The following is a 57,038-nucleotide window of genomic DNA, read 5'->3' as shown; positions in this document are numbered from 1 at the left end:
GTTGTAAATCTCGCCGTTGAACACCAGTTCGTAGCGCTCCGGAGCCTCCGGCGGGCCCCACCGCATGGGCTGGTGCGAATGGGCGATGTCGATGAACGACAGCCGGTTGAAGCCGAACACCACGCGGTCGCCGGCCCAGATGCCGCCTGGCTCGTCCGGGCCGCGGTGGCGCATCAGGTGGGTTGCGCGCGACACCGCGCCGGCGACTTCGGCCACATCAGGGCCCGGTGTCGTGCCGGCCGGGGCACAGACGAAGGCCAGCAGTCCACACATCGGGTCCCAGTATGCCGCACCGGTATCGGCCTTTAACCATGTAGGCCTGCGCAGGGCGGGTGCGGACCGGGGGAGTCGGATGAGGCGGTCAACACACTGGGGCGGCCAACCGGCAGGTACATCAAACCTCGGTGATCCGGGTGGTCTACGCTGCGTAGTATTCGACTGCTCCGCCGGGTCAGTCGGCCCGTTCTGTGACTCGAGGAGGCACCAACGTGACACGTCGCGGGCAGGGCGTTGCACATCGCCGTCTGCTTCGACCGCTGACCGCGGTCAGCGTGCTCGGACTGCTGGCGGTGACGCTCAGCGGTTGCAGCGTCGACTGGACCGATGTGGTCGGTTTCGGCTGGCCCAAGGGCATCACGCCGCAGGCCGAGGCGAACTACCAGCTGTGGATCGGCATGGTCATCGCTTCGGTGGTGATCGGTGGGCTGGTCTGGGGAATGATCTTCTGGTCGATGATCTTCCACCGTAAGAAGGCGACCGACACTGAGCTGCCGCGCCAGTTCGGCTACAACATGCCGCTGGAGCTCGGGCTGACCGTCTTGCCGTTCCTGGCCGTCGCGGTGATCTTCTACTTCACCGTCGTGGTCCAGGAGGAGATGCTGCACCACGAGCCCGACCCGGAGGTCGTCGTCGACGTCACCGCCTTCCAGTGGAACTGGAAGTTCGGCTACCAGAAGGTCGACTTCCACGACCATACGCTGAGCTACGACGGGGTGGACCCGGCCCGCAAGGACGCGATGGCCTCCAAGCCCGAGGGCGTCGACGCGCACGGCGAAGAACTGGTCGGCCCGGTGCGCGGCCTCAACACCGAGGACCGCACCTACCTCAACTTCGACAAGATCGAGACGGTGGGCACCACCGGCGAGATCCCGGTGTTGGTGCTGCCCAGCGGTAAGCGCATCGAGTTCGTGCTCAACTCGGCCGACGTCATCCACGCCTTCTGGGTGCCCGAGTTCCTGTTCAAGCGCGACGTCATCGCCTGGCCCGAACGCAACAACCAGGTGAACACCTTCCAGGTCTCCGAGATCACCAAGGAAGGCGCGTTCGTCGGCCACTGCGCCGAGATGTGCGGCACCTACCACGCGATGATGAACTTCGAAGTCCGAGTGGTCTCGCCCAACGACTTCAAGGCCTATCTGGATCAGCGCATCGCCGGAAAGACCAACGCCGAGGCGCTGGAGGCGATCAAGCAGGAACCGCTGGCGACCACCACGTTCCCGTTCGACAGCCGCCGTGGCCTGCTAGCCCCGCAAGCCAGCAACAAGTAGGGACAACCGCATGCGCATCGAATCCAGGCTGTTCGAGTTCGTCGCCACCTTCTTCCTGGTGGTCGGGGTGATCTACGCGGTGCTGACCGGGAAGTTCGCCACCGGCGGCGTGGAATGGGCCGGCACCACCGCGCTGTTCCTGACCGGGATGATGGCCATGATCGTGGCCACCTTCTTCCGGTTCGTGGCACGCCGGCTGGACACTCGTCCCGAGGACTACGAAGCGGCCGAGGTCAGTGACGGCGCCGGCGAGCTGGGCTTTTTCAGCCCGCACAGCTGGTGGCCCATTCTGGTCGCGTTGTCCGGGTCGGTGGCCGCTGTCGGAATCGCCCTGTGGCTCCCGTGGCTGATCGCTGCCGGAGTGGTGTTCGTGTTGTCGAGCGTGGCCGGACTGGTCTTCGAGTACTACATCGGCCCCGAGAAACACTGACCACACCTCCGTCGCCTCCGCCGTGTCGACCCATTTGGGTAGGGTTGCCGATGCACAATGACCAACGGTGGTTGATGTCGACCGCAACCGGTCAGGGCGTGGCGCGGCGGTTTGAACAGGATAGGCGGGAATGAGCGGGCCGAATCCCCCAGAGGCGGGCTCTGGAGACGAGGGCTCCGGCAACGGTCAGCCGGCCTCTGACCTGGCCCCCGAGGCAGGCGGAGAGATCCAGCCGCTTGACGACGTGGCTGCCACTCCTACCGCCGCTGCTCCGGACAACACCGCCTACTCGCAGGCGTATTCGGCTCCCGAATCCGAGCAGTTTCTGAGCGGGCCCTACGTCCCGGTGGATCCGCGGCTCTACGACTACGACAACTACGACGCACCCGACGAACCGGACCTGGACGCCAAGACGCCACGGTGGCCGTGGGTGGTCGGTGTCACCGTGATCATCGCCGCGGTCTCCCTGGTGGTGTCGGTGGCGTTGCTGTTCGCCCGCACCGAGACTCACGATCTGGCTACGCCCGGCACGACGAGCAGCACGGTCTCGGTGCCGCCGGTGCAGGACGAGATCACCCGGACCAGCACCAGCACCACCGCGCCGCCCCCGCCGCCCAGCAGCGAGGAGCCGCCGCCCCCGCCGCCGCCGAGCGAGGAGCCGGCGCCCGAGCCATCGACCACGACGCAGGAGACCACCACGACCACCCCGCCGAAGCCGCTGCAGGTGACCTACTCGGTGACGGGCACCAAGGCGCCGTTCGACCAGATCACGATCACCTACGTGGATGCGTCCGGGCAACGTCGCACGCAGCGCAACGCCTACATCCCGTGGTCGCTGACCCTGACCCCGATATCCCAGTCCGAGATCGGTTCGGTGGAGGCCACCAGCATGCTGCGGCTGAGCAAACTGAACTGCTCGATCACCAGCAGTGACGGTAGGGTGTTGTTCTCCAACAGCAACGACGCACCGGCGACGAGCTGCGGATGACCGGCGGGAACATGGTAGAGCGATTCATTCGACCGGGGCAGTCCCCGGAGGTCACCGATCGTGTCCTGCTGGGCGCGTGCGCCGCGATCTGGCTGACGTGGCTGGGCATGAGCGTGGCGGCCACGGTGGCGCTCGTCGATCTGGGGCGGGGCTTTCACGAGCCGACCAAGAGTTCGCACAGCGGCCTGCTCTACATCGTGATCGGGGTGTCCGCGTTGGTCATCCTCGCGGCCATCCCGGTGCTGCTCCGGGCGCGCCAGCCCAGCCCTCCGCGGCCCCCCGGCTTCCCGTCCCCGGCGCCGGCCAAGCCGCTGCGCCAGAACGCCCCGCTCCCGCAGCGCGGTTTCGACGCTCCGGGCCGGCGGGCGGCCAGCACACGCCCGGTGCTGCCCAACCAGGCTCAGGTGGATCGGGTGCTGCTGCGTGGCATCACGGTGCTGGCCGGCGCGCTGGGCGGCGCCTTGACCCTGGTCGCGTTGGCCACCTACCTGATGGCCGTCGGCAAGGACACCGGCTCGTGGGTCTGCTACGGGCTGGCTGGGGTCGGCACTGCCGCCATGCCGGTTATTCCGTGGCTGTACCTGCGTCGGCTGGGTGAGGTACTGGAGCTTCCGTCTCGCTTCGGCTGAGCCGTCGTCACAGCCCCGTTCTCCGCTACGGCCAGAGCAGCGTCGTTGACCAGCTCGTCCCGTCACGTTCATAACGCAGCCTGCGGTGCCGGCGGGTGGAGTCGGCCTGCCAGAATTCGACCGCGTCGGCCTGTACCGCATACGACACCCATTCGGCGGGCACCAGGGTGGGGGAGCGTTCGAGCTCCAGGTGCGCCTTGGCCAGGGCCTCGCTGATCTCTGCCGGATCGTCGTAGGGCTCGCTCTGCCGGCCGGTGAGCACCATCGCCCGGGCGCCTTCCGAGCGGGCCAGGAAGTCGTCGGCAGTCACCGGTGGCGGGTCGGGGAGGGCAATGCCGTCGACCCTGACCTGACGGCCCAGCGCGGGCCAGTAAAACGTCAGTGAGACAGCCGGATTGCGGGCGAGGTCGGCGCCCTTGCGGCTCGCCGAGCTGACTCCGAAATGCCAACCGGCGGCATCGATGTCTTTGAGGATCAGCACCCGCGCCGACGGCCGCGCACCGCCGGTTCCGGCCGCCGCGCCGACCGTCGACAACGTCATCGCGTGCGGCTCCACGATGCCGCTGTCGACAGCGTGCAACAACCATTGGATGAACAGTGCGACGGGGTCGCCGGGTGCCTGCGCCGGGTCGAACTCTGGAGCCGCACCGACCAAAACGGGCAGCCCGCGCAGGAGATTGCGCAGGCTGCCCGCTTGTCCGGACCCAGTGGGCCTAGTGGTGGCCGTTGGTGTTACCGCCTTGGTGCTCGGCCAGCGCGGTCAGCGCACGCCGCTCGCTGGCATGCGCGGCCTCGTTGAGCGCGGCGTCCTCGTCGACCGGGTCGGCCGTCAGGAAGCTGCCCCGACCCGGGGCACCGCCCGAACCGAGCTTGTTCATCTTCTTGGGCAGCGGCGCACCGGCGTATTCCAGCGGAATGGGGTGGCCGTGGTCGTCGACCGGGCCCAGCGGCTGGTGCAGCTCGATGTAGGCACCGTGCGGCAGCCGCTTGATGATGCCGGTCTCGACGCCGTGCTCGAGCACGTCGCGGTCACTGCGCTGCAAGCCGATGCACCACCGGTAGGTGGCGAAGAAGATCAGCGGTGGCAGCACCACCATCCCGATACGGCCGATCCAGGTCGTCGCATTCAGCGAGATGTGGAACTTCCACGCGATGATGTCGTTCATCGCAGCCAGGGTCAGCACCATGTAGAAGCTGATCGCCATGGCGCCGATCGCGGTGCGGACCGGAGCGTCCCGGGGCCGCTGCAGCAGGTTGTGGTGCGCGTAGTCGCCGGTGAACTTCTTCTCCAGGAACGGGTAGATCATCAGCAGGATGAAGACCCCGCCCATGATCAGCGCGACCCCGACCGGTCCGGGCACGGTGTGGCCCCAGAAGTAGAACTCCCAGGCCGGCCACAGACGGGCCAGGCCCTCGGTCCACATCATGTAGAAGTCCGGCTGGCTACCCGCCGACACCTGAGAAGGCCGGTAGGGGCCCAGGTTCCAGATCGCGTTGATCTGCAGCAGCCCGCCCATCAGGCCGAGGATGCCGGTGATCATCGCGAAGAACGCACCGGACTTGATCGCGAAGACCGGCAGCACTCGCACACCGACAACGTTGGTCTCGGTGCGGCCCGGGCCGGGGAACTGGGTGTGCTTCTGGAACCACACCAGCGCCATGTGCACGCCGATCAGGGCCAGGATGATGCCCGGGATCAGCAGGATGTGCAGGGCGTAGAGCCGGGGGATCAAGATGGTGCCCGGGAAGTCGCCGCCGAACAGCGCCCAGTGCAGCCAGGTGCCGATCACCGGCATGCCCAGCGTGATCGAGGACAGCGCGGCGCGCAGACCGATACCGGACAGCAGGTCGTCGGGCAGCGAGTAACCGAAGTAGCCCTCGAACATGGCCAGGATCAGCAGCAGCGACCCGATCACCCAGTTCGCCTCGCGCGGCCGGCGGAACGCGCCGGTGAAGAAGATGCGCGCCAGGTGCACCATGATCGACGCCGCGAACATCAGCGCGGCCCAGTGGTGGAGTTGACGGACGAACAGGCCGCCGCGGACCTCGAAGGAGATGTCCAGCGCCGACTCGTAGGCCCGCGACATCTGCACGCCGTTGAGCGGCTGGTAGACGCCGTGGTAGATGACCTCGGCCATCGACGGGTCGAAGAACAGCGTCAGGTAGACGCCGGACAGCAGCAAGATGATGAAGCTGTACAACGCGATCTCACCGAGCAGGAACGACCAGTGCGTCGGGAAGACCTTGTTGAACTGGCGGCGCAGCGCGGCGGCCGGGTGGTACCGGGTATCGATGTCGTCTGCTTGGCGGGCGAGCAGGTCGCCGATTGCAGGGCTCATGAGGTGCGCTCCCAGAATGCCGGTCCGACAGGTTCGACGAAGTCGCCATTGGCGACCAGATGCCCATTGGCGTCAATGGTGATCGGCAGCTGTGCCAGCGCGCGAGCCGCCGGGCCGAAGACCGGCTTGGCGAAGTGCAGCGCGTCGAACTGCGACTGGTGGCACGGGCACAGGATCCGATAGGTCTGCTGCTCGAACAGGGAAGACGGACAGCCCAGGTGCGAGCAGATCTTGGTGTAGGCGAAGAAGTCGCCGTAGTTGAAGCTCTCCTGGCCTTGGCGCTTGACCACCTTGGGCATGTCGTCGGGCCGGATGCGGATCAGCATCACCGGGTTACGGACGCCCATCATGATCGCGGTGAGCTTCTCGTTCGATTCCTCGGTGGTGCCGTCGCCGTCGGACTCCCGCCACGGGAACACCGTCTCCATGCCGCCGGCGTCCAGGTCTTCGGGCCGCATCTTGACGAACGGCGAGTTGGTGCTCTGGCCGGTCGCGCGGGCCAGGTAGATGGTCTCGCCGGGGTAGCGCGGGGTCCACCCGGACGTCCACAGTGCGGCCTTCTTGCCTTCGGCGGTGTCGACGACCGGCTTCCAGGGGTTCTTGATCAGGCCGCCGGCACCGGCCACCAGAGTGCCCAGGCCGAACGCGCCGAACCCCACGCCCAGCGACGCACCGAGCAGCTTGCGCCGCCCGATCGTCGAGCCTTCGAACGCGTCGGTCAGCTGGGCCGCCACCGTCTTACGGTCGATCTCGGGGGAGCTGCCGTCGTGACGCTCCTGGATGGTGATCTCTTCGGGGATGAACTTTTTGACGAACAGCACCGCGCCGACCGCGATGCACAGCACCGAGAGACCGAAGGTCAGCCCGTACAGCGGAGTCGCCAGCGAGTAGGCCAGGCCGTTCGGGGACTCCAGCGGTGCGTACTCCCACGGCCAGAACAGGAAGATCAGGAGCAGGGCCAGTCCGAAGCCGCCGCCCGCCAGGAACCAGGCCGCGACCCGGCGCTCGGCGCGCTTCTCGGCCCGAGTGCCCTCGACCGGCCAGCGGGGCTCCTTGAAGACGGTGTCGACACCGTCGATCTGGCCGCCGAGAGCCAGCAGCTCCTCGGTGGTCATCGTCGCCAATGCGGCGTCATCTGGGAGTTCGGTCTTGTCGTTGCTGCTCATGAGCGTGCCCCGATCCACAATGCTGCGGCGATGGCTGCGACCATGCCGACGATCCAAATCACCATGCCCTCGGGAGCCGGGCCGAACCCGCCGAGCCCGTAGCCGCCCGGATCACGTTCCTCGGTAACGGATTTCACGTAGGCGATGATGTCCTTCTTCTCTTCCATGGAGATCTGCCGGTCGGAGAAGCGCGGCATGTTCTGCGGGCCGGACAGCATCGCGGTCAGGATCTGTTGCTCGCTGGCCGGTTCCAGGTCGGGCGCGTACTTACCGGAGGACAGCGCGCCGCCCCGGCCGGTGAAGTTGTGGCAGGACGCGCAGTTGAGCCGGAAGAGGTCGCCACCGCGGCCCAGGTCGTCGCCGCGCAGCGAAGCCTGAGCGATGCTGCCGTCGGCGTTGCGCACCACGGTGGGGCCGCCGCCGTTGGCCTGCACATAGGCGCCCAGGGCGTCGATCTGCTTGTCGTCGAAGATCGGGTAGGTGCGGGGGGCCTGGGCCTCGCCGCGGACCGCGGGCATCCGGCCGCTGGAGACCTGGAAGTAGACGGCGGCTTCGCCGACGCCGATCAGGCTCGGTCCGCGGCCCGGCTCACCCTGCAGGTTGGCGCCGTGGCAGCTCACGCACGAGGTGTCGAAGAGCTGCTTACCGGTCCGCAGCAGGGCCGAGGACGACTCGTCGGCAACCGCGACCTGCGGGGTCGGGGTCAGCAGCGCGGCCATCCCGCCGGCCAGGGCCAGGGCTACCAGCAGCAGCAGTCCACCGGAGACCCGACGGCGCAGGCGCCGCCGGGCGACGGTCTCGTTGTTGCCAGGTCGGGCCCACTTCTTCAGTGTCTTCAACCGGACACTCCTGTTCATCGGGCGGTTGCTCATCGGATGAAGTAGATCGTGGCGAACAGTGCGATCCACACGATGTCGACGAAGTGCCAGTAGTAGGACACGACGATCGAGGCGGTGGCCTGAGCCGGGGTGAACTTGCTCATCGTGGTGCGCAGCATCAGGAAGATGAAGGCGACCAACCCACCGATGACGTGCAGGCCGTGGAACCCGGTGGTCAGGTAGAACACGGTGCCGTAGGCGCTCGACGGGATCGTGGTGCCGTGCGAGATCAGGTGGGAGTACTCGTAGGCCTGACCGCAGACGAAGAACAGTCCCATGAGGAAGGTCAGCAGGTACCACCGGCGCAGCCCGAACACGTCGCCACGCTCGGCGGCGAACACGCCCATCTGGCAGGTGAACGACGACGCGATCAGCACCAGCGTCACCGGCACCGACTGCCACAGATTCAGCTCCGTCGGCGGCGGCGGCCAGGCGCCACCCGACTGCGCGCGTGCCGTGAAGTACATCGCGAACAGACCGGCAAAGAACATCAATTCACTGGACAGCCACACGATGGTGCCGACGCTGACCATGTTGGGCCGGTTCAGCGAATGCACACGAGAAGTAATGGCAGTACCCGAGGACCCCACAGCGCTCGTCACCCCGCAAGTATGACGCTATGTAGTTGTAGATCTCCACCCGGGGCTGGCAATTCGTTTGAACTGGTGTTGTCTGTGCCGTTACGCGCGCGTGAGCGCACTGTTAGCGCTGCGTCGTCAACCTGTTTCGGGCCCTGTTTCCGGTTGGCTTTGGCGTCGCGGAGGCCGCATGCGACGATCGGCGCGTGGTCGAGCCAGGTAGTGCGGTGCAGCCGAAAGCGCAGATAGGGCAGTGGCGGCAGGTGCTGGGCGGCCTGACGTCCGGTAGGGACCTGCCTGCGGGCCAGGCGGCCTGGGCGATGGAGCAGATCATGGCCGGTTCCGCCACGTCCGCCCAGATCGCGGCGTTCGGCGTGGCGATGCAGATGAAGGGCCCGACCGCCGCCGAGGTAGGCGAGCTGGCCGACGTCATGCTGGCCTACGGCCGCAAGGTGCCCACCGACAAGATCGGCACCGACACCGTCGATGTGGTGGGCACCGGTGGAGACGGCGCCAACACGGTGAATCTGTCCACGATGGCGGCGATCGTGGTGGCCGCCGCAGGTGTGCCGGTGGTCAAACACGGCAACCGGTCGGCGGGCTCGCTGTCCGGGGGCGCCGACACCCTGGAGGCGTTGGGGGTGCGCATCGACCTGGGGCCGGACGAGGTGGCGCGCAGTGTCGCCGAGGTCGGCATCGGGTTCTGCTTCGCTCCGCAATTCCAGCCGTCGTATCGCAACGCCTCGGTGGCCCGGCGCGAGATCGGCGTCCCCACGGTGTTCAACCTGCTGGGACCGCTGACCAACCCGGCGCGACCGCGGGCCGGGTTGATCGGGTGCGCGTTCGGGGAGTTGGCCGAGGTGATGGCCGGTGTGTTCGCGGCGCGGCGGTCCAGCGTGCTGGTGGTGCACGGTGATGACGGCCTCGACGAACTGACCACCACCACGACCAGCACCATCTGGCGGGTGCAGGCCGGCACCATCGATCGGCTGACGTTCGACCCGGCCGGTTTCGGATTCGCCCGGGCCGAGGTGGGCGAGCTGCTCGGCGGCGACGCGCAGGCCAATGCCGAGGAGGCCCGTTCGGTGCTCGCCGGAACCAAGGGCGCGGTGCGGGATGCCGTGGTGCTCAACGCCGCCGGGGCGATCGTCGCCCATACCGGGTTATCCAGCAGCGCTGAGTGGTTGCCGGCCTGGAAGGACGGGCTGGCGCGCGCTGCCGAGGCGATCGACAGCGGCGCGGCCGAACAGTTGCTGGCCCGTTGGGTCCGCTTCGGCGCCCAGCTCTGAGGCCGGCCGGGCCGAGCGGGCCAGCGCCGCCCACGACGTCCACGGCCCGGCCGAAGCCAGCGGCGAGGTCCATCCGTCGGCGCCGTCGGCGGGCGCGACCCGCACGATGCGCACCCCGGGCGTTGCCAGCCAACGGGCGATGAGCATGGTCTCCTCGACCAGAGCTCCGGCCAACGGCGCCGGCTCGGGCAGCACCGCCTCGGCCCCCAGGGTGATCGCATCGACGACGGGCATCGGCGGCACCCCGCGCGCGGCGCACCCAGCGGCGGCCAGCCGGCCGTGGCGGATCACCGCCAACTGCCACCCACCGGTGCCATCCGGCGCCGCGGCCACCAGCTCGGGCAGCGCCGCCAGGGCGCGGGCGCGCTGGCTGCGCCACAGGGCATCGATGGCTGCCGCGGTGCGGTCGCGCAGCCGTGCGGCACTTTCGTAGTGTCCGCGATCGGCCAGCGCGTGCACCTGCTGCACCGCGGCGCCCAGGGCGGAGTTGTCGGCACCGTCGAGCAGAGCGGCCGCACGTCCGACCGTTTCGGCGTACTCGTCTGCGGTGGCGTCAGCCGTCGCTGGGCAGGGACCGACTTCGACCGGCGGGCAGGAGTGCCGACCGGCGCGGCTCAATCGCCTTGTGCAGGTTCGGATTCCGGTGAACCGTGCTAGCAGGATGGCGGTTTCGGCGGCGTCGGCCCGCGATCGGAACGGGCCGACGGCCCGGTGGTGGCGGGGGGAGCGCACCACGGTCAGTCGTGGAAAAGCCTCGTCTGTCAGCGTGATCCACCACCACCGCCGGGGGAACTTCGATCGTCGGTTGTAGGGCGGAGCGTGGGCGGCCAGCAGCCGCAGTTCGCGGACTCCGGCCTCCAGCGGATGCGCGCATTCGACGTGGTCGATCCGGGTGGCCAGTGCCACCATCTCGCCGATGCGGGTGCGGCGTTCGGAGCCGTTGAAGTACTGCGCGACCCGGCGGCGCAGGTTGGTGGAGGTGCCGATGTAGAGCACTTCGTCGGACGGTCCGCGAAACAGGTAGACGCCCGGCCGGTGCGGCAGCCCGACGGCCAGGCTGCGCTTGCGGCGCTGGGCCGGTGTGGTGTGCGACAGATAGGCGCGCAGGTCGACGAAAGTGCTGACCTGCTGGTTGCCGAGCCGCTCGATCAGCGCGTGCAGGACGTCGACGGTGGCGCGGGCGTCATCGAGTGCCCGGTGGGTGGGCGTGGTGCTGACCGCGAACAGCCGGGACAACTCGGCAAGCCGGACACTGGGCGCCTCGTCGCGGCTGAGCACCCGGCGCGCCAGCCGCACCGTGCACAGCACCGGCGGCCGCGGCCAGGCCAATTCGCAGCGGCGTGCGGCGGCGGTCAGGAACCCGACGTCGAACCCGGCGTTATGGGCGACCAGCACCGACCCGCGGTCGAATCCGGCGAATTCGAGGAAGGACGGCAGCACGGCGTCGATCGTGGGCGCGTCGTAGACCATGGCGGTGGTGATTCCGGTGAGCCGGACGATCTGCGGCGGAATGCCGCGCTGCGGGTTGATCAGCGTGGCGAACTCGCCCTCCACCACCCCGCCACGCACCTTGACCGCGCCGATCTCGGTGATGGCGTCCGCGTCGTCGTCCCCGCCGGCCGAGGCCCGGCCGCCGGTGGTCTCCAGGTCCACCACCACGAACGTGGTGTCCCGCAGGGTGGCCGGGGCAGCTTCGAGTTCGGCTTCGAAATGGGCGAAGCTCAGCTGCCCGGTGTCAGAGCCGGAGGTCATGGCCGAACCGTAGGCGGGCGCACCGACACCCCCGGTTCAGCAATGCTCGCCGGAGGCGAGGTGAAGGAGCGGCCGCCGCAATGAAGCGAGAGGTTGTCGGTGCCCGGAGTTAGCGTGCCGGCAACTGATCGAGAGGAATCGTCATGGGACAGATCTCGGGACACTCGGATGACCGCGGCGCACGCCGGGTGGATGCGGATCCGATGGTGATCGACTGCGATGACTGCGCGGTGCGCGGACCGGCCTGCCGCGACTGTGTGGTCAGCGTGTTGCTGGGGGTGCCCAACGAGCTACTCGAAGACGAGCGGGCGGCGCTGGATGTGCTTGCCGAGGCCGGGATGGCGCCCCGACTGCGGCTGGTGCCGATCCGCGGTGAGCGCGGGCCGTTGCGCCGCCCGGGAGTGGCCTGACCAGGGACGGACCGCCGGCGAGCCGCCTTACGATTTTCACAATCCCGACTGTTAATGTGGGCAACTCGTGATGGACAACGGCGTTGCCATTCCGTAACCTATTCGAGACCTTACGTTTCGGCGGCGGCGCAACCCCCGTGCCTCCCTGGGCAGTGTTAAGGATGCAATCTTGGAGCTCGAACGTATGCAGTGGCGTCTGCGTGCTTTGAGGCGCCCAGCCCTCGGCGCCGCAGCCGGTTTGCTGGCCGGTATCACGACTCTGAGCAGCGTATTGGTCGGAAACGTCCACGCAGACCCCGCCGACGACGCCCTGGCGAAGCTCAGCGAACTGTCCCGGCAGGCCGAACAGACCACTGAGGCCATGCACACCGCGCAGCTCAATCTCGATGAGAAGCTCGCCGCGCAGCAGGCCGCGGACACCGCGCACGCCGCCGATCAAGCCGCCCTGGACGCGGCCCGGGACCAGCTGTCCACCTACCGAGCGGCCGTCAACCGCTTCGCCGCCACCACCTACATGGGGGGCCGGGTCGGCGGCGCGGACGCCATCCTGACCGCCGAGTCGCCGCAACAATTGATCGACAAGCTCGGCGTGCAGCGGGTGGTGGCCGGCGACCTGTCGGTGCAACTGGACCGTTTCCGTACCGCCAGCGAACAGGCCGATCAGGCCGAGCAGGCGTCCGCCAAGTCGGCTGACGACGCCCGCACGGCAGCCGAGCAGGCCGCCGCGGTGCGCGCCGAGCTGCAGGCCCGCCAAAGCCGTCTGCAACTGCAGATCTCGGTGGTGAAATCGCAGTACTACGCCCTGACGCCGCAGCAGCGCACCGCGATGGCCGCACCCGGCCCGGTGCCCGAAGCCGTACCGGGAGAGCCCGCCCCCGAGGGCGTGCCGCCGGCACCCGGATTCCCGGGATTCCCGATGCCCGGCTCCGATGCGCCGCCTCCGATGGACGGGGCATGGGGCGGGTCCGGTGGCGGAGCCGCCGCGACCGCCGTCCAGGCGGCGTTGACCCAGGTCGGCACGCCCTATGTCTGGGGCGGGGCCGCGCCGGGCGGATTCGACTGCTCCGGGCTGGTGATGTGGGCGTTCCACCAGGCCGGCATCAACTTGCCGCACTCCAGCCAGGCGCAGGCCAACGGCGGGCAGCCGGTGTCGCTGTCAGACCTGCAGCCCGGTGACGTGCTGACCTTCTATTCAGATGCGTCGCACTCGGGTATCTACGTCGGCGACGGCATGATGATCCACTCGTCCACCTTTGGTCAGCCGGTCCGGGTGGTGCCGATGAACTCCTCCGGCCCGATCCACAACGCCCGCCGTTACTGAGCGCCGGGGAATCCGCCGCCTGCTTGCGGCGCTGTTGGCTGTCGAGCTGATCAGCGGTGTTGCGCTGCTGGGCGCAGCTGCTCGCCGGCCGGCAGCTGTGCCGCTGATCGTGGGCGATGACCGCAGCGTCGTGCTGGAGAATCTCGGCGGCCAGCCCGGCGAAGAGCTGCTGTCGCGGGTGGCCGCAAATATCGGGCCCGCCGTCGACGCGGTCGAAGCGTTCTGGGGGACCGATTGGACGCACCGCATTCAGGTCACGGCCACCGGCTCGGATCGGCAGTTCGCCGAGCTTGCCGGTCACGACAGCGCTGATGTTGCGCAGTGGGCCGATGTCGCCGCGGTCGCGGTCGCCGACCGGGTGGACCCGGAGCGTCGGGCAGCAGTTGGTCAACGAATAGTCTTCGCGCCCGGTGCGAATGCGATGAGCACACCGGCGCTGCGAATCGTGTTGACCCACGAGCTTTTTCACTACGCGGCCCGGACCGATACCGCGCTCGATGCGCCGCGCTGGCTCACCGAGGGCGTAGCCGATTTCGTCGCGCGGCCCACCGGGGATCGGGCGATCGGGCCGGCGGGGCCGGTGCTCGCGTTGCCCTCGGATGCCGACCTGGATGCGCCCGGACCGCGTCGGGTGCAGGCCTATGACCGGGCGTGGGAGTTCGCTCGTTTTGTGGCCGACCGCTTCGGGACGGCCAAGCTGCGCGAGCTCTACCTGACCGCCTGCGGTCCCGGGCATGTGCCGCCGGCGGTGGCGGTGCCGCTGGTGCTCGGCGTGGATCTGCCCGAGTTGCTTGCCGGGTGGCAGCGGTGGCGGGGTTGAGCGCCACCCCCGGGCCGCGGGCGGCCCGCATCGTCAGCCCGCTAGCATCCCTGCAGTGAGCCGGGTCCTGCTGGTAACCAACGATTTTCCGCCGCGCCCCGGCGGCATCCAGTGCTACCTGGAAGAGCTGGTGCGCCGCATCGCCGGTGACGCTCGTCACGATGTGACGGTCTACGCGCCCCAGTGGAAGGGCGCGGACACCTTCGACGCGGCCGCCCAGTCCGCCGGGTATCAGGTGGTGCGCCATCCCGGCACGCTGATGTTGCCGGGCCCGGCCGTCGACTCCCGGATGCGCCGGCTCATCGGCGACCTGGGCGCCCAGACCGTCTGGTTCGGTGCGGCCGCCCCGCTGGCGTTGCTGGCGAACCGGGCGCGCGCCGCCGGCGCCACCCGGGTGGTGGCCAGCACACACGGTCACGAGGTCGGCTGGTCGATGCTGCCGGGGGCCCGCTCGGTGCTGCGCCGGATCGGTGAGTCCTGCGACACCGTCACTTTCGTCAGCCACTACACCCGCGGGCGCTTCGCCTCGGCGTTCGGCCCCGACGCCGCGCTGGAGCATCTGCCGCCCGGAGTGGACACCGACCGGTTCCGTCCCGACCCCGCTGCCCGCGCCGAACTACGGGCCCGGCATGGGCTGGGGGAGCGTCCCACCGTGGTCTGCGTATCGCGACTGGTACCCCGCAAGGGCCAGGACATGCTGATCAGGGCCCTGCCGGCGATTCGGCAACGCGTCGACGGCGCGGCGCTGGTGATCGTCGGCGGCGGACCCTACGCCGAGACGCTGCACAAGCTGGCCGGCGAGTGCGGGGTTGCCGATGCGGTGACCTTCACCGGCGGTGTTCCGGCGGCCGAGCTGCCGGCCTACTACTTACTCGGCGACGTGTTCGCGATGCCGTGCCGCACCCGCGGTGCCGGGCTTGACGTGGAGGGTCTGGGCATCGTGTTCCTGGAGGCGTCGGCGGCCGGCGTCCCGGTGGTCGCCGGCAACTCGGGTGGCGCCCCCGAAACCGTCCTGCACAACCGGACCGGTCTGGTGGTCGACGGCCGGGCCGTAGCTCAGATCGGTGATGCCGTCGCCGGATTGCTCGCCGACCCCGACCGGGCCGCTGCGATGGGTGCCGCCGGTCGCGAATGGGTGACGGGGCACTGGCGCTGGGACACCCTGGCCGGGCGGATGGCCGACCTGCTGCAAGCCTGAAGCTGGTTCATGCGGCGGTTCCAGCTTCGGCTCTCCTTCGTCGAGCCTCGCTGAACCGCCGGGTTCATGCGGCGGTCCCAGCTTCGGCTCTCCTTCGTCGAGCCTCGCTGAACCGCCGGTCAGCCCTTGGCGTAGATCGCCTCGATCGCGTCGGCGAACTTCTCCGCGACCACGTTGCGCTTCACCTTCATCGTGGGCGTCAGCTCGCCGGTGGCCTCGGTGAAGTCGACCGGCAGGATCTGGAACTTTCGGATCGACTCGGCGTGCGAGACCGCCAGATTGGCCTGCTTGACGGCCGCGTCCACCTCGGCGATCAGGTCGGGGTCGGTCGTCAAGTCGGCCACCGTGGCGGTGTCGGCCTTGCTGTTGCGCTGCTTCCAGCCCTCGATGGCCTCCGGGTCGATGGTGATCAGCGCGCCGATGAACGGCTTGGCGTCACCGACGACCATCGCCTGGCTGATCAGCGGGTGCGCGCGCAGCTGGTCCTCGAGCACCGCGGGGGCGACGTTCTTGCCGCCGGCGGTGACGATGATCTCCTTCTTACGGCCGGTGATCTTCAGGTAACCGTCGGCGTCGATGTGGGCCAGGTCGCCGGTCCGGAACCAGCCGTCGGTGAACGCATCGGCGGTGGCCTGCTCGTTGCGCCAGTAGCCGTTGAACACCACGCCGCCGCGCACCAGCAACTCGCCGTCTTCGGCGACGCGCATGCTGTTGCCGGGCACCAGCTTTCCGACGGTCCCCACCTTCATGCCACTGACCGGGTTGACGGTGATGGCGGCGGTGGTCTCGGTCAGCCCGTAGCCCTCGTAGATGGACAGGCCGACACCACGGTAGAAGTGGCCCAGCCGTTCGCCCAGCGGCGCACCACCGGAGACCGAGGCGCGGCAGTTGCCGCCCAGCGCCGTACGCAACTTGTGATAGACGAGCTTGTCGAACAGGGCGTGCTTGGCGCGCAGCAACAGGCCCGGCCCGCCGTGATCGATGGCCTCGCTCCAGTCCACCGCGGTCTGGGCCGCGATCTCGAAGATGCGGCCCTTGCCGTCGTTGGCGGCGTTCTGGGCGGCGGTGTTGTACACCTTCTCGAACACCCGCGGTACCGAGACCACCACCGTTGGCTTGAACACCGAGAACATCGGCACCAGGTTCTTGATGTCACTGGTGAACCCGACCGTCACCTTGTTGGCGAAGGCCGCGATGCTCAGTGCGCGGGCCAGGACGTGCGCCAGCGGCAGGAAGACCAGCAGGCGCTGGCCGGGAGCCAGCAGGGTCGGCAGCGCAGCCTGCGTGCCGCGCAGCTCGTGGAGGATGTTGGAGTGGGTGAGCTGGCAGCCCTTGGGCCGCCCGGTGGTGCCCGAGGTGTAGATCAGCGTCGCCGCGTCGGTGGCCCGCAGCGCGTCGATCCGCGCGGTGAGCTGTACCGGGTCTTGGCCGGTGGCGGCCTCGCTGAGCTCGTCGAGGGCCTGGGGGCCCGAGCCGTCGATGGTCAGCACCCGCCGCAGCGCGGGCAGGTCGCCGGCGAGTTCGTTGACGATCTTGGCGTGGGCGTCGGTTTCGGCGAACGCCACCACCGCGCTGGAGTCCTGCATCACCCACCGGACCTGCTCGGCCGACGACGTTTCGTAGATCGGTACGGTCACCGCGCCGATGGACAGGATCGCGTAGTCCAGGATGGCCCACTCGTAGCGTGTCGCCGAGAAGATGACCAGCCGGTCGCCGGCCGCCACGCCCTGGCTGATCAGGCCCAGCGCGGCCGAACGGATCTGCGCGGCGGCGGTGGCACAGGTGACATCCGTCCAGACCCCGTCGACGAGACGCTGGTAGATGACGAAGTCGGGACTGTTGCGCTCGTGCTCGAAGACGACCGCGGCGACGTTGTCGTGCTCCTCGACGGTGAACGGCGCGGGAACACTGAACTCACGCATTGCGATGACCTCTCTTGCCAACCTGGGTGTCGATCCGCTCAGCCTAGTCGCCGCCTGATGATGAGCGTGACGGTGTTCACGTTGCGGTTCACCCACCGGGAGAGATTGAGCCCCGGCAGCGGCCCGCAGCAGTGATAGCGGAGGTTTGTTCAGCAAACGTATTCGATACGCTTGCGGGCCATGAACAGTATCCAGGTTGCCGACGAGACGTTCGTCGCCGCTTCCGGCGAACAGGTCGGCGCGGCAGTCGGCGACCCGTCGAGTTGGCAGCGGTGGTGGCCCGACCTGCAGCTGCAGGTGGTCGAGGATCGCGCCGACAAGGGCATTCGGTGGACGGTGAGCGGGCCGCTGACCGGCACTATGGAGATCTGGCTGGAGCCGATGCTCGACGGCGTACTGCTGCACTACTTCCTGCATGCCGAACCCACCGGTGTGACCGGCCGGCAGCTGGCCCGGCTGAACCTGGCGAAGCTGAACCACCGCCGCCGGGTGGCCGGCAAGCGGATGGCCTTCGAAGTCAAGGACCGCCTTGAGCGTTCCCGGCCGGTGGGGGTCCCTCCGATCGCCGTCAGTTGACCCGGCTTCGCCGGGGCCGGCGAGGTACCGTCTCTGCCGAGGGCCGGCGGCAGGCGCGAGCGAGTTAGGGAAGTAAGTACGTGGCGGATAAGACAGCTCAGACGATCTACATCGCGGCGGATCCGGACACGGTGATGAAGGTGATCGCCGACATCGGCGCTTACCCCGACTGGGTCTCGGAGTACACCGAGGCCGAAGTACTCGAAACCGATGCCGACGGTTACCCGAAGGTGGCGCGGCTGGTGCTCGACGCAGCCGTGATCAAGGACACCATGGTGCTGGACTACGACTGGTCGGCGGACCGTCGATCGGTGCGCTGGTCCTTGGCGTCGAGTTCGCTCCTGAAAGCCCTCAACGGCGAATATCGCCTGACGCCCAAGGGATCCGGAACCGAGGTTCTATACGAGTTGTCGGTGGATCTGATGATTCCGATGATCGGCCTGCTCAAGCGCAAAGCGGAGCGGCGGCTGACCGACACCGCACTGAAGGACCTGAAGAAGCGAGCAGAGGCTGAGTGAGGCCGCCTGAGGCAGGAACGGCCGCGCTCCCGGTGGCTGCGATCAGTCTGTTCGTCGGCAAGGGCGGCGTAGGCAAGTCCACGTGTGCGGCGGCGACCGCTGTCTCGTTGGCATGCGCTGGAGACCGGGTGCTGCTGATCTCCACCGACCAGGCCCATTCGGTCGGGGACGTGCTCGGCCTGCCGGTGCCCCCCAGCGGTGACCGGGACCCCATCCCGGTGGCCGTCGATGACGCCGGAGCCGGCGGTGGGCGCTTGGACGTCCTGGCGCTGGACACGCTGGCTCTGCTTGAGCGGCACTGGGCCGGCGTGGTCGACGTCTTGGCCGCACGGTTCCCGGAGTCGGATCTGGGCAGCGTTGCGCCCGAAGAACTTTCGGCGCTTCCCGGTGTCCAGGAGGTGCTGGGCCTGCACGAGGTCGGCGAACTCGCAGACAGTGGGCAATGGGACCGGGTCGTCGTCGACTGCGCGTCGACCGCCGATGCGATGCGGATGCTGACCCTGCCGGCGACCGTGGCGCTCTACGCCGAGCGGTCCTGGCCGCGGCACCGTCGGCTCAGCGGAACCGAGGACCCCCGGTCGACCGCCCTGGTCGAGCTGATCGAGCGGATCAGCCGCGCCGCCGAGCGGCTTGCCGAGCGGCTGACCGATGAGACGACGGTCGCGGCGCACCTGGTGCTGACCGCCGAGCGCGTGGTGGCCGCCGAAGCCATCCGGACCCTGGGGGCGCTGTCGCTGACGGGTGTTCGGGTCGCAGAGCTGATCGTCAATCAGATTTTGTTGCAGGACGATTCGTACGTCTACACCAACCTGCCGGCCCACCCCGCGTTCGACTGGTACGCCGAGCGGATCGGTGAACAGAGCAGTGTCCTCGAAGAGGTCGACCGCGCCATCGGCGATGTGGCGATGGTGCTGGTCCCGCACCTGGCGGGTGAGCCGATCGGCCCCAAGGCGCTGGGTGATCTGCTCGCGAACAGCCGCCGCCGCGACGGGTCGGCGCCACCGGGTCCGGTGCGGCCGGTGGTCGACCGGGAGTCCGGTTCCGGGCTGGGGGCGGTGTATCGACTGCGGCTAGAGTTACCCCAGGTCGATTCCGGTGCGCTGAGCCTGGGGCGATCCGGAGACGATCTGATCATCGGTGCAGGTGGCACCCGACGTCGGGTTCGGTTGGCGTCGGTGCTGCGGCGGTGCACGGTCGTGGACGCAACGCTGCGTGGCAGCGAACTGACGGTGCGCTTCCGGCCGGATCCGGACGTGTGGCCGGTGACTGGCGATGAGGAGGTGCGACGTTGAACGCTGGCGCGCACCCGGATCTGGGTGAACTCGGGCCCGAGCTGCGCAAGCTCGCCCAGGCGATCCTGGATCGACTCGACCCGGCGGTGCGTGCCGCGGCGCTGCTGGTGGCCGCCGGTGACGGCCCGGGCAAATGCCAACAGGTGTGGTGCCCGGTGTGCGCCCTGGCAGCGCTGGTAACCGGGGAAGAACATCCGCTGCTCACCATCGTCGCCGAGCACAGCGTCGCGCTGTATGAGGTGATCCGCGCGGTGGTGGGGGAGGCCGACCCGACGGGCGGGGCGCCACGCCCGCCCGACCCCGGCCCGCCCGGCGGAGACGGTGGTGGCGGGCAGCCGCCGGCCCGGCCCAGCTATGAACCCATTCCGGTCACCATCGAAACCGAAACCTGAAAGACCGAAAGCTGAGGAATTCCACGGAATTCGCGCTGTGACGAATCACCGTGTGGCCCTAGCCACGCCCGGTCGGTAAAGTTGGCGCGAACACGGCCGCCGAGTCGGGGTAGGAGGGAGGGGCCATGTGGTACTGGTTGGTCAAGTACGTCTTCTTCGGGCCTCTGCTGGCTCTGATCGGGCGGCCGAAAGTCGAGGGCCTGGAGAACATCCCTGACGAGGGTGCGGCCATCCTGGCCAGCAATCACCTGGCCGTCATGGACAGCTTCTATCTGCCACTGGTGGTGCGCCGGCGGATCACCTTCCTGGCCAAGTCGGAATACTTCACCGGCACCGGGATCAAGGGCTGGCTGACTCGCGCGTTCTACACCGCAGTCGGGCAGGTTCCCATCGACCGCAACGACTCTGACGCCGCGCAGGCCGCGCTGACCACCGCCCAGCGGATCCTGGCGCAGGGCAAGCTGCTCGGTATCTATCCCGAGGGCACCCGCTCGCCCGACGGCCGGCTGTACAAGGGCAAGACCGGACTGGCCCGGCTCGCGCTGCACACCGGCGTCCCGGTGATCCCGGTCGTGATGGTCGGTACCAACGTCGTCAACCCGCCCGGCACCAAAATGCTGCGCTTCGGCCGGGTCACGGTCCGCTTCGGCGAGCCGATGGACTTCTCCCGTTTCGAGGGGATGGCCGACAACCGCTTCATCGAACGTGCTGTCACCGACGAGGTGATCTACGAGCTGATGCGGCTGTCCGGCCAGGAATACGTCGACATCTACGCCGCCAGCGTCAAAAACGGTGTCCCGCAACAGGACGGGGCAACGGGTCAGCCGGTTGCCCGGTTTCCGGAGACCGCGGCGGGCTGATCCGGACTCGTCCGGGGGCCGGGCCGCAGCGTCGCGCCGGCCGTGACGATCATCGCCAGCGCCCACCACACGTAGGACGTCCCGGCCAGTTGGCGCCACCACGCCGCGCCGGCCTCGTGATGTTCGGGCAGCAACTCGATCGGACTGCGCATCATCAGCGCCACCCCCGCCACACTGAGCACGCCCAGCCCGACCGCTCGATGCCGGTAGGCCACCACCGCCGTCACCACCACGGCCGGCAGCATCCACACCCAATGGTGCGACCACGACACCGGTGAGACCACCAACCCGAACAGTGCCACGCAGACCAGCGCCAAGATCGGCTCACCGGCGGCGATCACCTGCCGGGCCGCCCACCACATCGCCGCGAGCACCAGCAGGCAACCCGCCAGCCACAGCACGGAGCGCACGTGGTCGTCCAGCGGCAGCCGAGCCAGCGCGCCGGCCAGGTTCTGGTTGGTGTTCAGGCTCGCCCCACCGATGCGGTCGGTGTCGCGGACGGTGTGCGTCCAGTACTGCCAGGAGTCGCTCCAGGCCATCGCGAACCCCACCAAGGTCGCCGCCAGGAACGACACCACGGTGGTCATCGCGGCGCGCCTGTCGCGGCGTAACAGGAAGTAGAGCAGGAACACCGCCGGGGTCAGCTTCAGCGCCACCGCGACACCCAGCAGCGCGCCGCGCGGCCAGTAGGTGCGCCGTGGCACACAGTCGGCGATCACCAGCGTCATCAACACCGCATTGACCTGGCCGAAGTCGAAGTTGGCCCAGATCGGTTCGGCGTCCAACCAGATGGACGCCGCCACGATCGCTGCGGCCACCACACCGCGGTGCCACCAGTCCGGCCCGCTGCCGGGCCGCGCGTCGAAGCGGACCCCCAGGCCGGTGAGCACGATGGTGATCGAGACCACCAGAAGCAGCGTCGAGAGGATGGTCAGCGCGGCGGTCGCGGTGCCCAGCGACACCCAGGTAAGGGGGGCGAACAACACCGCGGCGATCGGGGGATAGGTGAACGGCAGCACCGTCCCGTCGATCTGGGTTTGGAACCAGTCCTCGCCGTAGAGCGGTCGGCCCGCACGCCAGGCCTGTGCCGCCATCCGGTAGACGTCGACGTCGATGTGGTACGGCGTGCTGCCCAGCGCCCGCCACGTCGTGTAGCCCAGAGCCGCAACCGTCAGCAGCGTGAAGATCCACCAAACGGCCCAACCGCTGATGCCCCCGTGCCGACGGCCCGGGTCGGGCGGCCGCGATGTAGTCATGTCGCAGCACAGCCTATCGGGTAGCGACGTTATACCGAGGCACGCCTGTGGCGATCCGGGCGTGGTGTGCCGCGAGGGCGTACGTTGCATTAGGTGCTGGAATGGTTCCGCGACGACATCATCGGCCGTGGCAGACTGCCATTGCTGTGCTGTCTGCTGGCCTTCCTGGTGACGTTTCTGGTGACCCGCTCGGTGGTGCGCTACATCCGCAGCCAAGCCGACAACCCCCGTCCGCCCCGCTGGTGGCAGCCACGCAATCTGCACTTCGGGTCCAAGCACATCCACCACGTGGTCTTCGGGGTGGTGTTGGTGATGGTCGCCGGGGTGACCCTGGTGGCCGCCGGGCCGAACGCGCACGAGCCGGCGTTCAGCCTGGCCGCGATAGCGTTCGGGATCGGAGCGGCGCTGGTGCTCGACGAGTACGCGCTGATCCTGCATTTGTCCGACGTGTACTGGGAGGAGGACGGCCGTGCCTCGGTGGACGCCGTGTTCGCCGCCGCCGCGGTCACCGGCCTCTTGGTGCTGGGCTTTCATCCGCTGACATTTGTGCTGTCGACGTGGCACGACACCTCGTCGCCGCTGATCCACGCGGGTGTGATCGCCAGCCTGGTGATGGCGTTGCCGCTGGGCGTGATGGTGTTGTTGAAAGGCAAGGTGTGGACCGGATTGATCGGGATGTTCTTCTTTCCGCTGCTGGTGGTGGGCGCGGTGCGGTTGTCGCGGCCGCACGCGCCCTGGGCCCGCTGGCGCTACCTGACTCGTCGGGACCGGATGCACCGTGCGCTGGAGCGCGAGCGCCGGCTGCGCCGCCCGGCGATTGCGGCCAAGCTCTGGTTGCAGGACGCGATCGCGGGCCGGCCCCAGGTGCCCGATGAGCGCGCCGTCGACGCCGAGCTCGACCGTGAGGTGCGGGCCGCGTCGGCGCCGACGGTGCAGTTCATGGCTCCCCGGCAGCAGGTTCCCATCGGCAGGCCTCCCGTCCGGCGGGGGCCCGCCGCCGGAGCGCCGGGCCGGCCGGGCCCCAACCGGGCGGTGTCGGAGGCATCTGCGCCCACCATGCCGGTCGCGATTCCGCGGATCCATCGGCCGGGCGGGCCGTGGCAGTGAGGTACTTCTACGACACCGAGTTCATCGAGGACGGCCGCACCATCGAGCTGATCTCGATCGGTGTGGTCGCCGAGGACGGGCGCGAATACTATGCGGTCTCCACCGAGTTCGACCCGGATCGGGCGGGGCCGTGGGTGCGCACCCATGTACTGCCGAAGCTGCCGTCGCCGGCGTCACAGGCCTGGCGGTCGCGCAGCCGGATCCGCGCGGATCTGGAGGAGTTCTTCGGCGTCGAGCGCGGCGAGCCGATCGAGTTGTGGGCCTGGGTCGGCGCCTACGACCACGTGGTGCTCTGCCAGTTGTGGGGCACCATGCCGGATCTGCCGGCGCCGATCCCACGTTTTACCCGTGAGCTCAAGCAACTGTGGGAGGACCGGGACCAGCCGCGGCTGCCACCTCGGTCGACGGGCAGTCACGATGCGCTGGTGGACGCCCGCGACCAGCTGCGCCGTTTCCAGGTCATCACCGGCAGCGAACTGGCCTGATCAGGGCGGGTCGGCACCCGGCTACCATGGTCGGGTGAACTGGACCGTTGACGTACCCATCGACCAGCTGCCGGCGTTGCCGCCGCTGCCCGCGGATCTGCGCGAGCGCCTCGACGCCGCGCTGGCCCGGCCGGCCGTCCAGCAACCGAGCTGGCCCGCCGACCAGGCCAAGGCCATGCGTACCGTGCTGGAGAGCGTCCCGCCGATCACAGTGGCGTCCGAGATCGAGCGCCTCAAGGCGCAGCTGGCCCAGGTAGCTCGCGGGGAGGCATTCCTGCTGCAGGGCGGCGACTGCGCCGAGACCTTCACCGACAACACCGAGCCGCACATCAAGGGCAACATCCGCACTCTGCTGCAGATGGCCGTGGTGCTGACCTACGGCGCCAGCATGCCGGTGGTCAAGATGGCCCGCATCGCCGGTCAATACGCCAAGCCGCGCTCGGCCGACATCGACGCGCTGGGGCTGAAGTCTTACCGCGGAGACATGATCAACGGCCTGGCTCCCGATGCCGCGGTGCGCGAACACGACCCGTCGCGGCTGGTGCGGGCCTACGCCAACGCCAGCGCCGCGATGAACCTGGTGCGGGCGCTGACGTCGTCGGGCCTGGCGTCGCTGGAACTGGTGCACGACTGGAACCGGGAATTCGTCCGCACCTCGCCGGCGGGTGCCCGCTACGAGGCCCTGGCCGGTGAGATCGACCGTGGCCTGAAGTTCATGAGCGCGTGCGGGGTCGCCGACCGGGAGTTGCAGACCGCCGAGATCTACGCCAGCCACGAAGCTTTGGTGCTCGACTACGAGCGGGCCATGCTGCGGATGGCTGACGTCGCAGGCACACCGCAGCTCTACGACCTGTCGGCGCACTACGTGTGGATCGGCGAGCGGACCCGCCAGCTCGATCACGCCCACATCGCGCTCGCCGAGGTGATCGCCAACCCGATCGGGGTCAAACTCGGTCCTACCACCACACCGGACCAGGCAGTCGAGTACGTGGAACGTCTTGACCCGCACAATGTCCCGGGGCGACTCACCCTGATCAGTCGGATGGGGAACAGCAAGGTGCGCGACCTGCTGCCGGGGATCATCGAGAAGGTGCAGGCCACCGGACACCAGGTGATCTGGCAGTGCGACCCGATGCACGGCAACACTCACGAGGCCTCCACCGGCCACAAGACCCGGCACTTCGATCGGATCGTCGACGAGGTACAGGGGTTCTTCGAGGTGCATCACGCGCTGGGCACTCACCCCGGCGGCATCCACCTGGAGTTCACCGGGGAGGACGTCACCGAGTGTCTCGGTGGCGCCCAAGACATTTCGGACGCGGACCTGGGCGGCCGCTACGAGACGGCGTGCGACCCGCGGCTCAACACCCAGCAGAGCCTGGAGTTGGCCTTCCTGGTCGCCGAGATGCTACGCGGCTGACGTCCCCCCGGGGCGCGAGGGTGCGTGTTTGCCCGGCGACACGCCGTGCTGGGCGTACAAACATGCACGCTCGCACCAAAGGGGGTCCAGGGGGGCTACAGCAGCGCGCCGACGTTGTTGCCCAGCGTCCACGCCGACGCGGCCACCAGCGTGGTGACCGCGAACAACACGGCCAGCCAGATGATCACCATCCGGCGGGCGTGCTGGCGCTCCAACACGAACCGGCTCAGTTCGACCCCGCCGAATTGCCCTGTCACCAGCTGATATTGGGTGTCGGTGTCGTCCACCCAGTCCGCCGGCCCGCGAGTCATATGCAGTGTCTGGTGCGCCGGCGGCACCGGGCGCTCGGCGGCGCGCCGGGGCGGGGCCGCGTTGTGCTGAGCGGAATTGCGGGGGGCCGGCACCCGAAACGCCGGCAGTGCCAGCCGCTCGCTGATCACGTCGACTGCGTGCGCCATCTCGAGCCCGTCGGCATAGCGCTCCGCCGGTTCACGGGCGGTCGCCCGGGCAACCAGGTCGTCGAATTCGCCTGGGACCCCGTCGATGGCGGAACTCGGCGGGGGGACATCGTGATCCAGTCGTTGGTAGGCCACCGTCAACGCCGAATCGCCGGAGAAGGGTGTCTGTCCGGTCAACAGCTCGTAGGTGAGCACGCCGACCCCGTACACGTCGCTGGCGGGTCCGGCGTTTCCGTCCCGGACCTGCTCCGGTGACAGGTAGGCCGCGGTGCCCAAAATCACGTTGGTGGAGGTGATTCCCGCCGCCGCGAGGGCGCGGACCAACCCGAAGTCGACCACCTTCACGTCGCCGTCGTCGGAGATCAGGATGTTCTCCGGTTTGACGTCACGGTGCACCAGCCCGGCCCGGTGCGCGATCCCCAGTGCCCCCAGCACCGGCCGCAGTACCGCGGCGACCGCATGCGGCGGCATCGGGCCACGTTCGTTGAGCAGCTCTCGCAGGGTCCCGCCCTCGACGAGTTCCATCACCAGAAACGGCTGCCCGGGGTCGTGCGGGGTACCGAAACCCTGGTCGTAGACCGCGACCAGCCCGGGGTCTTTGAGCCGGGCGACCGCTCGGGCCTCGAGCTGGAACCGGGTCAGGAATTGCTGGTCACCGGCGTAGCGCAGATCCATCACCTTGACCGCGACCGGGCGGTCCAGGCGCTCGTCGAGACCGCGGTACACCGTGGAGGTGCCGCCGGTGGCGATCCGGGCGCCCACCCGGTACCGGTCGTCGAGCAGGGCGCCCACCAGTGCGTCGCCGCCCCACGCTCCAGTCACCTGGTCATGGTATGTGTGTGGACGGCCGGTCCGGCGGCTTTAAACTTGTGTCGTGAGCAGCATTCCGGCCTCCGAAGACGTGCTTGAGCCCGACGAACCCACCTTTGATCTGCCGACGGTCGCCGAAATGCTCGGGGTGCCAGTCACCAAGGTGCACCAGTACCTGCGCGACAACCATCTGGTCGCGGTGCGGCGGGCCGGTGTGCTGGTGGTCCCGCAGGTGTTCTTCACCGCAGACGGGGACGTCGTCAAGAGCCTGCCCGGGCTACTGGCACTGCTGCACGACGGCGGATATCAGCAGACCGACATCGTGCGGTGGCTGTTCACGCCGGATTCGTCGCTGTCGTTGACCCGCGACGGCGTGCGGGAGTCGATCGACAACGCCCGCCCGATCGATGCGCTGCACGCACATCAGGCCCGCGAGGTGATGCGCCGGGCGCAAGCCATGGCCTACTGACTTCAAGCGGCGTCGCTCAAGCGGCGTCGAGTTCCGGCGCCGGCTGTGCCTGGGACAGTCGGCGCCAGGCGTACACGGCGCAGCCGGTCGCACCGATCACATGCAGCCAGGTGTACATGCCGTGCGAGCCGTCGGGTTTGAAGATCACCATGATCCACGTCGAGGCCGCGGCGATCGCGGCGATCGCGGTCGGTGAACGGACCAGGGTGGCCGCCACCGCCAGCGGCCAGGTGTAGTACCAGGGCAAGGCGGCGGGCACGAACAGCACCACCACCAGCATGGCCCAGGCGATTCCGGCGACCGCAGCGCGATCGTCGCGCCGCGACCGCCACCACAGCACCGGCAGCGCCAGCCCGATCACCGCGACCCCGCTGATCCGGGTGATGTGCAGAACGGCGTAGAAGTTGACCGGGGCGAACAACCCGCCGACGGCGTGGATCAGGTTGGCGGCCGCCGTCGGCACGGTGAGCCAGTTGATGATCTTGACGTTGCCGGCCAGCAATGCGGTCAACCAGCCCAGGCCCACTCCGGCCAGGGCCGACAGCACCGCGAACACCGCGACAACGATCGCCGTGGACACCGCAGTCGCGGCGGCGAAGGCGACCACTGTCGGATAGCCGCGGGGCTCAAGCCGCGGTTCCAGCTTCGGCTCTCCTTCGTCGAGCCTCGCTGAACCGCGGTGTTCAAGCCGCGGTTCCAGCTTCGGCTCTCCTTCGTCGAGCCTCGCTGAACCGCGGGGTTCATGCCGCGGTTCCAGCTTCGGCTCTCCTTCGTCGAGCCTCGCTGAACCGCGGGGCTCCCGCAGGCGACGCATCCACACCCACACCAGGAAAGGCAATGCGATTGCGGCAGTGGCTTTTACCGCTGCTGCCAGCGCCACCAGCGTTATCCCCGCCAGGTGGCGGCGTTCCAGGGTCAGCGCGATCCCGGCGAGCACCAGGCCGACCATCAGCATCTCGTTGTGCACCCCGCCCATCAGGTGGATGATCACCAACGGGTTGAGCACGGCCAGAAACAGCGCCGCGGGCGCGCTGCCACCGACTCGGGCGGCCACCCGGGGCGCGGCCCAGATCAGCAGCGCCAGCCCGGGCAGCATGCACAGGCGCAGCACCATGGTGCCGGCCACCACATTGTTGCCCACCAGCATCGTGACGAGCTTGGCGACCAGAATGAATGCCGGGCCGTACGGTGCTGTCGTCGCGGCCCAGATCGGGCTGACATCGTCGAGCAGGGGATTGGGGTTGTCGACCGGCCCCACCTGATACGGGTCGAATCCATCGCGCAGCAGGGCGCCCTGGGCCAGGTAGGAGTAGGTGTCGCGGCTGAACACCGGGACCGAGAGCAGCAGCGGCGCCAGCCAGAAGCCCGTGGTGGCGATCAACGTGTAGGTGCTCACGGTGCCCTCGATCACCCGCCGGCCCAAGCCGAGCCAGGCCACCAGCATCACCGCGACTCCGGCCCACAGCAGCACCGACGACAGCACCAGACCGTGACCGAAGCGCAGCCATGACAGGTGCAGGGAATCCAGCACCGGGTCCTGGATGCGGGTGCTGCCGGCGCCCAAGCCGCCCAGCGTGATCAGCAGGGCACCCAGGCAGCCGAGCCAGGCGGCCCCCGCCTGCTCGCCGGCGGCGAACTGCCGCAGTCGCCGAAGGCCGCTGGCGGCGTCGCTGGACGCACTCGTGACCGGTGGGATGGTGGGGTTCGACATCGGCGCTCCGGGCGATCAGGCGGACCGGTCGGCGACCCGGCGGGCCAGGTCGGTCAGTCCGGCTTTGGCAACCTCGTCGATGGGCGCGGCCGCCAGCGCGGCCATGGCGCGGCGGGTCAGCAGATCGATACGGTCCTCGACAGCCGCCAGAGCGCCTACCGCCTCGATCATCTCGCACAGCTCGCGGACCTGCGCCTCGGTCAGCGCAGTGCCGATCGCGCTGCGTAACCGATTGGCCGCCAACGGATCCGACTTGTCGGCCAGCTCAACGGCTTCGGCCAGCAGCACGGTGCGCTTGCCCGAACGCAAGTCGTCGCCGGAGGGCTTGCCGGTCACCGCTGGATCGCCGAAGACTCCCAGCACGTCGTCGCGCAACTGGAACGCGACGCCCAGGTCGGTGCCGAGTTCGTGGAACAGCGCCTGGATGTCGGGCCGGTCGGCAGCGGCGGCGACGCCCAGCTGCAGCGGGCGCACCACCGTGTAGGAGGCGGTCTTGTAGGTGTTGACCCGCATTGCCGAGGCGATCGAGTCCACGCCGCTGGACTCGGCGACGATGTCGAGGTACTGGCCGCCCAGCACCTCGGTGCGGATGTCCGACCACACGCCCCGCACCCGCTGCCGAGCATCGGCCGGCAGATCGGCACCGGCGACGATGTCGTCGGCCCACACCAGCGCCAGGTCGCCGAGCAGGATGGCGGCCGACATCCCGAACTGGTCGGCCGAGCCCCGCCACCCGCGGGCGCGGTGCAGCTCGGCGAACTTGCGGTGGGTGGTGGGGTTGCCGCGGCGGGTGGCTGAGGCGTCGATCACGTCGTCGTGCACCAGGGCGCAGGCGTGCAGCAGTTCCAGTGCGGAGAACAGCAGCAACTCGCCGTCGTCGGCATCCCGGCCGGTGATGGCGCGCCAGCCCCAGTAGGCGAACGCCGGACGCAGCCGCTTGCCGCCGACCAGCACGAATTCTTCGAGGCCGGTGATCAACGCCTCGTAGTCGTCGCCGATATAGGCGGTCTCGGTGCGACGGGTGCGCAGGTGGGAGCGCAGCTGTTCGGTCACGGCCGCGGCCAGCTCGGCGGCCGACGGAGTAGTCGCTGCGGTTGCCTTGGAACTCAGCTCGGCGCCCCTTTCTGTGCTGCCCGGCCGGGGACCCCCAGCGTGGGTCCAGCGTAGAGTGTGCCACCACAGCCGGGGGGACTCAGGCCGGTAGCGGCCGGAGGCGGCCAATGCTGCCCGGTCCTGCCCTGTGGCAACGTTGACCGTCTGCTGACTGTCTTTCACAAGGAGCTGGTACGTGACCTTGAACACCGTCGCACTCGAGCTTGTCCCACCGAACGTGGACAAGGGCCCCGAGCAGACGATCGAGGAGGCACACAAGGTTCTGCGGTTCGCTGCCGAGGCTGGCATCGAAGGGCGGATCCGCCACATTCTGATGCCGAGCATGATCGCCGAGGACGACGACCGCCCGATCGAGATGAAGCCCAAGCTCGACGTGCTGGACTTCTGGAACGCGATCCGCCCCGAGCTGCCGGGCATGGCCGGGTTGTGCACCCAGGTCACCTCGTTCTCCGACGAGGCGGCGCTGCGGAGGCGGCTGGGCGATCTGACCGGCGCGGGGATCGAGGGCGTGGTCTTCGTCGGCGTGCCCCGCACCATGGCCGACGGCGAGGGCTCGGGCATCCCGCCGACCGACGCGCTGGCGACGTTCCGCGCCGACGTGGCCAACCGCGGCGTCATCTTGATTCCCACCCGGGCCGACGAGATCGGCCGGTTCAACTTCAAATGCGAGAGCGGCGCGACGTTCGCGCTGACCCAGCTGCTGTACTCCGACGCGATCGTGCCGTTCTTGACCGAGTTCGCCAAGCGCAGCGACGCGCGCCCGGAGATCTTGCTGTCGTTCGGCTTCGTGCCGTCGTTCGAGAACCGGACTGGCCTGATCAACTGGCTGATTCAGGATCCGGGCAACGCGGCGGTGGCCGCCGAACAGGACTTCGTCAAGACGCTCGCCGACGCCGAACCCGACCAGCGACGCAAACTGATGCTCGACCTGTACAAGCGGGTGATCGATGGTGTCGCGGAGCTGGGCTTCCCGCTGAGCATCCATTTCGAGGCGACCTACGGGGTGTCCGCGGCGGCGTTTCGGACCTTCGCGCAGATGCTCGAGTACTGGTCACCGGCGCCCCGCTGACCCGGGAGGCTGTTCAGCCGGCGTTGTCGTCGGGGGAGCTGAACCGCGGTGCGCGGTCCCGGCCGTACCAGGCGATTGCCGCAACCGCGCCCGCCGCGGCGAACGTGGACAGGATCAGCCAGATGGCGGCGTGGGCGAATGATCGGGTGCTGGGATCGGTGTAGCGGGCTTGGGCGCTCATGGTGCTCACCACGCCAGGCTTGAGCCGCCACTGCACCGTGTCGCCACCGATGCGGTCGCCGTTGGTGGACGTCACCTCACCGGGGAACGCGACGCTCAACTCGACGTCGGCCTCCGGGTCGTTGAGTGAGGTGAGGTCCACTCGGCCTTCCAGGATCACCAGGTTTCCGGCGCGGCGCAGCGACAGGTCCACCCCGGCCGCGTCGCGGTGCATTCCGGCCAGCTGCGGCAGTTCGGCGAAGGTCAGGTCGGAGAACACCGCCTGGGAGCCGACGTAGCCGTCCCGGCTGTAGTTGGAGATCGCGATCTTCTGGGGGAACGGCAGGTCGGCGCTGAGCTTGGGGCCGGTGTCGTTGTCGTTGCGCGGCTTGGCCGCGACGACGATCTGGCCGGAGACCTGATCGTTGGGGGAGACGGTGATGTTGGCCCGAATGCGCACGCATCCGGCCAACGGCGCCGCGATCAAGAGCAGCGCGACCATGGCAACCAGGCGACGGTAGGTGCGAACATGCACGACGTCATCGTGCCAGACCCGTCGGCGGGTCCGGCGACGACGCGGCTGCTACAACGGCAGTGGCCGGCCCAAGATGGCGAATGGGCGGGGATCACCGGCGAAGTGATGACCGCGGATCACGTCGGTGAACCCCAGCCGACGGTACAACCGCCAGGCGCGGTTGCCTTCGCCGTTGGTCTCCGGTGTGGACAGCAGCACGTTGGCTTCCGGACGCCCGGCCAGCAGGCGTCGGGCCAGGGCCTCACCCAAGCCGCCGCCCTGGGCGCGTGGCGCGACGTGCAACTCGGTCAGCTCGAAGTAACTGGCCATCAGGCGGGCGATGTCGGGGTGCGGCAGACCGCGGCGCTGCAAGCCCAGCACCACCTGCTGCTGCCACCACTGGTCGGGCGCTCCGCAGTAGCCGTAGGCCACTCCCAGCAGCTCGGCTCCGTTTAATCCCGCCGGTGCCGCGCCCGGCTGACGAATCTCGCCGACCTCGCCGGGCTCGTTGTCTTTGTTGTCTTGGAAGGCGGCCACCGCCCGCCAGCCGCTTCGGCGGGTGTGATCCAGCCACATCGCGGCACGTTGGCTCTCGGTGCCCGGCGGGTAGCCCATTGCGGTGACGTAGACGCGCAGCGCCGCACCGAGGTGATCCGCCATTTCGCGCGGCGACATGTCGAGGAGGAAGGTCACCAACGTGCAGGTTCCTTTCCCGGAGAAGTGGGAGTGTGCCCCATGTCCAAAGTCCCATTATCCGGATTCGGCCCTGCGGCGTCGGCCGTTGTGGATCGACATTGCCGGACCGCCGCTACAATCGGCGGGTGAAGCCTGTGGTACGGCGCAGGCCTACCTCGTATTATCAGTGTTAGTTGCCCGCACCAGTCCGTATCGCGCCGTGGGCAGTGACATGAGCGGCCGTCGGCAAGGAGGGACGAATGCCACTCTCCGATCATGAACAGCGCATGCTCGACGAGATTGAGAGCGCGCTGTACGCCGAGGACCCCAAGTTCGCTTCCAGCGTTCGCGGCGGTGCCCTGCGTACCCCGACCACCCGCCGGCGGGTGCAGGGTATGACCTTCTTCGTGGTCGGCCTCGTGATGCTGGTCTCCGGTATCCCGTTCTATGCGACCACCGTCAATGCGGCATTCCTGATTCTGAGCGTGCTGGGATTCGTGGTGATGTTCGGTGGGGTGGTGTTCGCCATCACCGGCAACCACGCCGTCGCCGCCCGAGACGGTGCGGCCAAGGCGGGCGGGGGTTCGCAGCGGCGGGTCAAGGGCGGCGGTACGTTCGCCAGCCGGATGGAAGACCGTTTCCGCCGCCGGTTCGAGCCGTAGGCCGATCCAGCGGCACGGGTGATGTGAAAGGGCAGCCGATCGGCTGCCCTTTTTTTGTGTGCACAGCCGCTTCCGGGTCGCGTCTGGGGCCCAGCCCGTCGAGGCCCCCGCCCCACCTCGCCCCACTTTGCCTCCACCAGCCCTGAGCTGGTCATTTGGTGACCGTTGGGGCCCCGTTTCGCCTGTTGGGGAGACAAAGTGGCAGATCTAGTGGGGCATAGGGGTGGATTCGACCTAGGAAATGGTGCGTAGTGGGGGAATGTGGGGTATCGTGGGCTGACGATGTCGACGTGGCGGGAGGTGGCCGATGTTCCTCGGCACCTACACGCCCAAGCTCGACGACAAGGGGCGGCTGACACTGCCCGCGAAGTTTCGTGATGCGCTGGCAGGAGGGTTGATGGTCACCAAGAGTCAGGACCACAGCCTGGCCGTGTATCCGCGCGCGGAGTTCGAGCAGTTGGCCCGCCGGGCGGCCAAGGCTTCGCGCAGCAACCCGGACGCGCGAGCATTCCTGCGCAACCTCGCCGCCGCCACGGACGAACAGCACCCCGACGCCCAGGGCCGGATCACCTTGTCGCCCGACCACCGTCGCTACGCCAACCTGTCCAAGGAGTGCGTGGTCATCGGGTCGGTGGACTACCTGGAGATCTGGGACGCACAAGCCTGGAGCGACTACCAGCAGACGCACGAAGAGAACTTCTCCGCGGCCAGCGATGAAGCACTCAGCGACATCATCTGAGGCGCACGCCCGTGCCTCGTGGCCTCTGTCCGAACCGACCCTGACGTACTTCCCCAACGTCAGGTTCGTGCCGTCGGGCAGGGACCTCGAGGCAGGGGCCCGGCGATCGCAAGCGCGGCGGAGCCGGGCGCAGCGGGTCGACGGTCGGTTGCACTGCCACTCTGGATCGGGAGGTGTTGCCGTGGCCGAACAGGGCGAATTCGGACACGTGCCGGTCCTGCTGGACCGCTGTGTGGAGCTGCTGGCTCCGGCGCTGACCAGGCAGTCGGCCGACGGCCAGGGTGCGACCCTGGTGGACGCCACCCTGGGCGCCGGCGGGCACACGGAGCGTTTTCTGAGCCAGTTCCCCGGCTTGCGAGTCATCGGGTTGGACCGCGACACCACCGCACTCGACATCGCCGGGGCGCGGTTGGCCCGCTTCGGCGATCGCCTCCAGACGGTCCGCACCCGATACGACGGGATCGCCGCGGCACTGACCGAATCAGGCTTGGCCGCAACCGGATCGGTTGATGCGGTGTTGTTCGACCTCGGGGTGTCCTCGATGCAGCTCGACCGGGTGGAGCGGGGATTTTCCTACGCGCAGGACGCGCCGCTGGACATGCGGATGGACCCGCAGGCTGAACTCACCGCCGCAGACATCGTGAACACCTACGACGCGGCGGCGCTCACCGACATTCTGCGGCGCTTCGGCGAGGAGCGGTTCGCGTCGCGGATCGCCAAGTACATCGTGCGGCGCCGAGCTCAGACCCCGTTCACCTCGACCGGGGAACTGACAGAGCTGCTCTACGAGGCGATTCCGGCGCCGGCGCGGCGCACCGGGGGACACCCGGCCAAGCGCACGTTTCAGGCGCTGCGTATCGCGGTCAACGGCGAACTGGACTCGCTGCGAGACGCGCTGCCGGCGGCGCTGAATGCGCTGGCGGTGGGCGGACGGGTGGCGGTGATGTCCTACCAGTCGTTGGAGGACCGCATCGTCAAGCAGCTGTTTGCCGCGGCCACCGCATCGCGCACACCGGTCGGTCTCCCGGTCGAATTGCCCGGCGACGAACCGAAGTTCGTGACGTTGACGCGCGGCGCCGAACGGGCCGAGGCGGATGAGGTCGAGCGCAACCCACGGGCGGGCTCGGTCCGGCTGCGTGCTGTGGAACGGGTCCAGGCCGGGCCGATCGTGGCATCGAGGGGGAAGTGATGGCGGCCAAGCGCAAGCCCGCGGTACGGCAGGGCGACCGTCGCCGTAGCCCCGAGGGCGCAACTCGCAACGGCCCGCGGCGCGTCAACGAGCCGACGCAGGCCCGGGGCCCGCGCCGGCAGCGCGGAGCCGCGCCCGCAGCGGGTCTCCAGTCGCGACCGCGCACCGGCCCGCAGAAGGCGGCGTCGCTTCGCCCCGATCCGCGACCGGTGCCGCCGAAGAACACCAAGCAGGCCAAGGCGCGAGCCAAGGCCCGAAAGGCCAAGGCGCCCAAGGTTGTGCGCGTACCGCTGCGCGAACGCCTGATCGCTCGACTGGCCTCGGTCGACCTGCGGCCGCGCACGCTGGCGGCCAAGGTTCCATTCGTCGTGCTGATCATCGGCGCGCTCGGCGTCGGGCTGGGAATCACCCTGTGGCTGTCGACGGATGCCGCCGAGCGGTCCTACCAGTTGGGCAGCATCCGGGAGCGCAACCGGGTCCTGATGCAGCAGAAGGAAGCACTCGAGCGTGACGTGCTCACCGCCGAGTCCGCACCGGCGCTGGCCGAGGCGGCCCGCGAACTGGGCATGATCCCCAGCCGCGACACCGCGCATCTGGTCCAGGACCCGGTCGGCAACTGGGTGGTCGTCGGGACCCCGAAGCCCGCCGAGGGAGTCCCGCCGCCGCCGCTGAACACCAAGTTGCCCGACGATGTGGCACCACCGGCAGAGGTGCCGGTTCGGGTGCCGCCGGCCGGGCCGAAGCTCGACAGCCGCCATCTGCCCGCCGCGGTCCCGCCGGTACCGGCGGCGCCCGGCGCGCCGCTGACCATTCCGGGTCTGCCTGGAGTTCCGGGCGTGCCCCAGGCCGGGCCGTTGCCCGGGCCCGGCGCGCAAGACATCCCGCCCCTGGCGACGCCTCCGGCCCTCCCGTCTGACGGCTTGCCGCCCGTCGCCTTGCCGCCCGGGTCGGTGGTGCCGCCGGAGACGGTGCTCCCGCTGGGCGGGACGCTTCCTCCGGCGGCGGTCCTGCCGCCGGCGGCGGTGCTGCCGCCCGAGGCGGTGCTGCCGCCGCAACCCCCGTTGCCGCCGGCAGCCGTGGCGACGCCGGTGGTTCCCGGAGCCGCGCGATGAGACGGACCGCGCGGGGGACCGGCCCGGCACGTCGCGCCGACGGCTCGGCCACAGCTGTCACGCGAAAGAACCGTCGATCCGCCACCCCGCCGGCCAAACCGGCCAAAACCGCCAAGTCCGGCAAGGCTCTGAAGGCGACCTCGAAAGCGACTCAGGCAACCGGGCATTCGGCCCGCGAGCGCCGTACTCGCCCGGCCACCGAGATGGGCCTGCGCAGCGCTTCGTTCGTCTTTCGGCACCGCACCGGCAACGCGGTCATCTTCCTGGTGCTGGCATTGTCGGCGGCACAGCTGTTCTACCTGCAGGTCCCTCGGGCCTCCGGGCTGCGGGCCGAAGCCGCCGGACAACTCAAGGTCACCGACGTCCAGCAGGCGATGCGCGGCGACATCATCGACCGCACCGGTGACAAGCTTGCGTTCACCATCGAGGCTCGGGCGCTGTCCTTCCAGCCGGTCAAGATCGGCAAGCAGCTCGCCGACGCCAAGAAGAAGGACCCGTCGGCCCCCGATCCACAACTGCGGCTGCAGGAGATCGCCAAGGAGATCTCCACCCGCCTCGGCAACAAGCCGGACTCAGCGGCCCTGCTGAAGAAGCTGCGCAGCAACGAGACCTTCGTCTATCTCGCCCGTGCCGTCGACCCGGCGGTGGCCGAGGTGATCACCGAGAAGTGCCCGGAGGTCGGTAGCGAGCGCCAGGACCTGCGGCAGTACCCGGGCGGGTCGCTGGCGGCCAACATCATCGGCGGCATCGACTGGGACGGCCACGGCCTGCTGGGGCTGGAGGACTCGATGGACGCCGTGCTGGCCGGAACGGACGGGTCGGTCACCTACGACCGCGGTTCGGACGGCGTGGTGATCCCGGGCAGCTACCGCAACCGGCACAAGGCCGTCAACGGGTCGACGATCCAGCTCACCCTCGACGACGACATTCAGTTCTACGTGCAGCAGCAGGTGCAGCAGGCCAAGAACGTCACCGGCGCTCACGACGTCACGGCCGTGGTGCTCGACGCGCACAGCGGTGAGGTGCTGGCGATGGCCGGCGACAACACGTTCGATCCCTCTCAGGACATCGGGCGCCAGGAGGACCGCGAGCTCGGCAACCTGGCGGTCTCGTCGCCGTTCGAGCCGGGCTCGGTGAACAAGATCATCACCGCCGCCTCGGTGATCGAATACGGCCTCGGTCACCCCGACGATGTCCTGCAGGTGCCCGGATCGATCAACATCGCCGACGTCACCGTCAGCGACGCCTGGGAGCACGGCGTCGCGCCGTACACCGTGACCGGAGTCTTCGGGAAGTCCTCCAACGTCGGCACCCTGATGCTGGCGCAACGGGTGGGCCCCGAGCGCTGGTTCGACATGCTGGAGAAGTTCGGTCTGGGACAGCGCACCGGCGTGGCTCTGCCCGGTGAGAGCGCCGGGCTGGTACCTCCGGTGGACCAATGGTCCGGCAGCTCCTTCGCCAACCTGCCCATCGGCCAGGGGCTGTCGATGACGCTGCTGCAGATGACCGGGATGTACCAGGCCATCGCCAACGACGGCCTGCGAATTCCGCCGCGAATCATCAAGGCGACCATTTCCCCCGATGGCAGCCGCACCGAGGAACCGCGGCCCGAGGGCGTCCGGGTCGTCTCGGAGCAGACCGCGGCGACCGTGCGCAACATGCTGCGCTCGGTGGTGCAACGTGATCCGACCGGCGTGCAGCAGGGCACCGGATGGCAGGCCGCGGTCGACGGCTACCAGATCGCCGGGAAAACCGGTACCGCACAGCAGATCAACCCGGCCTGCGGTTGCTACTACGACGACGTCTACTGGATCACCTTCGCCGGGATAGCGCCGGCGGACAATCCGCGCTACGTCATCGGCCTGATGATGAACAACCCCCACCGTGCCGCGGACGGGTCGCCGGGCACCTCGGCGGCGCCGCTGTTCCACAACATCGCCGGGTGGTTGTTGCAGCGCCACAACGTGCCGTTGTCGCCCGACCCAGGGCCGCCGCTGGTCCTGCAGGCGATGTAGCCACCGCACCCTAGGCGGCTGATCCGTCCACTCTCGTCCGTAAATAACGACGTGATTCCGCCGTTTTGGCGTGGGACTTGTGGTTATCGTTCGGACAACGCGGGGACAAAGGGGGTTCCGGCGCCGAAGAGAAAGGGTCGATCATGGCCCGAAAAGCAAGTGCGATCGGTTACACAATTCCGGGGGTTCTCGCCGCAGCGGCAGGCATCGTGGCTGTGGGGCTGCTCGGCGCACCCATCGCGAGTGACCACCACGCCAGCGGCTGTTTCATGACCAAGTCCGGAGACGCGTGCGTGGACTTGCCGGACCCGACCGAGTACGGATGTCCGGCCGGGGATTTCCAATGCATGTTCGACAAGAAGCTCAACAAGCAGCCGCCACCGTCTGACGGCTGAACCGCGGGCCTCGCCTCTGGCGAGCCGCGCCGCCGCCACGACCCGCCGTCGGCGCAAGCCGGATCGCCTGCGCTGTGGGCACGGCCCCTCTAGGTAGTCTCAGGGCCGATCCGGACGACCCGGCCGCAGCGGATGGAGGTGATGGCGGTGCCTGGTGCTCTGCGCCCTGACGTCGGTGCAGGCACGTCACTGCGTGTGCTCGCGGCCCAGATCGGGGCGGTCGCGGTAACCGGTGAGGTGGTGCCGGAGCTGCCGATCACCGGGTTGACCCTGCGTGCCCAGGACGTGCGGCCCGGTGACCTGTTCGCGGCGTTGCCCGGTGCCACCACCCACGGCGCACGATTCGCGGCCGACGCGGTCGCCCGCGGTGCGGTCGCGGTGCTCTCCGATGGCGCCGGGTCCGCCGAGATCGCCGACGGCACACCGCTACCCGGCATACCGGTCCTGGTTCATCCGACACCCCGCACCGTGTTGGGCGAACTGGCGGCACAGGTGTACGGACATCCCTGCGACCGGGTCACCGTCATCGGCATCACCGGCACGTCGGGCAAAACCACCACCACCTATCTGGTCGAGGCGGGGTTGCGGGCAGCGGGCCGCACCGCCGGTCTGATCGGCACGGTCGGCGTCCGCATCGACGGCGTCGACCTGCCCAGCGCTTTGACCACCCCCGAGGCGCCCGCGCTGCAGGCGCTGCTGGCCGTGATGGCGCAGCGCGGGGTGGACACCGCGGTGATGGAGGTGTCCAGTCACGCCCTGACGTTGGGCCGGGTCGACGGCACCCGATTCGCGGTGGGCGCCTTCACCAACCTGTCGCGCGATCATCTCGACTTCCACCCGACCATGGCGGACTACTTCGAGGCCAAGGCCCGGTTGTTCGATCCGGCGTCGCCGCTGCACGCCGCCCGGTCGGTGGTCTGCGTCGACGACGACGCCGGCGCGGCGATGGCGGCGCGGGCGACCGCGCCGGTCACTGTCAGCGCGACGGGCCGCCCCGCGGACTGGGGTGTGGAGCAAGTGAGCGCGGGCGGTTCTCGCGGGAGAGAGTTCCTGGCCGTCGACCCCGCCGGTGTGCACCACCCGATCGGCATCGGGCTGCCCGGCGACTACAACGTGGCCAATTGCCTTGTGGCGCTGGCCATTCTCGATGCGGTCGGAGTGTCGCCGGAGCAGGCGGCGCCCGGCCTGCGAGAGGCTCGGGTGCCGGGGCGGATGGAGTCGATCGACCGTGGTCAGGGATTCCTGGCCCTGGTCGACTACGCGCACAAGCCCGGCGCGCTGGCAGCGGTGCTGGCGACCCTGCGTCAGGAACTGCGCGACACCACCGGGCGACTGGCCGTGGTGTTCGGCGCCGGTGGCGACCGTGACCACGGCAAGCGCGAACCGATGGGACGGATCGCCGCCCAGGCCGCCGACCTGGTGGTGGTCACCGACGACAACCCGCGCGGCGAAGACCCCGCCGACATCCGGCGCGCGGTTCTGGCCGGTGCCGCCGCGGGTAGCGCGCAGGTGGTCGAGATCGGGGACCGGCGGGCCGCGATCGCGCACGCGGTGGCATGGGCGCAGCCCGGCGATGTGGTGCTGGTCGCTGGCAAGGGACACGAGACCGGGCAGACCGCCGCCGGGCACACCCAGCCCTTCGACGACCGGGTGGAGCTGGCCCAGGCGCTGGAAGCGCGCGAGGAGCACCGATGATCGCGCTGACCGTCGCGCAGATCGCCGAGATCGTCGGCGGCCGGCTGGCCGACATCACCCCCGAGCAGGCCGAGCGCACCGTCGTCACCGGCACCGTCGAATTCGACTCCCGCCGGATCACCCCGGGCGCACTGTTCCTGGCTCTGCCCGGCGCGCGGGCCGACGGCCACGACCACGCGGCCTCCGCGGTGGATGCCGGCGCGGTGGCGGTGCTGGCGGCCCGCCCGGTCGGAGTCCCGGCCGTTGTTGTGGAACCGGTCGCATCCGACAGTCAGTCCGGTGCGCTCGAGCATGACGACGAGGCCGGATCCGGCGCCGCGGTGCTGGCCGCGCTGGCCAAACTGGCTGCGGCAGTGGCGGCCGCCCTGGTCGCCAAGGGACTGACGATCATCGGCGTGACCGGGTCGTCCGGCAAGACCTCCACCAAGGATCTGATCGCCGCGGTACTGGCGCCGCTGGGGGAGGTGATCGCCCCGCCCGGATCGTTCAACAACGAACTGGGTCACCCGTGGACGGTGCTGCGAGCCGACGAGAACACCGACTATCTGGTCCTCGAGCTGTCGGCGCGGCATCGCGGCAACATCGCCGCGCTGGCGGCCATCGCCCCCCCGCAGATCGCGGTGGTGCTCAACGTCGGGACGGCGCACCTGGGCGAGTTCGGCTCACGGGAAGCCATCGCCGAGACCAAAGCCGAGCTGGCACAAGCCGTTCCCGAGTCCGGTGTGGTGATCCTCAACGTCGACGACTCGGCGGTGGCCGCGATGGCCGACAAGACCGTCGCCCGCGTGGTGCGGGTCAGCCGTTCAGCTCCTGCCGACGTGTGGGCCGGGCCGGTGGTGCTCAACGAGCTGGCCCGCCCGCGGTTCACCCTGCACTCCGGTGGCGAGGGCGCCGAAGTCCCTGTCTCGCTTGGGGTGTCCGGCGATCACCAGGTCGGCAACGCACTGTGCGCCGCCGCCGTCGCCTTGGAATGCGGCGCCACGCCGCAGCAGGTGGCCGACGCCCTGGCCGGCGCCGGACCGGCCTCCGGGCACCGGATGCAGGTCAGCACCCGCGCGGACGGCGTGACCGTGATCGATGACTCCTACAACGCCAACCCGGACTCCATGCGGGCGGCGCTGCAGGCGCTGGCCTGGATCTCCCGCGGTGAGAATCCGGGGGCGAAGCGCCGCAGCTGGGCGGTGCTGGGGGAGATGGCCGAGTTGGGTGAGGACGCGATATCTGAGCATGACCGCATCGGACGGCTTGCGGTGCGCTTAGATGTGTCTCGTCTCATTGTCGTCGGAGTAGGGAGATCGATGGGCGCGATGCTGCACGGCGCGGTCATGGAGGGCTCCTGGGGCACGGAAGAAAGAGGGGCCGCTGCGGTACAAGACGTCGATGCTGCCCTGGCTCTCTTACGCGCCGAACTGCGGGCGGGAGACGTGGTACTGGTCAAGGCGTCGAACTCCGCGGGACTGACCGCGCTAGCTGAGGCGCTGACCAGCGAAAACCCAGGAGATCGCCGATGATAATGATCCTCATCGCGGCCGGTGTCGCGCTGCTGGTCGCGATCCTGCTGACCCCGGTGCTGATCCGGGTGTTCACCAAGCAGGGCTTCGGGCAGGAGATCCGTGAGGACGGCCCGGCCAGCCACCAGAGCAAACGCGGTACCCCGTCGATGGGCGGTGTGGCCATCGTGGCCGGGATCTGGGCGGGCTACCTGACCGCGGAACTGGCCGGCCTGGTGTTCTACGGCACCGGACCGACGGCGTCGGGCCTGCTGGTCCTGGGGCTGGCCACCGCGCTGGGCGCGGTCGGCTTCGTCGACGACCTGATCAAGATCCGCCGCTCCCGCAACCTCGGTCTGAACAAGACCGCCAAGACCGTCGGGCAGGTAACCGCCGCGACCCTGTTCGGCCTGCTGGTGCTGTGCTTCCGCAACGGCTCCGGCCTGACGCCGGGCAGCCTGCAACTGTCCTATGTGCGCGACATCGCCACCGTCACGCTGCCCGCGGCGGTGTTCGTGCTGTTCGTCATCCTGATCGTCAGCGCCTGGTCCAACGCGGTCAACTTCACCGACGGCCTGGACGGCCTGGCCGCCGGATCCATGGCGATGGTCAGCGCCGCCTACGTGCTGATCACCGTCATGCAGCACCGCAACGCCTGCGCGATCGCACCCGGTCTGGGCTGCTATAACGTGCGCGACCCGCTGGACCTGGCGCTGATCGCCGCCGCGACCGCGGGTGCCTGCATCGGGTTCCTGTGGTGGAACGCCGCGCCGGCGAAGATCTTCATGGGTGACACCGGTTCGCTGGCGCTGGGTGGCGTGATCGCCGGCATGTCGATCACCACCCGCACCGAGATCCTCGCGGTGGTGCTCGGTGGGCTCTTCGTCGCCGAGATCACCTCGGTGGTCGTGCAGATCGTGGCGTTCCGCAGCACCGGCCGCCGGGTGTTCCGGATGGCCCCGTTCCATCACCACTTCGAGTTGGCCGGCTGGGCCGAGACCACCGTGATCATCCGGTTCTGGCTGCTCACCGCCATTGCCTGCGGCTTGGGTGTCTCCATGTTCTACGGCGAGTGGTTCACCGCCGTAGGCGGCTGAGGTGACCGGGTTGGCCCCGCTGTCTCCGGGGGCGCGGGTGCTGGTCGCCGGGGCCGGGGTCACCGGGCGGGCGGTGCTGAACGCCTTGGCGCCGTTCGGGCTGGACGTGACGCTGTGCGACGACAACGCGACCGCGCTGCAAGCCCACCCCGAGGTCACCACCTGCACCCCGGCCCAGGCCGCGGCGCAGATCGGCGGCTACGCGCTGGTGGTGACCAGTCCCGGATTCGGCCCGGACACACCGGTGCTGGCCTCCGCCGCAGCGGCCGGCGTGCCGATCTGGGGTGACGTGGAGCTGGCCTGGCGCCTCGACGTCGCGGGCCACTACGGGCCGCCGCGGCGCTGGCTGGTGGTGACCGGCACCAACGGCAAGACCACCACCACCTCGATGCTGCACGCCATGCTGGTCGCCGCGGGCCGGCGTGCCCAGTTGTGCGGCAACATCGGCAGTCCGGTTCTGGACGTGCTGGGCGAGCCCGCCGGCGGTTCAGCGAGGCTCGACGGAGGAGAGCGGAAGCTGGGACCGCCGCATGAATCCGAACTGCTGGCCGTGGAGCTGTCCAGCTTCCAGCTGCACTGGGCCCCGTCGCTGCGCCCGGAGGCCGGCGCGGTGCTCAACATCGCCGAGGACCACCTGGACTGGCACGGCAGCATGGCCGCCTACACCGCCGACAAGGCCCGCGCGCTGGCCGGCCGGGTGGCGGTGGTCGGCATGGACGACGGGCCTGCCGCGGCGCTGCTGGGTGCGGCGCCCGCCCCGGTCAAGGTGGGCTTCCGGCTCGGCGAACCGGCACCCGGCGAGCTCGGCGTGCTCGACGGCATGCTGATCGATCGCGCCTTCGCTGACCAGGTGGCGCTGGCCCCGGCGGCGTCGATACCGGTGCCGGGCCCGGTCGGGATCCTGGACGCGCTGGCGGCCGCCGCGCTGGCCCGCAGTGTGGACGTGCCCCCGGCGGCGATCGCGGCGGCGTTGGCCTCGTTTGAGGTCGGACGGCATCGCGCCGAACTGGTCGTCGTCGACGGCGGCATCCGCTACGTCGACGATTCCAAGGCCACCAACCCGCACGCGGCCGAGGCGTCGGTGCTGGCCCACCCGCGGGTGATCTGGGTGGCCGGCGGACTGCTCAAGGGCGCCGCGATCGAGCCGACGGTTGCCAGAATCGCTGGCCACCTGGGCGGGGCCGTGTTGATCGGCCGCGATCGCGGCGAGGTTGCCAAGGCGTTATCACGACACGCACCGGATGTCCCCGTCGTCCACGTTGTGACGGGCGAGGATAGTGATATGGGTGATACTGCTGTGTCTCCAGTTACTCATGTGAGGCGAGTAGCTGATGGGTCTGATGAGACGCTGGGCTCACGGGTGATGACAGCGGTGGTGGCCGCCGCCCGCGACCTGGCCCGGCCCGGTGACACGGTGCTGCTGGCCCCGGCGGGGGCATCCTTCGACCAGTTCTCCGGCTACGGCGCCCGGGGCGACGCGTTCGCCGCCGCTGCGCGTTCCGCGGCAGGATCGGTGTGATCGGGATCCTGGCCCGGCTGCGACGGGATGCCGGGGCCCCAGAAGCCGCTGCCGCCTCCTCCGACCAAACTGCGGACAAGCCCGCCAAGACCGAGCCGCGCACCCGGTTCGGGGCCTGGCTGGGCCGGCCGATGACGTCGTTCCACCTGATCGTGGCCGTGGCCGCGCTGCTGACCACGCTCGGCCTGATCATGGTGCTGTCCGCCTCCGGCGTGGAGTCCTACGGCACCGACGGGTCCGCCTGGCGGATCTTCGGCAAGCAGGTGCTGTGGACGGTGATCGGGCTGTTCGGTTGCTACATCGCGTTGCGGATGCCGGTTCGGTTCATGCGCCGGATGGCTTTTCCTGGTTTCGCCTTCACCATCGTGTTGCTGGTGCTGGTGCTCATCCCGGGCATCGGCACGCTGTCCAACGGATCCCGCGGCTGGTTTGTCATCGCCGGCTTTTCTATGCAACCGTCCGAGCTGGCCAAGATCGCGTTCGCCATCTGGGGCGCACACCTGCTGGCGAGCCGCCGCATGGAGCGGGCGACGCTGCGCGAGATGCTGGTCCCGCTGGTGCCGGCCGCGGTGGTGGCGCTGGCGCTGATCGTCGCCCAGCCTGACCTGGGGCAGACGGTCTCGCTGGGCATCATCCTGCTGGCGCTGCTGTGGTACGCCGGTCTGCCGCTGAAGGTGTTCACCAGCTCGCTGTTCTCGGTGGTGTCGGCCGCTGCGATCCTCGCCATCTCGGAGGGCTACCGCTCCGACCGGGTGCGGTCCTGGCTGGACCCCGACGCGGACCCGCAGAACGCCGGCTATCAGGCACGCCAGGCGAAATTCGCGCTGGCCAACGGCGGTATCTTCGGCGACGGCCTGGGCCAGGGAACCGCGAAGTGGAACTACCTGCCCAACGCGCACAATGACTTCATCTTCGCGATCATCGGCGAGGAGCTCGGCTTCATCGGCGGGTTCGGGCTGCTGGCGCTGTTCGGGCTGTTCGCCTACACCGGCATGCGGATCGCGAAGCGCTCCGCGGACCCGTTCCTGCGGCTGCTGACCGCCGCCACCACGATGTGGGTTATCGGGCAGTCGTTCATCAACGTCGGCTATGTGATCGGGCTGCTGCCCGTCACCGGAATTCAGCTACCGCTGATATCGGCGGGCGGAACCTCCACGGCGACAACGCTGTTCATGATCGGCATCATGGCCAACGCGGCCCGGCACGAACCCGAGGCGGTGGCCGCGCTGCGGGCCGGCCAGGACGACCGGATGAACCGGATCCTGCGGCTGCCGCTGCCCGAGCCGTACTCGCCGACCCGTCTCGAGGCGCTGCGCGACCGGCTGCGGTCGCGTCCGCAGCCGGCGGCACGGCCGCGAACGACCGGACGCACGCCGGCCCGCTCGGGCCGGCAGCGCGCCGCCGCGCAGGCGCCGGCCCGGGCAGCGAGTCGAGGCGCCGGGCGCGCAGGGCAAAATGGAGGCGGCCGGCGTCATGCCGGGGCGCGTCCGACTGGCGGACGCGTACGCGCATTGGAAGGTCAGCGATAGGGGAGTGAACGACTCGGTCATCTCATCGGACCGCGGCGCGTCGTTATCGGTAGTCCTCGCCGGCGGGGGTACTGCCGGCCATGTCGAGCCTGCGATGGCGGTCGCCGACGCGCTCCGCGCCCTGGACGCCGACGTCCGGATCACCGCGTTGGGCACCGCCCGCGGTCTGGAGACCCGGCTGGTGCCGGCCCGCGGTTACGACCTGGAGCTGATCACTCCGGTGCCGTTGCCCCGCAAGATCAACGCCGACCTCGTCCGGCTACCGCTGCGGGTGCTGCGTGCTGTGCGGGAGGCCCGGGCGGTGCTGCGCGACGTGCAGGCCGACGTGGTGATCGGTTTCGGCGGCTATGTGGCGCTGCCGGCGTATCTGGCCGCGCGCGGTCTCGGCGCGAAGCGGGTGCCGGTGGTGATCCACGAGGCCAACGCACGTGCCGGCCTGGCCAACCGGGTCGGCGCCCGGGGCGCGCAGCGGGTGCTGTCGGCAGTTCCGGACTGCGGTCTGGCCCATCCCGAGGTGGTCGGGGTGCCGGTCCGGGCGGCGATCACCACTTTGGACCGGGCCGCGCTGCGGGCGGCGGCCCGCGCCGAGTTCGGCTTCGCCGACGACGCCCGGGTGCTGCTGGTGTTCGGCGGATCGCAGGGCGCCCAATCGATCAACCGGGCCGTGGCGGGAGCAGCCAAACATCTTGCCGCCGCCGGCGTTTCGGTGCTGCACGCGCACGGACCGAAGAACACCCTGGACCTGCCGGAAGCCGAGCCGGGTGATCCGCCGTACGTCGCGGTGCCCTACCTGGACCGGATGGACCTGGCGTATGCGGCCGCGGACCTGGCGATCTGCCGTTCCGGGGCGATGACGGTTGCCGAAGTGTCGGCGGTCGGGCTGCCCGCGGTGTATGTGCCGCTGCCGATCGGCAACGGCGAACAGCGCCTCAACGCACTTCCGGTGGTCAACGCCGGAGGCGGCATCTTGGTCGACGATGCGTCGCTGACTCCGGATTTCGTGGCCGACACCGTCGCCGGGCTGCTCACCGACACAGCGCGGCTGGCCGCGATGACCAGTGCCGCGGTCCTGGCCGGGCACCCGCAGGCGGCGCGACGGGTGGCTTCCGTCGCGCTGGATGTCGCGAGCGCAGCGAGGGACGGCCGGTGAGCGGCATGAGCTCCGACCAACTGCCGCCGGAACTGAGCCGGGTACACATGGTCGGCATCGGCGGAGCGGGCATGTCCGGCATCGCCCGCATCCTGCTGGACCGCGGAGGCCTCGTCTCGGGCTCGGATGCCAAGGAGTCCCGAGGGATTCACGCGCTGCGGGCCCGGGGCGCGCAGGTCCGCATCGGTCACGACGCAACGGCCCTGGACCTGCTGCCGGGCGGGGTCACCACGGTGGTCACCACCCACGCGGCGATCCCCAAGACCAATCCCGAACTCGTCGAGGCCCGTCGTCGCGGTATCCCGGTGGTGTTGCGGCCGGCGGTGCTGGCGAAGCTGATGGCCGGGCGCACCACGCTGATGGTCACCGGCACCCACGGCAAGACGACCACGACCTCGATGCTGGTGGTCGCATTGCAGCACTGTGGGCTGGATCCGTCGTTTGCGGTCGGCGGCGAATTGGGCTCTGCCGGTTCAGAAGCCGGGACCAACGCCCATCATGGCAGCGGTCCGCTGTTCGTCGCCGAGGCCGACGAGAGCGACGGCTCGCTGTTGGAGTACACCCCCAACGTCGCGGTGGTGACCAACATCGAGGCGGACCACCTCGACTTCTTCGGCAGCGCCGAGGCCTACACGCGGGTGTTCGACGCGTTCGTCGAGCGCATCGCGCCCGGTGGGGCAGTGGTGGTGTGCGTCGATGACCCGGGCGCCGCCGAGCTGGCCGACCGCACTGCGGCGCAGGGCATCCGGGTACTGCGCTACGGCACCGAACGCCCCGGGCGGGCGGCGCTCGACGGCGAGCTGGTCAGCTGGGAGCAGCAGGGCACCGGCGCGGTCGCCGAGATCACGCTGGCCGGAACGGGTGAGCGCAGGGCGATGCGACTGGCGGTGCCCGGACGGCACATGGCTCTCAATGCGCTCGGCGCGCTGCTGGCGGCGGTCGAGGTCGGTGCGCCGCTGGATGCGGTGCTCGACGGCCTGGCCGGGTTCGACGGGGTGCGCCGCCGATTTGAGCTGGTCGGCTCGGCAGGCGGCGCGGGGTCGGTGCGGGTCTTCGACGACTACGCGCACCATCCCACCGAGATCGCCGCGACGCTGACCGCGGTCCGAGCTCTGCTGGACGAGCGGGGAACCGGGCGCAGCCTGGTGGTGTTCCAACCGCATCTGTACTCGCGGACAAAGGAATTCGCCACCGAGTTCGGCCGGTCACTGGACGGCGCCGACGAGGTTTTCGTCCTGGACGTCTACGGTGCGCGCGAGCAGCCGTTGCCCGGGGTGAGCGGCGCCACTGTTGCCGAGCACGTCAGCGTGCCGGTGCATTACCTGCCCGATTTCTCGGCGGTGCCCGAGGCGGTGGCCGCGGCGGCCGGCCCCGGTGACGTGATCGTCACCATGGGCGCCGGCGACGTGACCGTGTTGGGCCCGGAGATCGTCACCGCGCTGCGGGCGCGGTCCGATCGGACCCCTCCCGGCCGCCCGGGCGCGCTGTGACCATGCCGCCCGAAACCTCCGATGTGCCACCGGATGAACCGGAGGACGTCGCGGACGCCCCCGAAAGCGACGTAACGGAAGCCGCCGAGACCAGCGCTGCCGCGGCCGCACCGGAGGCCCCGGAAGGCGACGCCGCCACGGACGACCAGGACGCCGCAGCCGCCGACGAGCCCGCCGAGGAGGAGGGGCCGCGACGCCGGGCCCGCCGCGAACGCGCGGAGCGGCGTGCCGCGCAGGCGCGCGCCGAGGCGATCGAACAGGCCCGCCGGGAGGCCAAGCGGAAACTGCGCGCCGGTTCCGCCGAACCGGCCAAAGGTGTTCCCCGCGGAACCATCCGAGGCCTGAAGATGGCGCTGGCGGTCTTCCTGACGGCGGTGCTGATCGTCGGGCTCGGGCTCATCTTGTACTTCACACCGCTGATGTCGGTGCGCGAGATCGAGGTCACCGGGATCGCAGCGGTGACCCGTGAGGAAGTGCTGGATGTGGCGCGGGTGGGGCTCGGTACGCCGTTGCTGCAGATTGACACCGGCAGTGTGGCCGATCGGGTCGCGACGATCCGACGGGTGGCCAGCACGCGGGTGCAGCGCCAGTATCCTTCGGTGTTGGGGATCGCGGTGGTCGAGCGGGTCCCGGTGGTCTACAAGGACTTTCCGGACGGCCCGCACCTGTTCGACCGGGACGGTGTCGATTTCGCGACGGGGGCGCCGCCGAGGATGCTGCCGTTCTTCGATGTGGAGAATCCCGGCCCGGCGGACCCGTCGTCCCTGGCCGCCCTGCAGGTGATGACCTCGCTGGCGCCCGAGGTAGCCGGGCAGATCAGTCGGGTGGCCGCCCCGTCGGTGGCGTCGATCACCTTGACGCTGGCCGACGGACGGGTGGTGGTGTGGGGCAATACCGACCGCACCGCGGAGAAGGCGCAGAAGCTGGCCGCGTTGTTGACCCAGCCCGGCCACACCTATGACGTGTCGAGCCCGGATCTGCCCACCGTCCGCTAGCGCCGCCGAACGACCCGTCGTCCCCGCCGAGTGTGAATCCGGCTGCACGACACGCGGAAATCCCGTCGCCAGGTTCACACTCGGCGAAAGGGGCAGCGGGAAGACCCCGCCCTACAGGAAAATTCGCGGGGCGTGTCTCGGCGCGTCGGCGCCGATGACGGCCGGGGCGGCCCTACTGTGGCGGTTGCGCGGAACAACTTGACATAACTCTAAGCCTTTGGTTGAGGTTGAGGGTTTGGCAGGGTTTGGTACAGGCAGATCGGGGAGTTCCGCGCCAGGCCCGGCCCCAGAGAGGACTCCAATCCCACCAGGGAGGAAGACGAACGATGACCCCACCGCACAACTATCTGGCCGTCATCAAAGTCGTGGGCATCGGTGGTGGCGGCGTCAATGCCGTCAACCGGATGATCGAGCAGGGCCTCAAGGGCGTTGAGTTCATCGCGATCAACACCGACGCGCAGGCATTGCTGATGAGCGACGCCGACGTCAAGCTCGACGTCGGCCGTGACTCCACCCGCGGCCTCGGCGCCGGCGCCGACCCCGAAGTGGGCCGCCGCGCCGCCGAGGACGCCAAGGACGAGATCGAGGAGCTGCTGCGCGGCGCCGACATGGTATTCGTCACCGCCGGGGAGGGCGGCGGCACCGGCACCGGCGGTGCACCGGTGGTCGCGACCATCGCGCGCAAGCTCGGCGCACTGACCGTCGGCGTGGTCACCCGGCCGTTCTCCTTCGAGGGCAAGCGGCGCAGCAATCAGGCCGAGAACGGCATCGGCGCGCTGCGGGAGAGCTGCGACACCCTGATCGTGATCCCCAACGACCGACTGCTGCAGATGGGCGACGCCCAGGTCTCGCTGATGGACGCGTTCCGCAGCGCCGACGAGGTGCTGCTCAACGGTGTCCAGGGCATCACCGACCTGATCACCACCCCCGGCCTGATCAACGTCGACTTCGCCGACGTCAAGGGCATCATGAGCGGCGCCGGCACCGCGCTGATGGGCATCGGATCGGCCCGTGGCGACGGCCGGGCGCTCAAGGCCGCCGAGATCGCGATCAACTCGCCGCTGCTGGAAGCCTCGATGGAGGGCGCCCAGGGCGTGCTGATGTCGGTCGCCGGTGGCAGCGACCTGGGGTTGTTCGAGATCAACGAGGCGGCATCGCTGGTTCAGGACGCCGCGCACCCCGAGGCCAACATCATCTTCGGCACCGTGATCGACGACTCCCTCGGCGACGAGGTGCGGGTGACGGTGATCGCGGCCGGCTTCGACTCGGCAGGCTCCGGCCGCAAGCCGGTGACCGGCACGGCTGGTCAGGCCCGGCACGCGATGGCGTCCGGACAGGCCGGCAAGGTCACCACGTCGCTGTTCGACCCGGTGGACGCGGTCAGTGTGCCGGCTCCCACCAACGGTGCGACGGTCAGTGTCGGTGGGCGCAATGGCGATGACGGCAGCGATGACGACGACGTCGACGTCCCGCCGTTCATGCGGCACTAGCGTTTGGGCCCCGGGTCGGTGAGTTTTCGCGTCCGGCGGGTGACGACCACCCGCTCCGGCGGCGTGTCGGCGGCTCCGTTCGACAGCTTCAACCTCGGCGATCATGTCGGCGACGACCCGGTCGCGGTGGCTGCCAACCGCGCGCGGCTGGCCAAGGCCACCGGCCTTGGTCCCGACCGGCTGGTGTGGATGAACCAGGTCCACGGCGATCACGTGGTGGTCGTCGACGGGCCGCGTGACACCCCGATCGACGCCACCGATGCCCTGGTCACCACCGTGCCCCGGCTGGCGATGGTGGTGGTGACCGCCGACTGCGTTCCGGTGCTGATGGCCGACGCGCGGGCGGGAGTGGTCGCCGCGGTCCATGCCGGCCGGGTCGGCGCGCAGCACGGTGTGGTCGCTCGCGCGCTGGAGGCAATGCTGACGGCAGGAGCGCGCGCGAGCGACGTTTCGGTTTTGCTGGGCCCGGCGGTGAGTGGACTGCACTACGAGGTGCCCGCCGAGATGGCCGACGAGGTCGAGGCGGCCTTGCCCGGCAGTCGCACCGTCACGTCGGCCGGCACTGTCGGGCTGGACCTGCGGGCTGGAATCGCCCGTCAACTACGGGGATTGGGCGTCACCGCGATCGACGCGGACCCGCGTTGTACGGCGGCGGACCCGAAACTTTTCAGTCACCGTCGCGACGGGCTCACCGGCCGGCTGGCGTCCCTGGTGTGGCTGGAATGAGTCCGCGGTAGAGGTCGCTGGAGGGGGTGAGTGAAAACGGTGGGAGCTGTCCGCGTGTCGGTGCCGCGCCAACGCGCTCGCTGCCGTTACCGTCACCGTTATTAGTCACTTCAGTCACACCTTCATCACAGTCATCAGCCTAGAAGGGTCCAGGGATGAGCACACTCCACAAGGTCAAGGCCTACTTCGGGATGGCTCCTATGGAGGACTACGACGACGACTACTACGAGGACGGCGATGACCGCGCCGGCTCGCGTGACTACGCACCTCGGGCGGAGCGGTTCGGAGAGGATGTTTTCGACCGGGTCGGCGGCCGCTCCGAGAGCCGTTACGACGACCGCTTCGAGGACCGGGACTACGACGACGCGCCCGCCGGCTACCGGGGCGGCTACGACGACGATGTCCGCGACCCTCGCTACCGCACGCGTGAGTTCGACCGTCCCCGTGACTTCGAGCGCCGGTTTTCCTCGCTGCGGGGCTCGACCCGCGGCGCCTTGGCGATGGAGCCGCGGCGGATGGCGATGATGTTCGACGAGAGCAGCCCACTGTCGAAGATCACCACGCTGCGGCCCAAGGACTACAGCGAGGCCCGCACCATCGGCGAGCGGTTCCGCGACGGCACCCCGGTCATCATGGACTTGGTGTCGATGGACAACGCCGACGCCAAGCGGCTGGTCGACTTCGCGGCTGGACTCGCCTTCGCCCTGCGCGGCTCTTTCGACAAGGTCGCGACCAAGGTGTTTCTGCTGTCCCCGGCCGACGTCGACGTGTCTCCGGAGGAGCGCCGCCGCATCGCCGAGACCGGCTTCTACGCTTATCGGTAGTCTGGGAGGGCAGTCGAGCCGGTCAGCACTGCTGATGCGGGCCCACCCTCGTCAGTAAGGTCGCATTCCGTTGGCGCTGTTCTTCACGATTCTCGGTATCGCGCTATTTGTTTTCTGGCTGTTGCTGATCGCCCGAATCGTCATCGAGTTCATCCGCTCGTTCAGCCGTGACTGGCACCCGCGGGGGGCCACGGTGGTGATCCTGGAGCTGATCATGAGCATCACCGATCCGCCGGTGAAGCTGCTGCGACGCCTCATACCGCAGCTGACCATCGGGGCGGTGCGCATCGACCTCTCGATCATGGTGCTGCTGCTGATCGCGTTCGTCGGCATGGAACTGGCCCTGCAGCACGCCGCGTGACTCGGACTCAGACCCGGGTCAGGCGCAACCGCCAGGCCTCCGGTCCGCGTTCCTCGTAGCCGACCGCCAGGCGGCCACCGCTGCGCTCCGCGAGCTGACGCAGCAGCGGAATCGGGTCGTGCGGCGCCACCAGCAGCATCGATCCGCCCACCGGAACCGCGTCGAAGGCACCGAACACCGTCGCATGCCTGATGGCGTGCGGAACCTCTCGTACGTCCAGTTCGGGCATCTCGTCGTCTTCCTCGCCGCACCCGCACCCGGCGTGGCCGTCGTGTCCGTGGGCCTGCGGGGCCGGCTGGGCGGCTGGAGCGGAGCCGGCTGTGGCCGCGGGAAGTTGGGCAGCCAGCTCGGCCAGCGAGACGCCGCTGTCCTGGGCGAGCGCGGGCAGCAGCAGGTCGGCGACCTTACCCAGCAGTGCCTCCACGAGTACGCGCAGCGCCTCCACGTGCGCGACGACCTGAACCCGGTCGGTTGCGTGGGCGATGCGTGCCGCCGTCTGCTCGATCAGCTGGGTGTCACCGAGCAGGCCTTCGACCAGCAGCCGGGCGCGCTCGACACCGGCCGAGGCGGGGAAGATCAACTGCACCGCGGCGCGCAATTGGGGCCGCACCGCCTGGTCGATGAACGCCTGCACTGCATGGTGGGCCTCGTCGAATGCCGGGCCGGTCGCGCCCAGCGCGGCGAATGCCGCTGCACCCAACGCAGCCTGGCGGCCGAGCAGTTCGGCGTAGCGGGATCGGATGTCATCGACGGCTGCCGAGTCCGCTGCGCTGGTCGCCATGACCACGTCATTCGTTGTCATTCCCGAGTGTCCCTCCGGTCGGTCCCGCACGGTTCGACCCCGCCATGAATATTTACGGGTCGCGATTGTGAATAATACGGCGGAGCGGGCCGGACCGGTACCCCCGCGGGCCGGGTGGGGCGCCCGGGATCGGCTGGCGACACGTTTCGCGGCGCAGCGAAATAGATCACATTTCGCTGGCTGGATACCTAAGCACTTTGCTGCCGGCGGTCGGATTGGCAGAACCGTCCGCCCGCTGTCGCCGGCGGCCGAGCCCCTGGTCCCGGGGCTTTGGCCCGGACACGGTGGTCCGGCGGCGCTGCTCACCGGCCGGGATCGCCGATCGCCCTCAGAGCGTCCGTTTGCCAAAGCGTGATTTCTGTGGCAGCAATTTGAAATTCACTCTTAATATCGTTCACATTGCCGAGCGCAGCGGCGGATGTGACAGGATGGACGGCAGTTACACACGGCGAGCGTTTTCCAGGTCGACCTAACCCGTGCCCGATCGGCGCTACCTACTACCTGACTCGAGGGGGCAGACGATGCCACTAACACCGGCCGACGTACATAATGTCGCGTTCAGCAAACCGCCGATTGGGAAGCGCGGCTACAACGAGGACGAGGTCGACGCCTTCCTTGACTTGGTGGAGACCGAGCTGACTCGTCTCATCGAGGAGAACGCCGACCTGCGTCAGCGGGTCAGCGAGCTCGACCAGGATCTGGCCGCGGCCCGTGCCGGTGGCGGCGCGCAGCCGATTCCCTCTATCCCGGTGTACGAGCCCAGCCCTGAACCGGTCGCCCCGCCGCAGCCCGTGGTGGCCCCGCCGGCGGCCGAAGTGACTTCCGAGGAGCAGCACCTCAAGGCGGCCCGCGTGCTGAGCCTGGCCCAGGACACCGCGGACCGGTTGACCAGCACCGCCCGGGCCGAGTCGGAGAAGCTGATGGCCGACGCCCGCGCCAACGCCGACCAGATCCTCAGCGAGGCGCGGCAGACCGCCGAGACGACGGTCGCCGAAGCCCGTCAGCGGGCCGACGCCATGCTGGCAGACGCCCAGACCCGTTCGGAGACCCAGCTGCGCCAGGCTCAGGAGAAGGCCGACGCGCTGCAGGCCGACGCGGAGCGCAAGCACTCCGAGATCATGGGCACGATCAACCAGCAGCGCACCGTGCTGGAAGGTCGCCTCGAACAACTGCGCACCTTCGAGCGCGAGTACCGCACCCGGCTCAAGACGTATCTGGAATCCCAGCTCGAGGAGTTGGGCCAGCGGGGCTCGGCGGCACCGGTCGACAGCAGTGCCTCCGGCGACGGCGGCGGGTTCAACCATTTCAACCGCGGCACCAACTGACCGTCGGAGTCGAGTAGTTCGCCCGTCGGACTGGAGGTGATGAGATGCTGGTCATCGCATTGGTATTGGCGGTAATCGGCCTTGCCGCGTTGGTGTTCGCCGTCGTCACCAGCAATGCGCTGGTCGCCTGGGTCTGCATCGGCGCGAGCGTGCTGGGCGTGCTGCTGCTGATCGTGGACGCGTTGCGGGAGCGGCGCGCGAACGCTCCAGCGGTCGAGGCCCCCTTGGATGCCGGGGACGCTGTCGATGAGTCCGAGGTTCCCGCCGACGATGACGACAGTGCTGACATCGAGAGCTCCGACGCGGTTGACGAGGTGGACTTCGACGCCGAGGCGACGGAAGAGCCCGCCGACGAGCCGGCCGCCCACCCGGCCGATTAGCCTGCCGCTCGGCCCGTAGTCGGTGTGGCCAGTAGGTCGCGGACTTCGTCGTCGTCGGTCTGGTGAAAGTCGCGGTAGGCCTGCCCTACGGCATCGAATGCCTCGGGGTTCGTGACGCAGACGATGTCGTCGGCTTCCTGGGCGATCTTGCGGCACGCCGAGCGTGGCGCCACCGGCACGGCGACGATGATCGACGCCGGTTCGGCCGCCTGGACCGCCCGCACGGCCGCCAGCACACTCGCTCCGGTGGCGATACCGTCGTCGACCAAGATCACCACCCGGCCGCGCAGGTCGGCCGGCGGCCGGTCCCCGCGGTAGGCACGTTCGCGGCGGCGCAACTCGGTCTTCTCGCGCTCGATCACCGACTGCACCACGTCGTCGCTGATACCCAGGCTGCGAACCACTTCGTCGTTCATCACCACGTGGCCGCCGGCCAGCGCACCCATCGCCAGCTCGGGTTGCTGCGGCACACCGAGCTTGCGGACAAGGAACACGTCCAACGGCGCCCGCAGGGCGGCGGCGACCTCCCAGGCGACCGGCACGCCGCCGCGGGCCAATCCCAGCACCACCACGCCCTGGGCGCCCGCTACACCGGGCAGGTAGTCGGCTAGGTAAGCCGTCAGCAGCTCGGCCAAGGCCCGGCCGGCGTCACGGCGGTCGTGGAAGGAGCGTGGCGCCGGCTGGCGAAGGTACGCGCCTGAACGAGTCATCTCCCCATCGAGCCTACGACGGTTGGGGCATGCGATGCGATGGTGAACGCGCGCATATCGGCCGAATCACCAGACAAGGCAGTTGCCTCGCTGCCACACTCGCTCCAGGGGATATGGCCTTTGCGGAGGTTATTCGTGGACGGTTTCGCCGGGAAAGTCGCTGCCGTGACCGGCGCAGGTTCGGGTATCGGACAGGCGCTCGCCATTGAACTGGCCCGCTCGGGCGCGAAGCTGGCCATCAGCGACGTGGACGCCGATGGACTCGCGCACACTGAGGAACTTTTACGGCGAATCGGCAGCCCGGTACGTGCGGAAAGAATTGATGTGACCGAGCGCGACGCGATCGCGGCATATGCCGATTCCGTTGCAGATCACTTTGGTGCTGTTAACCAGATTTACAACATTGCTGGCATCGCGTTCCTTGGTGACATTGAAATCAGCCAGTTCAAGGATGTCGAGCGGGTGATGGACGTTGACTATTGGGGCGTCGTGAACGGCACCAAAGCATTCATTCCTCACCTCATCGCTTCCGGCGACGGCCACGTCATCAACATGTCGAGCATGTTCGGTTTGGCCGGGGTACCAGGCCAAGCGGCTTACACTTCGGCGAAATTCGCGGTTCGCGGCTTCACGGAGGCGCTGCGGCAGGAAATGCTGTTGGCACACCATCCGGTGGCGGTCACGGTGGTGCATCCCGGATACGTCAAAACTGCCGTTGCCCGCAATGCGACCACAGCAGAGGGTGTCGATAAGACGAAGACGGTGCAGGCTTTTGACAAGATCGCGATCACGGGGCCTGAACGCGCCGCGCGCATCATCCTGAAAGCGGTACGCAAGCGCAAGGCCCGCGTATTGGTCGGACCAGACGCGAGAGTCCTCGACCTGATCGTCCGCATTGCACCGTCCAATTACCACCGGCTTCTGATGCCGCTGACGGCACGCTTTCAATAGCTGCGCACCCGATAGCTGCCGGAGTTGTGCTAACCCGGCTGGGAACAAATCTGTAACCGATGACGCGACGCAGGTGTAACCCATGACCCGACTCATCACACTGTGTCCGAGGGGGTGTGTGAGTTCACGACATAGGTGACAGATGAGTCGCGACATGGGTGACACCTGCATCGGTGGCTGCTGAGTCGCGTCATAGGTGACAGTCATGGGTCATGTCCAAAGCGCGCGTGGCCGTCCTAGA

General features: G+C 69.1%; 54 protein-coding genes and 2 pseudogenes (1 of these 56 running past the window's edge). 40 read left to right on the top strand and 16 right to left on the bottom strand.

Features of this window, described 5'->3' with window-relative positions; all coding sequences use genetic code 11:
* Positions 1-273 carry the start of an asparagine synthase (glutamine-hydrolyzing) gene (gene asnB, locus ABW16_RS20700; RefSeq protein ID WP_047321066.1) on the bottom strand. The gene continues 1,674 nt to the left of window position 1, outside the view, so the window shows 273 of its 1,947 coding nt (coding positions 1-273); it begins with the start codon at positions 271-273; the stop codon falls past the left edge of the window.
* A 194-nt stretch (positions 274-467) separates the two neighbouring features.
* Between asnB and ctaC the strand changes: the two genes are divergently transcribed.
* The 4 genes from ctaC to ABW16_RS20680 all read left to right on the top strand — a co-directional run bounded on the left by ctaC (position 468) and on the right by ABW16_RS20680 (position 3,594).
* Positions 468-1,547, top strand: a complete 1,080-nt coding sequence (gene ctaC, locus ABW16_RS20695; protein WP_047321065.1) for an aa3-type cytochrome oxidase subunit II — start codon at positions 468-470, stop codon at positions 1,545-1,547.
* A gap of 10 nt (positions 1,548-1,557) precedes the next feature.
* Positions 1,558-1,977, top strand: coding sequence for a cytochrome c oxidase subunit 4 (locus ABW16_RS20690; RefSeq protein ID WP_047321064.1), 420 nt, complete (start codon positions 1,558-1,560; stop codon positions 1,975-1,977).
* 130 nt (positions 1,978-2,107) lie between these two features.
* Positions 2,108-2,965, top strand: coding sequence for an MmpS family transport accessory protein (locus ABW16_RS20685; RefSeq protein WP_047321063.1), 858 nt, complete (start codon positions 2,108-2,110; stop codon positions 2,963-2,965).
* On the top strand, positions 2,962-3,594 hold the full coding sequence (locus tag ABW16_RS20680) for a DUF2561 family protein (RefSeq protein ID WP_412178219.1): 633 nt from the start codon (positions 2,962-2,964) through the stop codon (positions 3,592-3,594). Before ABW16_RS20685 ends, ABW16_RS20680 begins: the two co-directional genes overlap by 4 nt.
* Before the next feature lie 25 nt (positions 3,595-3,619).
* On the opposite strand, the gene ABW16_RS20675 is transcribed toward ABW16_RS20680, so the two are convergent.
* From ABW16_RS20675 to ctaE, 5 genes are read right to left on the bottom strand one after another with little or no spacing between them, the layout of a single operon-like run.
* Positions 3,620-4,249, bottom strand: coding sequence for a pyridoxine/pyridoxamine 5'-phosphate oxidase (locus ABW16_RS20675; protein ID WP_082134245.1), 630 nt, complete (start codon positions 4,247-4,249; stop codon positions 3,620-3,622).
* 58 nt (positions 4,250-4,307) lie between these two features.
* Positions 4,308-5,933 (bottom strand): cytochrome bc1 complex cytochrome b subunit, encoded by a 1,626-nt coding sequence (gene qcrB / locus ABW16_RS20670; RefSeq protein ID WP_047321061.1) that lies wholly within the window; start codon positions 5,931-5,933, stop codon positions 4,308-4,310.
* Complete coding sequence (gene qcrA / locus ABW16_RS20665) at positions 5,930-7,099, bottom strand: cytochrome bc1 complex Rieske iron-sulfur subunit (RefSeq protein ID WP_047321089.1); 1,170 nt, start codon at positions 7,097-7,099, stop codon at positions 5,930-5,932. The genes qcrB and qcrA overlap by 4 nt, the downstream gene beginning before the upstream one ends.
* Positions 7,096-7,971, bottom strand: a complete 876-nt coding sequence (qcrC, locus tag ABW16_RS20660; RefSeq protein WP_230987522.1) for a cytochrome bc1 complex diheme cytochrome c subunit — start codon at positions 7,969-7,971, stop codon at positions 7,096-7,098. The genes qcrA and qcrC overlap by 4 nt, the downstream gene beginning before the upstream one ends.
* Entirely contained in the window at positions 7,968-8,579 is a 612-nt protein-coding gene (gene ctaE, locus ABW16_RS20655; RefSeq protein ID WP_047321060.1) for an aa3-type cytochrome oxidase subunit III, read from the bottom strand. The genes qcrC and ctaE overlap by 4 nt, the downstream gene beginning before the upstream one ends.
* 182 nt (positions 8,580-8,761) lie before the next feature.
* Here ctaE and trpD point away from each other — a divergent pair, with 182 nt between their 5' ends.
* Positions 8,762-9,844 (top strand): anthranilate phosphoribosyltransferase, encoded by a 1,083-nt coding sequence (gene trpD, locus ABW16_RS27535; protein ID WP_131721535.1) that lies wholly within the window; start codon positions 8,762-8,764, stop codon positions 9,842-9,844.
* Here trpD and ABW16_RS20640 read toward each other — a convergent pair.
* Positions 9,782-11,596 (bottom strand): annotated as a pseudogene (locus ABW16_RS20640) (DEDD exonuclease domain-containing protein); the annotation flags it as partial. The gene trpD and the pseudogene ABW16_RS20640 overlap by 63 nt on opposite strands.
* Before the next feature lie 143 nt (positions 11,597-11,739).
* Here ABW16_RS20640 and ABW16_RS20635 point away from each other — a divergent pair.
* The 4 genes from ABW16_RS20635 to ABW16_RS20620 all read left to right on the top strand — a co-directional run bounded on the left by ABW16_RS20635 (position 11,740) and on the right by ABW16_RS20620 (position 15,345).
* Entirely contained in the window at positions 11,740-12,006 is a 267-nt protein-coding gene (locus ABW16_RS20635; RefSeq protein ID WP_230987524.1) for a hypothetical protein, read from the top strand.
* Between the two features lie 184 nt (positions 12,007-12,190).
* Positions 12,191-13,327: a peptidoglycan hydrolase RipC gene (gene ripC / locus ABW16_RS20630; RefSeq protein WP_082134243.1), complete on the top strand. Its 1,137-nt coding sequence runs from the start codon at positions 12,191-12,193 to the stop codon at positions 13,325-13,327.
* Positions 13,328-13,346: 19 nt separating this feature from the next.
* On the top strand, positions 13,347-14,147 hold the full coding sequence (locus tag ABW16_RS20625; protein WP_082134242.1) for an eCIS core domain-containing protein: 801 nt from the start codon (positions 13,347-13,349) through the stop codon (positions 14,145-14,147).
* Between the two features lie 55 nt (positions 14,148-14,202).
* Entirely contained in the window at positions 14,203-15,345 is a 1,143-nt protein-coding gene (locus tag ABW16_RS20620) for a glycosyltransferase family 4 protein (RefSeq protein WP_047321057.1), read from the top strand.
* Between the two features lie 119 nt (positions 15,346-15,464).
* Here ABW16_RS20620 and ABW16_RS20615 read toward each other — a convergent pair whose 3' ends face one another.
* Positions 15,465-17,267 carry an AMP-dependent synthetase/ligase gene (locus ABW16_RS20615; RefSeq protein ID WP_047321056.1) on the bottom strand — a complete coding sequence of 601 codons (1,803 nt, stop codon included), beginning with the start codon at positions 17,265-17,267 and terminating at the stop codon, positions 15,465-15,467.
* Between the two features lie 180 nt (positions 17,268-17,447).
* Here ABW16_RS20615 and ABW16_RS20610 point away from each other — a divergent pair, with 180 nt between their 5' ends.
* The 5 genes from ABW16_RS20610 to ABW16_RS20590 all read left to right on the top strand — a co-directional run bounded on the left by ABW16_RS20610 (position 17,448) and on the right by ABW16_RS20590 (position 20,905).
* Positions 17,448-17,843 carry a polyketide cyclase / dehydrase and lipid transport gene (locus ABW16_RS20610; RefSeq protein ID WP_047321055.1) on the top strand — a complete coding sequence of 132 codons (396 nt, stop codon included), beginning with the start codon at positions 17,448-17,450 and terminating at the stop codon, positions 17,841-17,843.
* Between the two features lie 80 nt (positions 17,844-17,923).
* The gene (locus ABW16_RS20605; RefSeq protein WP_047321054.1) at positions 17,924-18,361 is read left to right on the top strand and encodes an SRPBCC family protein; all 438 of its coding nucleotides are present in this window, start codon (positions 17,924-17,926) and stop codon (positions 18,359-18,361) included.
* Between the two features lie 32 nt (positions 18,362-18,393).
* Positions 18,394-19,653 carry an ArsA family ATPase gene (locus tag ABW16_RS20600; protein ID WP_233424830.1) on the top strand — a complete coding sequence of 420 codons (1,260 nt, stop codon included), beginning with the start codon at positions 18,394-18,396 and terminating at the stop codon, positions 19,651-19,653.
* Positions 19,650-20,045 (top strand): hypothetical protein, encoded by a 396-nt coding sequence (locus ABW16_RS20595; RefSeq protein ID WP_047321052.1) that lies wholly within the window; start codon positions 19,650-19,652, stop codon positions 20,043-20,045. The genes ABW16_RS20600 and ABW16_RS20595 overlap by 4 nt, the downstream gene beginning before the upstream one ends.
* Before the next feature lie 125 nt (positions 20,046-20,170).
* Positions 20,171-20,905, top strand: a complete 735-nt coding sequence (locus tag ABW16_RS20590; protein WP_047321051.1) for a lysophospholipid acyltransferase family protein — start codon at positions 20,171-20,173, stop codon at positions 20,903-20,905.
* On the opposite strand, the gene ABW16_RS20585 is transcribed toward ABW16_RS20590, so the two are convergent.
* Positions 20,866-22,161: a glycosyltransferase 87 family protein gene (locus tag ABW16_RS20585; protein WP_047321050.1), complete on the bottom strand. Its 1,296-nt coding sequence runs from the start codon at positions 22,159-22,161 to the stop codon at positions 20,866-20,868. The two genes, ABW16_RS20590 and ABW16_RS20585, sit on opposite strands and share 40 nt — an antisense overlap.
* A 93-nt stretch (positions 22,162-22,254) precedes the next feature.
* Here ABW16_RS20585 and ABW16_RS20580 point away from each other — a divergent pair, with 93 nt between their 5' ends.
* From ABW16_RS20580 to ABW16_RS20570, 3 genes are read left to right on the top strand one after another with little or no spacing between them, the layout of a single operon-like run.
* Positions 22,255-23,268: a hypothetical protein gene (locus ABW16_RS20580; protein WP_047321049.1), complete on the top strand. Its 1,014-nt coding sequence runs from the start codon at positions 22,255-22,257 to the stop codon at positions 23,266-23,268.
* Entirely contained in the window at positions 23,265-23,753 is a 489-nt protein-coding gene (locus ABW16_RS20575) for a polyadenylate-specific 3'-exoribonuclease AS (RefSeq protein WP_047321048.1), read from the top strand. Before ABW16_RS20580 ends, ABW16_RS20575 begins: the two co-directional genes overlap by 4 nt.
* 34 nt (positions 23,754-23,787) lie before the next feature.
* Complete coding sequence (locus ABW16_RS20570) at positions 23,788-25,173, top strand: class II 3-deoxy-7-phosphoheptulonate synthase (protein ID WP_047321047.1); 1,386 nt, start codon at positions 23,788-23,790, stop codon at positions 25,171-25,173.
* 95 nt (positions 25,174-25,268) lie between these two features.
* Here ABW16_RS20570 and ABW16_RS20565 read toward each other — a convergent pair whose 3' ends face one another.
* Positions 25,269-26,453, bottom strand: a complete 1,185-nt coding sequence (locus ABW16_RS20565; RefSeq protein ID WP_047321046.1) for a protein kinase domain-containing protein — start codon at positions 26,451-26,453, stop codon at positions 25,269-25,271.
* A 52-nt stretch (positions 26,454-26,505) separates the two neighbouring features.
* Between ABW16_RS20565 and ABW16_RS20560 the strand changes: the two genes are divergently transcribed.
* Positions 26,506-26,910, top strand: coding sequence for an Rv2175c family DNA-binding protein (locus tag ABW16_RS20560; RefSeq protein WP_047321045.1), 405 nt, complete (start codon positions 26,506-26,508; stop codon positions 26,908-26,910).
* 19 nt (positions 26,911-26,929) lie between these two features.
* Here the strand turns inward: ABW16_RS20560 and ABW16_RS20555 are convergent.
* Both ABW16_RS20555 and idsA2 read right to left on the bottom strand, forming a co-directional pair.
* Positions 26,930-28,621: pseudogene (locus ABW16_RS20555) on the bottom strand (alpha-(1->6)-mannopyranosyltransferase A); the annotation flags it as partial.
* A 15-nt stretch (positions 28,622-28,636) separates the two neighbouring features.
* The gene (gene idsA2 / locus ABW16_RS20550; protein ID WP_047321084.1) at positions 28,637-29,731 is read right to left on the bottom strand and encodes a bifunctional (2E,6E)-farnesyl/geranyl diphosphate synthase; all 1,095 of its coding nucleotides are present in this window, start codon (positions 29,729-29,731) and stop codon (positions 28,637-28,639) included.
* Between the two features lie 178 nt (positions 29,732-29,909).
* On the opposite strand from idsA2, the gene ABW16_RS20545 reads away from it, so the two are divergent.
* Entirely contained in the window at positions 29,910-30,803 is an 894-nt protein-coding gene (locus ABW16_RS20545; protein ID WP_047321043.1) for a mycobacterial-type methylenetetrahydrofolate reductase, read from the top strand.
* A gap of 13 nt (positions 30,804-30,816) precedes the next feature.
* On the opposite strand, the gene ABW16_RS20540 is transcribed toward ABW16_RS20545, so the two are convergent.
* Positions 30,817-31,464, bottom strand: coding sequence for an LppM family (lipo)protein (locus ABW16_RS20540; protein WP_047321083.1), 648 nt, complete (start codon positions 31,462-31,464; stop codon positions 30,817-30,819).
* A gap of 81 nt (positions 31,465-31,545) precedes the next feature.
* Entirely contained in the window at positions 31,546-32,172 is a 627-nt protein-coding gene (locus ABW16_RS20535; RefSeq protein ID WP_047321042.1) for a GNAT family N-acetyltransferase, read from the bottom strand.
* A 239-nt stretch (positions 32,173-32,411) separates the two neighbouring features.
* Here ABW16_RS20535 and ABW16_RS20530 point away from each other — a divergent pair, with 239 nt between their 5' ends.
* From ABW16_RS20530 to ABW16_RS20445, 18 genes are all read left to right on the top strand, one after another.
* Positions 32,412-32,813 carry a DUF3040 domain-containing protein gene (locus tag ABW16_RS20530; RefSeq protein WP_047321041.1) on the top strand — a complete coding sequence of 134 codons (402 nt, stop codon included), beginning with the start codon at positions 32,412-32,414 and terminating at the stop codon, positions 32,811-32,813.
* 307 nt (positions 32,814-33,120) lie between these two features.
* Positions 33,121-33,552 carry a division/cell wall cluster transcriptional repressor MraZ gene (gene mraZ, locus ABW16_RS20525; RefSeq protein ID WP_024440488.1) on the top strand — a complete coding sequence of 144 codons (432 nt, stop codon included), beginning with the start codon at positions 33,121-33,123 and terminating at the stop codon, positions 33,550-33,552.
* Positions 33,527-34,741 carry a 16S rRNA (cytosine(1402)-N(4))-methyltransferase RsmH gene (gene rsmH / locus ABW16_RS20520; protein WP_082134241.1) on the top strand — a complete coding sequence of 405 codons (1,215 nt, stop codon included), beginning with the start codon at positions 33,527-33,529 and terminating at the stop codon, positions 34,739-34,741. The genes mraZ and rsmH overlap by 26 nt, the downstream gene beginning before the upstream one ends.
* Positions 34,741-35,853: a hypothetical protein gene (locus ABW16_RS20515; protein ID WP_047321039.1), complete on the top strand. Its 1,113-nt coding sequence runs from the start codon at positions 34,741-34,743 to the stop codon at positions 35,851-35,853. The genes rsmH and ABW16_RS20515 overlap by 1 nt, the downstream gene beginning before the upstream one ends.
* Positions 35,850-37,868, top strand: a complete 2,019-nt coding sequence (locus tag ABW16_RS20510; RefSeq protein ID WP_082134240.1) for a peptidoglycan D,D-transpeptidase FtsI family protein — start codon at positions 35,850-35,852, stop codon at positions 37,866-37,868. Before ABW16_RS20515 ends, ABW16_RS20510 begins: the two co-directional genes overlap by 4 nt.
* Positions 37,869-38,011: 143 nt before the next feature.
* Positions 38,012-38,263 (top strand): hypothetical protein, encoded by a 252-nt coding sequence (locus ABW16_RS20505; RefSeq protein ID WP_047321038.1) that lies wholly within the window; start codon positions 38,012-38,014, stop codon positions 38,261-38,263.
* Positions 38,264-38,404: 141 nt separating this feature from the next.
* Entirely contained in the window at positions 38,405-39,958 is a 1,554-nt protein-coding gene (locus ABW16_RS20500) for a UDP-N-acetylmuramoyl-L-alanyl-D-glutamate--2,6-diaminopimelate ligase (protein ID WP_047321081.1), read from the top strand.
* The gene (locus tag ABW16_RS20495) at positions 39,955-41,469 is read left to right on the top strand and encodes a UDP-N-acetylmuramoyl-tripeptide--D-alanyl-D-alanine ligase (protein WP_047321037.1); all 1,515 of its coding nucleotides are present in this window, start codon (positions 39,955-39,957) and stop codon (positions 41,467-41,469) included. Before ABW16_RS20500 ends, ABW16_RS20495 begins: the two co-directional genes overlap by 4 nt.
* On the top strand, positions 41,466-42,545 hold the full coding sequence (gene mraY / locus ABW16_RS20490) for a phospho-N-acetylmuramoyl-pentapeptide-transferase (protein ID WP_047321036.1): 1,080 nt from the start codon (positions 41,466-41,468) through the stop codon (positions 42,543-42,545). The genes ABW16_RS20495 and mraY overlap by 4 nt, the downstream gene beginning before the upstream one ends.
* A 1-nt stretch (position 42,546) precedes the next feature.
* Positions 42,547-44,064: a UDP-N-acetylmuramoyl-L-alanine--D-glutamate ligase gene (murD, locus tag ABW16_RS20485; RefSeq protein ID WP_233424829.1), complete on the top strand. Its 1,518-nt coding sequence runs from the start codon at positions 42,547-42,549 to the stop codon at positions 44,062-44,064.
* Positions 44,061-45,593 (top strand): putative lipid II flippase FtsW, encoded by a 1,533-nt coding sequence (gene ftsW / locus ABW16_RS20480; protein WP_047321035.1) that lies wholly within the window; start codon positions 44,061-44,063, stop codon positions 45,591-45,593. The genes murD and ftsW overlap by 4 nt, the downstream gene beginning before the upstream one ends.
* Before the next feature lie 4 nt (positions 45,594-45,597).
* Positions 45,598-46,743, top strand: coding sequence for an undecaprenyldiphospho-muramoylpentapeptide beta-N-acetylglucosaminyltransferase (murG, locus tag ABW16_RS20475; RefSeq protein ID WP_047321034.1), 1,146 nt, complete (start codon positions 45,598-45,600; stop codon positions 46,741-46,743).
* A gap of 5 nt (positions 46,744-46,748) precedes the next feature.
* Positions 46,749-48,233, top strand: a complete 1,485-nt coding sequence (murC, locus tag ABW16_RS20470) for a UDP-N-acetylmuramate--L-alanine ligase (protein WP_047321033.1) — start codon at positions 46,749-46,751, stop codon at positions 48,231-48,233.
* 2 nt (positions 48,234-48,235) lie between these two features.
* Positions 48,236-49,228: a cell division protein FtsQ/DivIB gene (locus ABW16_RS20465; RefSeq protein ID WP_047321079.1), complete on the top strand. Its 993-nt coding sequence runs from the start codon at positions 48,236-48,238 to the stop codon at positions 49,226-49,228.
* A 326-nt stretch (positions 49,229-49,554) separates the two neighbouring features.
* Positions 49,555-50,718 carry a cell division protein FtsZ gene (gene ftsZ, locus ABW16_RS20460; RefSeq protein ID WP_047321032.1) on the top strand — a complete coding sequence of 388 codons (1,164 nt, stop codon included), beginning with the start codon at positions 49,555-49,557 and terminating at the stop codon, positions 50,716-50,718.
* 18 nt (positions 50,719-50,736) lie between these two features.
* Positions 50,737-51,444 carry a peptidoglycan editing factor PgeF gene (gene pgeF / locus ABW16_RS20455; RefSeq protein WP_047321078.1) on the top strand — a complete coding sequence of 236 codons (708 nt, stop codon included), beginning with the start codon at positions 50,737-50,739 and terminating at the stop codon, positions 51,442-51,444.
* A gap of 155 nt (positions 51,445-51,599) precedes the next feature.
* Complete coding sequence (locus tag ABW16_RS20450) at positions 51,600-52,268, top strand: cell division protein SepF (RefSeq protein WP_047321031.1); 669 nt, start codon at positions 51,600-51,602, stop codon at positions 52,266-52,268.
* Between the two features lie 70 nt (positions 52,269-52,338).
* A complete protein-coding gene (locus tag ABW16_RS20445; RefSeq protein ID WP_019735026.1) occupies positions 52,339-52,629 on the top strand; it encodes a YggT family protein in 291 nt (96 codons plus the stop codon).
* A 7-nt stretch (positions 52,630-52,636) separates the two neighbouring features.
* Here the strand turns inward: ABW16_RS20445 and ABW16_RS20440 are convergent, their stop codons facing one another.
* On the bottom strand, positions 52,637-53,431 hold the full coding sequence (locus ABW16_RS20440; RefSeq protein WP_047321030.1) for a DUF2249 domain-containing protein: 795 nt from the start codon (positions 53,429-53,431) through the stop codon (positions 52,637-52,639).
* A 521-nt stretch (positions 53,432-53,952) separates the two neighbouring features.
* On the opposite strand from ABW16_RS20440, the gene wag31 reads away from it, so the two are divergent.
* Entirely contained in the window at positions 53,953-54,756 is an 804-nt protein-coding gene (gene wag31 / locus ABW16_RS20435) for a DivIVA-like cell division protein Wag31 (RefSeq protein ID WP_047321029.1), read from the top strand.
* Between the two features lie 44 nt (positions 54,757-54,800).
* On the top strand, positions 54,801-55,136 hold the full coding sequence (locus ABW16_RS20430; protein WP_047321028.1) for a hypothetical protein: 336 nt from the start codon (positions 54,801-54,803) through the stop codon (positions 55,134-55,136).
* Here the strand turns inward: ABW16_RS20430 and ABW16_RS20425 are convergent.
* A complete protein-coding gene (locus ABW16_RS20425; RefSeq protein WP_047321027.1) occupies positions 55,133-55,846 on the bottom strand; it encodes a phosphoribosyltransferase in 714 nt (237 codons plus the stop codon). The genes ABW16_RS20430 and ABW16_RS20425 overlap by 4 nt on opposite strands.
* Before the next feature lie 135 nt (positions 55,847-55,981).
* On the opposite strand from ABW16_RS20425, the gene ABW16_RS20420 reads away from it, so the two are divergent.
* Complete coding sequence (locus ABW16_RS20420) at positions 55,982-56,797, top strand: SDR family NAD(P)-dependent oxidoreductase (RefSeq protein WP_047321026.1); 816 nt, start codon at positions 55,982-55,984, stop codon at positions 56,795-56,797.
* Positions 56,798-57,038: the final 241 nt, after the last annotated feature.

It is taken from the genome of Mycolicibacter heraklionensis (assembly GCF_001021505.1).
Taxonomy (GTDB): domain Bacteria; phylum Actinomycetota; class Actinomycetes; order Mycobacteriales; family Mycobacteriaceae; genus Mycobacterium; species Mycobacterium heraklionense.
Note: the sequence above shows the minus strand (reverse complement) of the source record. Positions and strands in the feature narration are given on the sequence as shown.

Coding starts and splice junctions, on each gene's coding strand:
- ABW16_RS20690 (WP_047321064.1), top strand. CDS start 1,558: ATGCGCATCGAATCCAGGCTGTTCGAGTTCGTCGCCACCTTCTTCCTG.
- ABW16_RS20685 (WP_047321063.1), top strand. CDS start 2,108: ATGAGCGGGCCGAATCCCCCAGAGGCGGGCTCTGGAGACGAGGGCTCC.
- ABW16_RS20680 (WP_412178219.1), top strand. CDS start 2,962: ATGACCGGCGGGAACATGGTAGAGCGATTCATTCGACCGGGGCAGTCC.
- qcrB (WP_047321061.1), bottom strand. CDS start 5,933: ATGAGCCCTGCAATCGGCGACCTGCTCGCCCGCCAAGCAGACGACATC.
- qcrA (WP_047321089.1), bottom strand. CDS start 7,099: ATGAGCAGCAACGACAAGACCGAACTCCCAGATGACGCCGCATTGGCG.
- qcrC (WP_230987522.1), bottom strand. CDS start 7,971: ATGAGCAACCGCCCGATGAACAGGAGTGTCCGGTTGAAGACACTGAAG.
- ABW16_RS20635 (WP_230987524.1), top strand. CDS start 11,740: ATGGGACAGATCTCGGGACACTCGGATGACCGCGGCGCACGCCGGGTG.
- ripC (WP_082134243.1), top strand. CDS start 12,191: ATGCAGTGGCGTCTGCGTGCTTTGAGGCGCCCAGCCCTCGGCGCCGCA.
- ABW16_RS20615 (WP_047321056.1), bottom strand. CDS start 17,267: ATGCGTGAGTTCAGTGTTCCCGCGCCGTTCACCGTCGAGGAGCACGAC.
- ABW16_RS20610 (WP_047321055.1), top strand. CDS start 17,448: ATGAACAGTATCCAGGTTGCCGACGAGACGTTCGTCGCCGCTTCCGGC.
- ABW16_RS20590 (WP_047321051.1), top strand. CDS start 20,171: ATGTGGTACTGGTTGGTCAAGTACGTCTTCTTCGGGCCTCTGCTGGCT.
- ABW16_RS20585 (WP_047321050.1), bottom strand. CDS start 22,161: ATGACTACATCGCGGCCGCCCGACCCGGGCCGTCGGCACGGGGGCATC.
- ABW16_RS20540 (WP_047321083.1), bottom strand. CDS start 31,464: ATGGTCGCGCTGCTCTTGATCGCGGCGCCGTTGGCCGGATGCGTGCGC.
- ABW16_RS20530 (WP_047321041.1), top strand. CDS start 32,412: ATGCCACTCTCCGATCATGAACAGCGCATGCTCGACGAGATTGAGAGC.
- mraZ (WP_024440488.1), top strand. CDS start 33,121: ATGTTCCTCGGCACCTACACGCCCAAGCTCGACGACAAGGGGCGGCTG.
- rsmH (WP_082134241.1), top strand. CDS start 33,527: ATGAAGCACTCAGCGACATCATCTGAGGCGCACGCCCGTGCCTCGTGG.
- ABW16_RS20515 (WP_047321039.1), top strand. CDS start 34,741: ATGGCGGCCAAGCGCAAGCCCGCGGTACGGCAGGGCGACCGTCGCCGT.
- ABW16_RS20510 (WP_082134240.1), top strand. CDS start 35,850: ATGAGACGGACCGCGCGGGGGACCGGCCCGGCACGTCGCGCCGACGGC.
- ABW16_RS20505 (WP_047321038.1), top strand. CDS start 38,012: ATGGCCCGAAAAGCAAGTGCGATCGGTTACACAATTCCGGGGGTTCTC.
- ABW16_RS20500 (WP_047321081.1), top strand. CDS start 38,405: ATGGCGGTGCCTGGTGCTCTGCGCCCTGACGTCGGTGCAGGCACGTCA.
- ABW16_RS20495 (WP_047321037.1), top strand. CDS start 39,955: ATGATCGCGCTGACCGTCGCGCAGATCGCCGAGATCGTCGGCGGCCGG.
- mraY (WP_047321036.1), top strand. CDS start 41,466: ATGATAATGATCCTCATCGCGGCCGGTGTCGCGCTGCTGGTCGCGATC.
- murC (WP_047321033.1), top strand. CDS start 46,749: ATGAGCTCCGACCAACTGCCGCCGGAACTGAGCCGGGTACACATGGTC.
- ABW16_RS20465 (WP_047321079.1), top strand. CDS start 48,236: ATGCCGCCCGAAACCTCCGATGTGCCACCGGATGAACCGGAGGACGTC.
- ftsZ (WP_047321032.1), top strand. CDS start 49,555: ATGACCCCACCGCACAACTATCTGGCCGTCATCAAAGTCGTGGGCATC.
- ABW16_RS20450 (WP_047321031.1), top strand. CDS start 51,600: ATGAGCACACTCCACAAGGTCAAGGCCTACTTCGGGATGGCTCCTATG.
- ABW16_RS20440 (WP_047321030.1), bottom strand. CDS start 53,431: ATGACAACGAATGACGTGGTCATGGCGACCAGCGCAGCGGACTCGGCA.
- wag31 (WP_047321029.1), top strand. CDS start 53,953: ATGCCACTAACACCGGCCGACGTACATAATGTCGCGTTCAGCAAACCG.
- ABW16_RS20430 (WP_047321028.1), top strand. CDS start 54,801: ATGCTGGTCATCGCATTGGTATTGGCGGTAATCGGCCTTGCCGCGTTG.
- ABW16_RS20425 (WP_047321027.1), bottom strand. CDS start 55,846: ATGACTCGTTCAGGCGCGTACCTTCGCCAGCCGGCGCCACGCTCCTTC.